Below are 57,671 nucleotides of genomic sequence, written 5' to 3' on the forward strand. Positions count from 1 at the left end.
CGGTGCTCCACTCCCGCCGTCCGCGCCATCCGGCCCAACAGGCGGGAGGACACGATCGAGTTGGCCAGCACCGGGGACTCGGCATCGGCCCCGAGGTTGCGCAGCGCGGCGAGCCCCAGGAGCACACCCACTTCGTCCCCGCGCAGCATGCGCCAGCCGTCCACGGCAGCCGGGTGATCGGCGTCGGGAACGGCGACGGCGCAGCGGTCGGCGTCGGGGTCGTTGGCAATGACCAGATCCGCGTGGACGGAGCGGGCCAGCTCGAAGGCCAGGTCCAGTGCCCCGGGTTCCTCCGGGTTGGGGAAGGCCACCGTGGGGAACGTGGGGTCCGGTGTGTGCTGCTCGCGGACGGGATGGACATCCGTGAAACCGGCGCGGGCCAGCGCCTCCGTGGTCGTGGGGCCACCCACGCCGTGCATGGCCGTGAGGACGATCCGCGGGGCGTTCGGGTCCCGCGAGTCCGTACGGGGCGTGGTGTCGATGACGGTGGGTTCCCCGGGTGCCGGGGCGGTGCGGCTGGGCGTGCTGCCCGGGACGATCGCGTCGAGGTACGAGTTCTCGATCAGGACGGGGAAGACCGTCCAACCGTCGTCGGCCCGGGGGATCTCCCGGACATCACCCACCTGGGCGATCTGGGCGGCGATCTGGGCGTCGTGCGGCGGCACGATCTGGCAGCCGCGTCCGGACTCTTCGACGGCACGGCTGCCCAGGTAGACCTTGTAGCCGTTGTCCGCCGCGGGGTTGTGTGAGGCCGTGACCATCACGCCCACCTCGGCGTCGAACTCCCGAACGGCCCAGGCCAGGACCGGTGTGGGCAACGGGCGGGGCATGATCGTCGTCTCGATGCCGGCGGCGGTGAACACCGCCGCCGTGTCTCGGGCGAAGACGGCCGAGTTCTTGCGGGCGTCGAACCCGATGACCGCCCGCGGAGGCTTCCCGGTTTCGTCTGAGTCGCCTGGGACAGCTGAGTCAGCCGAGTTGCCTGAGTTGTCGGCGCCGGCCGAGGCACCGGTGGTCGCCGCGGTCACCTCGAGGACGTGTGCCGCCACTCCCGCTGCCGCGCGTTGCACCACCACGCGGTTCATGCGCATCGGTCCGGCGCCCAGCTCGGCGCGCAACCCGGCCGTGCCGAACTGAAGGGTTCCGCTGAAGCGCTCCGCGAGGTCCAGGGCTGCCGCCTGCGCCGCGAGTTCCCCGGGAGAGCCCGCGCCCGCCGCCGGATCCCCGGTGGGGGCGGCCGTCGAGTCGGCGTCCTCGGCGGGGAGTTCCGTGGCTGCGTCCAGCAACTGCCGGAGTTCGTCACGGGTCTCCGGATCAGGGTCCTGGGCGATCCAGTCCCGGGCGGCCGTGAGCAGTGCCTCGGCGGCACCGGCTGCGTTGCTGGAACCGTGGGTCGGGTCTGATGCGGTGTTCACTTGACCCCCCGCACGATCTCGGCCAGCAGTTTCGCGATCCGTGGTCCGGCGGCGCGGCCGGCCTCCACGACCTCTTCGTGGGACAGCGGAGTCTCCTGGATCCCGGCGGCCAGGTTGGTGACCAGGGAGATGCCCATGACTTCCAGGCCCGCGTGGCGGGCGGCGATCGCTTCGAGCGCGGTGGACATGCCCACCAGGTCAGCCCCCAGGACGCCGGCCATGCGGACTTCGGCGGGGGTCTCGTAGTGCGGGCCGGGGAACTGCGCGTAGACACCGTCCTCCAGCGTGGGGTCCACCGTGCGGGCCAGATCGCGCAGCCGCTGGGAGTAGAGATCGGTGAGGTCCACGAACGTGGCACCTTCCAGTGGCGAGGTGGCCGTGAGGTTGATGTGGTCGGAGATCAGCACGGGTGTGCCGGGCTGCCTGCTCGGGTTGAGGCCACCGCATCCGTTGGTGAGCACCATGGTCTTGGCACTGGCGGCTGCGGCCGTCCGCACACCGTGGACCACGGCGCGCACGCCGCGGCCTTCGTAGTAGTGGGTCCGGGCGCCGATCACCAGGGCGTGCCGGGGGGCGTCGTCGTCGCCAGCGATGCGGATCGAGCGAAGGGTTCCCACGTGCCCCTCCAACGCGGGCGTGGAGAATCCTGGGATCTCGGTGGCGGGGATTTCCGCAACGGTTTCACCGAGAAGTTCGGCCGCACCACCCCAACCGGAGCCGAGGGTCAGTGCGATGTCGTGGGTCTGGATTCCCGTGCGTTCCCGTAACGCGTCGGCAGCCTGCGCAGCAAGGTCGAACGGATCGATGGACTGGGTGGGTGCCACCACGGCAACGGCCTCCTGGGGGATTGCGGCGTGTCTGCGACGACGGCGCGCGGCCCGGTGTGCTCGCGAGCGTCGTCACGATCCATCCTGCCATCTGCGCGCAACGGCGGCGATGCCCTCGCATCCCCACCCGTCGCGCCGGTTCGCGCCTCAGCGCTTGCGCTTCTTGACCCGCCTGATGGCCAGCACGGACAGCAGCAGGAAGGCCAGTCCGAAACCTGCGGTGATGCCCGTGGAACCCCACCACATGACGGTGCCCTGGTTCCACAGCGGGTCCAGCACGGCGCTGGAGGTGTCGACCTCGGGGAGGTCCAAGGGCTCGGGTTCCGGCAGGCCCTGTTCTTCGGCGGCGGTCACGGCGTCGTCGTGCTTGGCCTGCGCGTCGTCGTTGGCCTCCTCCTGGGGAAGGGCGACGGCCGCCGTGCGGACGATCTCGTTGAGGTCACCGGACTGCGCCATGGCCGCGTAGGCCCACCGGGTGGGAACCACGCGCGAAACGGTGTCCGAAACCCCTTCCATGGCGAAGAGCCCGCCGCAGAAGATCAGCTGCACCACCACCAGCAGGGACGCGGTGTTCATGGCCACGTCCGAGCGGCCCACCAGCGCGGAGACCAGGAACCCGAGCAACCAGGACGTCAGGATGAGCAGGAAGGTCACGATCCACAGTTCCAGCCACATCGGCCCCCAGGAGGCGAAGGGGTCGGCCGGGACCAGTGCCAGGACCGTGAAGACCAGGATCGCGGACTGGACCAGGGAGGTGACGATCGTGACCAGCGTCTTGGCGCCCACGTAGGGCCACACGCCGAGCCCGGTGCGAGCTTCCCGCAGGAAGATGCGTTTCTCGTCCAGGAACGTTCGGCAGGCGGGGAACAGCCCGATGGCCACCGCCGCCAGGAGGATCACGATGAGCAGGATCTGGGGCTGATTGACCTCGGACTCCGTGGACTCCGGGTAGGTCAGACCGTGATCGCCCGGAACCACCAGGACCAGCAGCGCCAGCAGGGCAGGGGCGATGAAGGTGGTGATCAGTACGGAGAACTTGTCCGTGCGCAGGAGCTGGATCTGCCGCCGCAGCAGCACCCCCAGCTGGAACATGCCGCGTCTGGAAACCTGCTTCTGCGGTCCGGAGGGGGTCTGCGCGGACAGGCGTTCGTGGGTGTCCTGGGACATCTCCCGCCGGAATGCCGCGGCGGCGCGGGCGGGGTCCTCCTTGAGGCCCTTGTAGACCTCCCGGACCTGCGGCCCCAGGCTCTGCGACCGTTCGAAGTACGGCATCATCCCGTCCGGATCGCCGAAGTAGGCCACGGATCCGCCCGGTGCGAGCACCAGGACCTTGTCGGCCAGATCCAGATTCGCCGTGGAGTGGGTGATGACGACGACGGTCGAACCCTCCCGGCCGCCGACGTCGCCGTGGGCCATGCGACGCAGCAGGTCCATGACCTCGAAGTCCATGTCCGGGTCCAGGCCGGAGGTGGGCTCGTCCAGGAACAGGTAGCGCGGACCCGTCAGCAACTCCATGGCCGTGGACACGCGCTTGCGCTGACCGCCCGAGAGCTGGGAGGCCGGTGTCCGCGCGTGTTCGGTCAGCCCCAGGGCTTCGATCACCGCCGCGATACGTGCTTTGCGCTGTTCCTTGTCCACGTCCTCCGGCAGACGCAGGGCCGCGGTGGCTTCCAGGATCTGTTCCGCCGTGAGTTCCCGGTGCAGCACGTCCTCCTGCGGGACCATGCCGATCTGCGTGGACAGGGCCGGGCCGAACTGGGCCATGTCCAGGCCGTGGTACTCGATCCTGCCCTTGTCCGGGTGGATGTCACCCAGCAGACAGTTCAGGAACGTGGACTTGCCGGCACCGGAGGGGCCGATCACGGCGATCAGGGAACGGTCGGGGATCTCCAAGGAGACGTCGTCGACCAGCGTGCGCTTCATCTTGGGGTTGATGCGGTCCGGGACGGAGAAGGTCAGGTCCCGCACCACGATCGACATGTTGCCTTCGGCGCGGATGAGCTCGGAGAGCCCGTTCGGCGTCTGTCGGAACGGCACACCGCCGATGACCACCTGGGAGCCCAACCGGAGGGGCACGGTCGTAGAGATGCGTTGGCCGTCCACCCACGTGCCGTTGGTCGAACCCAGGTCCGTGATCGTGGCGCCGTCGTGGGTGCGGGTGATGCGGGCGTGCTGGCGGGACACCAGCAGACCGTCGATCAGGACGTCCGCCGAGGCGTCGCGCCCCACCACGATCGACCCACCCGGGGCCGCGGCGCGGAACGCGGGGGACAGGCTCATGCCCGACCGCTCGTCCTCCGGGCTGGGCAGGGCGGGCATGACCTCCGCATTGTCCATCCGGTTGACCCAGGATCGCTGTTGGGACTCCACGACGGGCGCGGAGGCGTCCAGGTCGGACTCGGACGGATCGGAATCGGGATCCCGCGAGACTTCGCCGGGGCGTCCGGGGGTCGCGTCCAGGCCGGCGGAACGGCGGTTGATGGAGATGGCAGCGACCGTCGGCTCGGCGGAGGCGGCAGGAATGTCGCCGGAATGCAACGGGTCCTCGCCGCTGGTCCCGGGGGCGGCGTCGTCCGTCTGTCGACGGAGGGGAATGGAGGCGACAGTCGGTTCGATGCTGGCCGCGACCCCGCCGTCGACGTCGTCATGGGTGGTTCCGGCGTCGGTACCGACGCTGTTGTCCCGCGCGGCCGTCGGGAGGACGCCGTAGGAGGTCGAAGTGCTGCCCGTGTCTTCACTGGTGGCTGCACCCGCAGCGGGGCTGCCCACCGAGGTGGGGTGGTTGGACGCCGCGGGGCGCTGTTCCTGCTCCCCGGTGACGTAGCCGTACCCGTCGGAGGAGGGACGAACGGGCTCGGCGGTGGGCACGTCGGCGACCACGACGTCGGCCTGGACCCCCGTGTTGGGTGCCAAGCTGAGCACGGCGCGACCGTCGATGATGGCGGCCATGTTGGCCATGAGCATGTAGCCGTTCATGGCGGTGCCGGTGCGGGTGCCGCGGTCCTCGACCGTCCAGCAGTTCCCGCTCCACCGCAGGATCACGTGGATGTCCTGCACCGCGGGGGAGTGCACCTGGATGTCCGCGTACTGCGAAGATCCCACGGTCCAAGGTCGCCACGGATCAAGCCTGCGGGTGGTGCCACCGGCTTCGAGGGAAAGGGGACGCATGAATCTCCTCATGGCAACTGGACGGATGCTGGGCCACCACCGAGCATAGTCTTAGCAGATGCAAATACAAATGTGTGTCGTGGAATGTTCAACGGCCGGGGAGCGGGCGTGGTGCCCGTTCCCCGGCCGTTGCCCAGGCTTGCGTTCAGAGGTTGAGAGCGAACCTCAACGGGCGGGCCTGTCGTGCTGCCGACCGCGACCGCGCGCGAACACACCCCGGGTCCGGGAGATGCGGTAGTCGATTCGCCGGTCCACGTAGGACTCGAACTCCGGGAACTCCTCGAGGTTTCCGGTCAACTCTTCCGTGACGTAGTCGCGGAGCCTGTCCATCTCCTGACGCCGCTTGATGTGGTCACGGGCCCGTGTCTCCACGACCAGGGCCTGGATGGTCGAGACACACATCAGGATCAGGACGACGCTGAAGGGCAGCGCCGTGATGAGCGAGCCGGCCTGCAGTGCCTCCAGGCCTCCGGCGAGCAGGAGCCCCGTCGCCAGGAAACCCTCGAGCAGCGCCCACACGACCCGCGACCAGGTGGGCGGGTTCGGGTGGCCGCCGGAGGCGAGCATGTCGACGACGAGCGACCCCGAGTCCGAGGAGGTGATGAAGAAGACGGCCACCAGGATGATCGCGATCACGGAGAGGATCGAGCCCAGGGGCAGTCCGTCCAGGACCTGGAACAATGCCGATTCCACGGAGACTGCGCCGTCGGCGACCAGGTCCCCCTCGCCGTACATCTGGCGGAACAACCCCGAGCCACCCATCACGGCGAACCACAGGAAGCCCACGATGGTGGGAACCAACAGAACACCGGCGACGAACTGTCGAATGGTGCGACCCTTGGAAATTCTGGCGATGAAGACGCCGACGAACGGGGACCATGCGATCCACCAGCCCCAGTAGAAGATGGTCCAGCCGGTGAACCAGCTGGCGGCTTCCTCACCGCGCTGATAGGCGCCGACGTCGAACGTCATTTGCATCAGGTTGGCCAGGTAGACGCCCAAGGACTCGACGAAGTTCTGCAGGAGGAAGACCGTGGGGCCCAGCACGAGCATGGAGATCAACAGGAGCCCGGCCAGCGACAGGTTGATGTTCGACAGCCAGCGGATGCCGGCACCCAGCCCGCTGACCACGGACAACGTTGCCAGGAAGGTGATCACGATGATCAGGATGACCAACAGGGTATTGTCCGTCGAGTCCACGATGCCCATGGCCGCCATGCCCGCGGAGATCTGCTGCACGCCGAGGCCCAGCGACGTGGCCACGCCGAATACGGTCCCGAAGATCGCCAGGATGTCGATGGCGTCTCCCATCCAGCCCTTGACCCGGTAGCCGAGCAGGGGCTCGAGCGCCCATCGGATCGACACCGGGCGTCCGCGACGGTGGATGGCGTATGCCAGGGCCAGACCGATCACCGAGTAGATGGACCATGGGTGCAGGCCCCAGTGGATGAAGGTCTGTGCCATGGCCAGGCCCTGCAATTCGGCCTCGCTGCCTTCCCAACCCGGTTTGGGCGAGACGGTTGCATAGGTGAGAGGTTCACCCACGCCGTAGAACACCAAGCCGATGCCCATGCCCGCCGCGAACAGCATGGCGAACCAGGAGAACACCCCGAATTCGGGTTCCTCGTCGTCACGGCCGAGCCGGATGTCGCCCATACGGGAGAGGCCCACGACCACGGTGAACGCGACGAATCCGCCCACGATCAGCATGTAGTACCAACCCAGGGTGGACACGATCCAACCCTGGACCGAGGTGAAGACGGTTCCGGTCCGCTCGGGGAAGGCGACTCCCACGAACCCGACAGCGAGGATCACGAGCATCGATGGCCAGAACACCCGGGGGGCGATGCCGAACTTGCCGATCTTGACGCCCTGCGCGCGGAGCTTCTCCGTGATTTCGTCGTCGCTGTCCTCCGCCCGGATCTGTTCTGATGCCGGGACGGACAGCTCTTCGTGCCTGGCGAGGGCGGCCTCGTCCGCGTCGATCGTGGCGGTGTCCGTTGCGGTGGTGTCCGCTGTGGAGGGTGCCTCTGTCGGGGTGTCCTCCGTAGGGGCATCCTCGTCGTGGGTCGCGAGGGCCACGTCGTGTTCGTGCTGCAGGGGGGTCTTGTCCGAGTCGTCCTGAGGCTCGCCCGCGGAATGCGGGGGTTGGGCCGAGGAGGTCATTGTGTACCTAACTGTCGCGAATTGGACTCGACCACACTGACCAATTACCAGTCAACTTTCAAGTTCCTCATTGGTCCGGTGAAGAATCCTGCGGTAGACGACTCGGGGCTGTCCTGCACGGTTGCACGGGCCCCACGATGTCCGGGTCCTTGTATGTTTGACACAATGACCCGGTGAGCTCAAGCGCGGAAACTCCCCAGAAGAAGATCGTCGTCATCGGTGGTGGCCCGGGTGGCTACGAGGCTGCCCTGCACGCCCGCGGACTGGGGGCGGAAGTCACCCTGATCGAACGTCAGGGCACAGGCGGTGCCGCGGTGCTGACCGACGTCGTGCCCTCCAAGACGCTGATCGCCTCCGCCGACACCATCCACCGCTTCCACGAGGTCCGCGACCTGGGCGTGCACTTCGTGGGTGGGCCCCAGGACGGTACGGAGGTCCAGGGGCTCGCGGCGAACCTGCAGACCATCAACACGCGGCTGCTCCGCCTGGCCGCCACCCAGTCCCGCGACATCCGCCGCGGCTTGGAGAAGGAAGGTGTGCAAGTGGTCGACGGGGTCGGCTCCTTGGCCGACCCGAACACCGTGCACGTGAAGGCCGCCGACGGCATGGAGTACGACCTGGCGGCCGACGCCATTCTGGTCGCCGTCGGCGCTCATCCGCGGACCCTGCCCAACGCTCAGCCGGACGGCGAGCGCATCCTGACCTGGACGCAGGTCTACAACATGACCGAGATCCCCGAGCACCTGGTGGTCGTGGGCTCCGGCGTGACCGGTGCTGAGTTCGCCTCCGCCTACAACGGACTCGGCGCCAAGGTCACCCTGGTCTCCTCCCGGGACCAGGTGTTGCCGGGCGAGGACACCGACGCGGCCGAGGTGCTGGAGAGCGTTTTCGAGCGCCGCGGGCTCACCGTGGTCTCTCGGTCCCGCGCGGAAGCCGTGGAACGTACCGACGACGGCGTGGTGGTCACCCTCACCGGCGGCCGCAAGATCGCGGCCTCCCACTGCCTGCTGGCTGTTGGGTCGATCCCCAACACGGAGGGCATCGGACTCGAAGAAGTGGGCGTGCGCCTGGAGGACTCCGGCCACATCGCGGTGGACAGGGTTTCCCGTACGTCTGTGCCCAGCATTTACGCGGCCGGTGACTGCACGGGTGTCCTGCCGCTGGCCTCCGTTGCCGCCATGCAGGGCCGCATCGCCATGGCTCATGTGCTCGGCGATGCCGTCCAGCCGCTGCGTACCTCCGTGGTGGCCTCCAACATCTTTACCTCCCCGGAGATCGCCTCCGTGGGTGTGTCGGAGAAGGCGATCAAGGACGGGATCTACTCCGCGGACGTGATCAAGCTGGACCTGGCCACCAATGCCCGTGCCAAGATGATGGCGGTGGAGGACGGCTTCGTGAAGCTGTTCGCCCGCAAGGGCCCCGGCACGATCATCGGCGGCGTGGTGGTGGGCCCGCGCGCCTCCGAGCTGATCTTCGCGATCTCCGTGGCCGTCTCCAAGGGCCTCACGGTGGACGACTTCTCCGAGACCTTCACGGTGTACCCGTCCCTGTCCGGGTCGATCTCCGAGGCGGCTCGGCGTCTGCACCACCTGCAGGCCTGACTCACACTGTCCCCGCGCCGAGTGCGCAGTTTGATCGCCGCGGACTGTTTCAGCGGCGATCAAACTGCGCACTCGGCGCGAATCTCGGCTCCACAGGTGCCCGGCGGGTGGTCGGGCAGGGGCGGCTGTACTCGTCTGGGCGGCGAAACGGTCCCGGGGCGCTTGCGCCGCGTGTACTCATCCCATGGTCACGCCCGCTCACACACCACCCGCCGGACTCCGGGGCCGTTGTTTCACGACGGCGGAGGCGTACGCCCACGGGGTCACCCGCGGCCAGCTCTTGGGTCCGGGCTACGTATCGGTCTTCCGGAACGTGTGGGCGGTCGCGGGTCATGTGTTCCCGGCGGACCCGGTCGAGCATCTGATGGACCTGCTGCCGGCCGTGCAACTCGCGTATCCGGGGACTGCCGCGAGCCACACGACGGCGGCGCTGGTGCTGGGGCTCCGGGTCCCCGGTCGGTTGCGGCTTGCGCTACCGATACATCTCACTCCCTGGACAGAAGTCCTCCCTCCCCGGGTGAAGGGGCTGCGAGGCCATCGGTCCTGGATTCCGCCGCAGGACCGGGTGCTTCAGACCGGGGTGGGAGTCACCGGTCCCGTCCGGACCCTCGTGGATCTGGCCGGAGCGGCCGGGCCGCGGGGCCCGTGGTTCCTTGACCAGGCTGCTTTGGTGAGCGTGTTGGACGGCGTGATCTGTGAACACCGGTACGGCCCGTTGCGGGGTGTGCCTCCGCTCCGGGCCCGGGAGGCCGTCGCCGAGGACCTGGCACGAATGACGGGGTTGCGCGGCGTGGCTCGAGTGCGATCCGCGTTGGCCCTGGCACGGCCGGGAGTGGACTCGGCGGCCGAGACCCGCGCGCGTCTGGTGCTCCAGGACAACGGGCTGGGGGAGTGGGTCACCGACCTCGAGCTCAGGGCCCCGGGGCATCGGTCGGTCTGGCCGGATCTTGCGCGTCCAGAGGACAAGGTGTCGCTGCAGATCGAGGGCCCGCACCACGACGCCGACCGCCAACGCGTCCGGGACATCGAACGCCAGCGGGCCACGGAGGCGGCGGGATGGATCGAGGTGCGCGTACTGATCTCCGACCTGTATCCGCGGTCGTTCGACCCACCGGGAACGCCTCCGCGCGTGGTGGACCTGGTCCGCGAGGCCATCGCCCGCCGTGGTCGGGGATGACAAATGCCGAGTGCGCAGTTCGATCGCTGCTCACTGACTCAGGGGCGATCAAACTGCGCACTCGGCGCGGGGAAAGTCGGGAAGGTTACTTCTTGCCGACCTCGACCATGTCCACGTGGCGGGTCTCCGGGGAGAACCACAGGGCCACGAAGGTGATGACGGCGGCCGCCGACAGGTACATGCCCACCGCGGAGACGCCGAACTTGGCGTTGAGCCACACCGCGGCGTACGGGGTGAGCGCCGCACCCAGGATGGAGGCGCCGTTGTACGCGATCCCCGAACCCGTGTAACGCACGTTGGTGGGGAACAGCTCCGGAAGCACGGCCGACATGGAACCGAAGGTCAGGCCCATGAGCGCCATGCCGACGGCCAGGAACACCACCAGGCGTACCAGGCTCAGGTTCTCACCGGTTCCCAGGTTCTCCGGTGCGATGAACCAGCCGAAGACCAGCCCGAAGGCCACGATCAGCGCGGTGATGACCAGCAGCGAGGAACGACGTCCGTACTTGTCGGCCAGCCAGCCGGAGACCGGGACCATGGCCGCGAACATGAGCACCGCGATGAGCTGAATGACCAGGAAGTTGCGGTAGGCGATGCCCAGGCCGCCCACGGACGCGGAGCCGATGCCGTAGGACAGGATCCAGGCCGTCATGAGGTAGAAGAGCACGTAGGTGGCCAGCATGATGAACGTGCCCTGGATGATCTGCAGCCAAGAGGTCTTGAAGACTTCCAGCACGGGCGACTTGACCGGCTCCGCGCGTTCCACGGCCTTTTTGAACACCGGGGTCTCCTCGAGGGAGAAACGCACGTAGAGGCCGACGATCACCATGATCACGGAGGCGATGAACGGGATGCGCCAGCCCCAGGTCAGGAACGCGTGGCTGGATCCGCTGTCTGCCAGGGTGGTGAAGCCCATGATCACGGTGAGGACCAGGAAGAACCCGTTGGCCAGGATGAACCCGAACGGCGCACCCAACTGGGGCCACATGGCCGCGCGGGCTCGTTTGCCGTCTTCGGCGTACTCCGTGGCCAGCAGGGACGCCCCGGACCATTCGCCGCCGAGCCCCAGGCCCTGGCAGAACCTCAGCACCGTCAGGATGATGGGCGCCCACAGGCCGATCGAGTAGTAGGTCGGCAGCAGGCCGATCAGGAACGTGGCAATGCCCATGGTCAACAGGGCGCCGATCAGGGTTGCCTTGCGGCCCACCCGGTCCCCGAAGTGACCGAACAGCACGGAACCGATGGGGCGGGCGACGAACGCCGCGCCGAACGTGGCCATCGAGGCCAGCAGCTTCGCGGTGTCGTTCTCGCCCGTGAAGAACAGGGCGGGGAACACGGCCACGGCGGCGGTCGCGTACACGTAGAAGTCGTAGAACTCGATGGTGGTTCCGACCAGCGACGCCGCGCGGACGCGGTTGCGCAGCGTCTTGGCGGTTCCGATCGGGTCCGTGATCACGGGGTCCGGGTCGCCGGAGTGATCCACAGTGGTTGACATGGGATTCCTTAGCGTCGTTCGCGGTGGCCGAGGCGGGCCCCGCGGGGGAGGGTCTGCGACCGGACCCATGGTCAGACCGCAGCGAACTTCACGGGGAGGTTACACGTCTGGTCATATCGCGGGACAGTGATCTCAATATTTGGTCACTATGTGGACCGACGCACGCAGAGGAGAGGGTCATGCCCGCGACCTGGGACCGGCTCCCCGCGACCGCGGCCCACGGGATGGCCGACGACGACGGCGGGTGGCCCGGTCGTCGTGACCGGGCCACCCGCCGTCGTGGGTGCGTGGTCTCCGGGGTCCCGGAGACGACCGTGGTTCAGGAGATGGTGGCCAGAACCGTGCCCGCGGAGACCGTGTCTCCGGGGTTGACGTCCAGGCCCGAGATGGTGCCCGCCTTGTGCGCCTTGAGTGGCTGCTCCATCTTCATGGCCTCGATGACCACGATCGTGTCGCCTTCCTCTACGTCGTCCCCGTTGTCCACGGCCAGCTTGACCACGGTGCCCTGCATGGGCGAGGTCAGGTCGTCGCCGGTGGCCTTGGCGCTGCCGCCGCGTCCGGAGCGTTCGCGGCGGGCCTTGGGGCCGCCGTTGCCGGAGGCCTTCGTGGTGCCCAGGACGGATGCGGGGAGGACGACTTCGAGGCGCTTGCCGGCAACTTCTACCACCACACTGCGGCGCTCCTCCGGGTCTCCCGCGGTTTCCGGGGTGCCCGCGAAGGGGTCGATCTGGTTGTCGAACTCGGTTTCGATCCAGCGGGTGTGCACGGTGAACGGCTGCCCGTCGGTCGGGGCGTAGGCCGGGTCGGAGACCACTGCGCGGTCGAAGGGCACCACGGTGGCCATGCCTTCGATCACGAGTTCCTCCAGGGCGCGACGCGACCGCGCCAAAGCCTGCTCGCGGGTGCTGCCGGTGACGATCAGCTTGGCGATCATCGAATCGAAGTTCCCGGAGACGGTCTCACCGGCCTCCACACCGGTGTCCACGCGAATGCCGGGTCCCGTGGGCAGCTTGAGCGCGGTGAGGGTGCCGGGGGCGGGCATGAAGTTGCGGCCCGGGTCCTCGCCGTTGATGCGGAACTCGATCGAATGTCCGCGGACTTCGGGGTCCTCGTAGCCGAGTTCCTCGCCGCGGGCCAGACGGAACTGCTCGCGGACCAGGTCGATGCCGGTGACCTCTTCGGAGACCGGGTGCTCGACCTGCAGGCGGGTGTTGACCTCCAGGAAGGAGATGGTCCCGTCCTTGCCCACCAGGAATTCGCAGGTGCCCGCACCCTGGTAGCCGGCTTCGCGCAGGATGGCCTTGGAGGATTCGTACAGGCGTCGATTCTGTTCCTCGCTCAGGAACGGGGCGGGCGCCTCCTCCACGAGCTTTTGGTTCCGGCGTTGCAGGGAGCAGTCGCGGGTGGAGATGACCGCCACGTTGCCGTGGGCATCCGCCAGGCACTGCGTCTCCACGTGGCGCGGTGCGTCCAGGAACCGTTCGACGAAGCACTCACCGCGGCCGAAAGCGGCCGTGGCCTCGCGGACGGCGGATTCGTAGAGTTCGGCGATCGATTCGCGTTCGCGGACCACCTTGATACCGCGGCCGCCGCCGCCGAAGGCCGCCTTGATGGCGATGGGCAGTCCGTGTTCGTCGGCGAAGGCCAGGACCTCGTCGGCGGACTGGACGGGCTCGGAGGTTCCGGGGACGCGGGGTGCGTCAACCTTCTCGGCAATCCGACGCGCGGCGACCTTGTCGCCGAGGGAGGCGATGGCGTGCGGCGGCGGGCCGATCCAGGTGAGCCCGGCGTTGATCACCGCGGCGGCGAAGTCCGCGTTCTCGGACAGGAAGCCGTACCCGGGGTGGACGGCGTCGGCTCCGGAGCGGGCCGCGGCGTCCAGGATCTTGTCGATCACCAAGTAGGAGTCCGTGGCGGTGTTACCACCCAGGCCGTAGGCCTCGTCTGCCATGCGGACGTGCAGGGCGTCGCGATCGGGATCGGCGTACACGGCCACGGAGGTGATGCCCTCGTCGCGGGCAGCCCTGATGACCCGGACGGCGATTTCGCCGCGGTTGGCCACCAGCACCTTGGACAAGGGCCGACGTCGGGGGGGTGCGGCGTTGGGTGCCTCGTGGGCTCCGGTCACGTGATCGATCTCCTCATCGCCATGAATGTGCGCCTGTCGTGTGCGCGACATCGAACCACAGCACTGTATTGCGTGGGGTTCCTCGGCGCACGTCATCGCCCATTCGATCACACGGGGATGCGTAACCTGATGTAGGACTTCCACAAAGTCACCGGGTGTGCCCGTGTCGGCCCCACCACAGGGCCGCCTGGATCCGTGAGGTGACCTGAAGTTTCGCCAGGACGTGGGAGACGTGGGTCTTGACCGTGGATTCGGCGACCACCAGCTCTCGGGCGATCTGCTGGTTGGACAGTCCCCGGGCCAACAGGGCCAGGACGTCCTGTTCGCGGTGGGTCAGGGGATCGGGCAGGTTGCCCGGGGGGACGAACCCGACGGCACGGTCTTCCTGCATTTCCTGAACTGCCTGCTCTTCCTCGCCCACGGCCGTGCCCACCTGGTTGGGGTCGGCGGCCTGCGACGGTGCAGCGTCTGCCGCCTGATCCCGGGGGCGGACGGCACGGGCGATCACGGACCTCAGGACTTCAGGGGCCAGGACCGCGTCCCCGGCGGCCACTCGCTGAACCGCGGCCACGATCTCCTGTGGCTCGGCCGACTTCACCAGGAAGCCGTCGGCCCCGGCCTCCAGGGCCGCCATGACGTACTCGTCCAGGGCGAAGGAGGTCAGGACGACGACGCTGGCGCCGGCCTCCCGCAACTGCCCGATCACGCTCAGGCCGCTGGGTCCGGGCATCCGGATGTCCAGCAGCACCACCTGGGGTCGTAGCGCTCGGGTGAGTTCGACGGCCTCGGTAGCCTTCTCGGCCTCACCCAGAACGAGGAACGGTTCCGGTGCCGTTTCCAGGATCAACCGCACCCCCGCACGGATGGCGGCGTGGTCGTCGGCCAGGACCACGGTGGTGCCCGGCACTCGTGGGTGGGATGTGGGCGTGCTCGGGGTGGACGGAATCAGTGCCTCGGTCATGGTCGGGGTGCCTTCTCATCGTGCTGGATTGAGACCTCCACGGAGGTCTCGTGTCTTCGGGGCAGAGCAAGTGGCTGAGCAGGCGGTGTCGTGGTGGCGGGCCAGAGTGCCTCCACGGTCCAGGTCGTGGCACAACTGTCGGTGGCAACCGGCCCGGCCGTGAACGTTCCTCCCGACTCCTCCGTGCGTAGCCGCATGGATCGCAGGCCGAGTCCGTCGTCCTCACGGGGCTGCGTGGTGGTGGTGCGGGACCTGCACAGGAGGTGGAGGGCTCCGTCGTCGTGGGTGAGTGACAGGTCGACGGGGCCCGGGGAGGCGTGTTTGAGCACGTTGGTGACGGACTCCTGGGCCACGCGAAGGGCCGCTTGCGCCGTCGCGGGGTCGGCGTGATCCAGCAGCAGCCCGGCCTGCTCGGCCTCGGTCGCCCGGGCCTCCGGGAAGGAAGCGCGGAGCCGGGCCGCGAGGCTACCCCATGTGCCGCGGTGGTCGAGGTCCTGATCCATGCCCTCGCGGAGCACGTCGATCAGCGTGCGCATCTCAGTGAGGGCATCCACGGACGCCGTTCGGATCGACTCCAACGTCTTGTCCCGGGTGGCGGCCGGTGCGGTGCGCATGCCTTCGGTGCGCAGGGCCGCCGTCTGCAGGGCAATGGCAGAAAGGTGCCCGGCGACGCCGTCGTGCAGGTCCTGGGCGATTCGGCGGCCGTGCTCCTGGACCTGCAGGGCGGCGCGGGCCCCCGCGAGTTCCCGCTCGCGGACCGCCAGCTGACGTTGCGCCGCGGCGGCGATCTCCGCTTGGCGCCGCGCCTCGCTGTGATTGCGCACCTCCCAGGCCCACAACAGAGGCAGGATCAACACCACCCCCAGCTGCACACCCGCCGCGAACCACAATTCGGGTTCGCGGGACACCGCAGTGGTGGCCAGCGTCCCCGCGATGGTGAGAACCACGCACAGGACAGTGGTGTTCCGTGCCAGACGCGGCGTGCCGTAGAGCACTGCGCTGAAGGCAGCTTCGAACTGCAGGAACGCGGCACCCAGCTCACCCGTCAAGAGCATGGCGAGTGTGGCGGACAGTCCGGTGACCACCAGAACCACCAGGGGGCGACGTTTCCGGAAGGCCGTGGTGGCGGCACCGACCAGCAACAGGCCCAACGACAGCTGAGGGGAGTGCTCACCCGGCAGGAGCAGGTCCTTCGCCATCGACCAGTCCGTCATCCACAACAGCACGACCACGACGACGTAGGTCGCGGCTGCGGGGAAGTCGAGAGACCTGCTTGCCCCTGCACCGTGGGCATCGATGCTGCCGGAGGGCTCAGCACCGGGGGATTCGACATCGGCAGGGTCGGTGGTCATGGTCCCGAATCTAATGTGCGCCCGTCAGCGGAGACAGGGGTCGGACGGGAACCGGGACGAAGATCCATCGATTGGGGGAGAAGGGGAGGGGTATGAGGTGTCCAGTGACGGTACCGATGGCCGATGCCCCGTGAACCCCGCGCGGACAGGCTGGAGACATGAACATTCTCGAGGCCGTCTTCACGGGGTTGAGCGCCCAGGAGGCCGTGACCCTCGGCGGACTGGCGCTGATCGATTCCACCAGCACGGGGACCTTGGTGCTGCCCCTGGTGCTCTTGCTCTTTACCTCCGGCGGCGGACGGGGCGGGGCCCGAGCCGTGGCGCTACGGGTCACGCTCTACCTGGCCGTCATCGCGCTGTTCTACTGGCTCCTGGGTGTGGCTCTCCTGGCGGGTGTCACCGTCGCCTTCCAACCCGTCGCCGACTTCCTGGCCACCCGCGTGGGCGCGGCCGCGTTGGTTGCCCTGGGCGCCGGGCTGACCGCGTTGAGCTGGTGGGTGGATCCCAAGGAGATCCGTAAGCGTGGAGGGGACCCGGACGCCTCGACTCGCCGTTGGATTGCACGCGCCGAACGTGCCGTGCGCAGGTGGCCGGCCCTGGCTGCGCTCGCGGTCGTTGCGGGACTGATCGAGGTCGCCTCGATGTTGCCGTACCTGGCAGCCATCGGTGGACTGGCCCAGTCGGAGTTGCCCCGCGGGGCTTCGGCGCTCGTGTTGGTGGCCTACTGCCTGGTCATGGTGCTGCCCGCGATGGTTCTGGTGATGGCGCGAATGGTCCTGGGGGAACGGATCGATCGTCCCGTGGCCGCGCTTCGGAACTGGGCGGTGCGCACCACGCCCACCACGCTGGCCTGGGTGCTCGGCATCGTCGGCGTGGTGATCATTGTGCGGACCGTGCCCACCCTGCTGGGTGGTTGACGAGGGGTCGCGCGGCGGGTCAGCTACCGGGCCCCCACAGGTCCGTGACGGCGACGCCGGCCCGTGCCGCCAGTTGGCGCAGGACGTTGACGGAGAGGCCGATGACCGCGTGCAGGTCGCCGTCCACGCGCTCGATGAACGCCGCACCGTAACCGTCCAGGGTGAAGGACCCTGCGACCCACAGGGGTTCTTGGGTGGCGACGTAGGCCGCGACGTCGTCGTCGCTCAGGGACGCGAAGGTGACGTCCGCCCCGGCCTCCATGCCGTCGCGGAACCCGGTTCCGCCGTCGTCGGGACTGCGGGTGTCGATCATCCAGTGGCCGGTGTGGAGGTGGCCGGTCCGCCCGCGCATGGCGCTGATCCGCTGGGTGGCGCGCTCGGAGGTCAACGGTTTGCCGTGGACCTCACCGTCGAAGGCGAACACCGAATCGCACCCGATGACCAGGTGCCCGGCCGCTTCGGGCAGGCTCGCGACGGCTTCGCACTTGGCACGGGCCAGCAGAAGTGCGATCTCTCGGGGGGCCGTGGCACCCGCGGCGGCAACGACGGCGTCCTCGTCGACCTCCGAGGCCAGCTGGGTGAATCCGATTCCCGAATCGCGCAATAACTTAGCGCGTGCAGGGGACTGGGAGGCCAGAACGATCAGCGGAGTCTCGGGCATGCGCCCCAGCCTAGGTCAGGCGCTGCAGCCACGGCCGGGTCAAGTGCTACCCGTTGTCCCGTGCCTGCCGGTCCTCGCGGTCATTGGCCTTCTGGATCGCCGCGACCAGCTCCTCCTTGGTCATCTCGGACCGACCGTCGATGTCGAGGCGCTGGGCGACCTCGTACAGGTGCTCCTTGCTCGCGTTGGCGTCCACGCCACCGGAGGTTTCGCCCTTGCGGGTGTTCGGGCCCTCGGACCGCTCGTCCGACGGACCCGGTTCGTCCTTCGGCTCCCAGTGGTCTCCGACCTTTTCGTGGGTGCGTTTAAGAGCGGCCCAGGCGGTCTGGTGGGCGCGCGCCTCGTCGTCGTACTGTTCCTCCGCGGAGCCCAATGCTTCTGCGTAGGTGCGTTGCGCCTTGTCGTCGGACCGTTGCAGGGTCGATGGAAGATCCTCGACCTCGGGGACGTTGGCATCCCCGGACGAAGTGTTCTTGGGACTCATGGCTGCCTCCCGGATCGACTGCGAGCGAATGTTCCGCAATCGTAAGCACGCTGCGCACTGGAGCGGAATGGAAGGCTGAACGTGATTCCCGCAGAACCGTGGACGGCTCCGGCCGCCCGGTAACGCGACAGCACGAGGTGAGGAGATTCGGTGCACGGAGAGTACAAGGTTCGCGGAGGAAAGCTCGTCGTCGTCGACCTGGAACTCAGCGGACAGGGCGACCTGGCCACCTTCCGGGACGTGGTGGTCTCCGGTGACTTCTTCCTGGAACCCGATGACGCCTTCGAGGACCTCAACGCAGCGTTGGAAGGACTCCCGGCCCACTTGAGCGTGGAGGGCATCGCCCGTGCGATCGAGGCCAAGTTCGAGGCCCGCGCCCTGGCCGGCGGGGACAAAGTCCGCATGATCGGCTTCAACGCAGAAGCCGTAGCGATCGCCGTCCGCCGAGCCGTGGGCGCGGCCCAGAGCTGGGCGGACCTGGACGTGGAGGTCATCGGAATGAGGACCATGGACCCCGCCATGCACGTCGCCCTGGACGAGGTCTTGGCGGCAGAGATGGCTGCGGGTCGCCGCGGCCCCACCTTGCGGTTCTGGGACTGGGACGACGCCCTGGTGGTGATCGGCTCCTACCAGTCGGTGCGCAACGAGGTCGACACGGAAGCGGCGGCCGAATACGGCGTCGGCGTGACCCGTAGGATCACCGGGGGTGGCGCGATGTTCATGGAGCCCGGCAACTGTGTGACGTACTCGCTCATGGTGCCCGCCGGTCTGGTGGAGGGGCTCAGCCATGAACGGGCCTACGCGTTCCTGGACGAATGGGTCATGGGTGCCCTGGAACAGATCGGGGTCAAGGCCCACTACGTGCCGCTCAACGACATCACCACGGACCAGGGCAAGATCGGCGGCGCAGCTCAGCGACGGTTCGCGGACGGGACGCTTCTGCACCACGTGACCATGAGCTACGACATCGACGCCGACAAGATGCTCCAGGTGCTGCGCATCGGGCGGGAGAAGCTTTCCGACAAGGGCATCAAGTCGGCCAAGAAGCGGGTGGACCCCATGCGCTCGCAGACGGGCATGGTACGGGAGGCGATCATCGAGTCCTTCCGCGAGTACTTCCTGAGCAACTACCGCTCCCATGAAGGGGACTACCGCCCGGAGGAACTCGAGGCCGCCCGCGCCCTGGTGAAGTCCAAGTTCGCCACGGAGAAATGGACTCACCGCGTCCCGTGACCTCCCCCTGAGCCCCCTCCGAGTGCCGCACGCGCCGAGACCTCCGAAAGAGCCCGTTCCACAGCGCAATGTGGGCTCTTTCGGAGGTCTCGGCACACTCAGCTCGGGAGCGCTCAGTACTCGATGACCACGCGGCCTTCGATCTTCCCGTGGATCATCTCGTCGAACACGGCGTTGATGTCCTCGAGCGGACGCTTGGAGAACGTGGGGTGGATTAGCCCGCGGCTGTAGAACTCCAGCGCCTCCTCCATGTCCCGGCGCGTCCCGACGATCGACCCGCGAATGGTCAACCGCTTGAGCACGATCTCGAAGATCGGGGCCGGGAACTCACCCGGAGGCAGACCGTTGAACACGATCGTGCCCCTGCGGCGGGTCATCCCGATGGCCTGTCTGAACGCATCCGGGTGGACGGCCGTGACCAGCACACCGTGCGCACCGCCGATGGCCTCCTGGATGGCTTCCGCGGGGTCGGCGGCGAACGCGTTGACCACCACCTCCGCACCGTGCTGCTTGGCCAACTCCAGTTTGTCGTCGGCGACGTCGACCGCGGCCACTCGCATCCCCATGGCCACGGCGTACTGCACGGCAATGTGCCCCAGTCCGCCCACGCCGGAGATCACGACCCACTGACCGGGCTTGACCTCGGTCTCCTTGAGCCCCTTGTAGACGGTGACGCCGGCGCACAGGACCGGGGCGATCTCGTAGGAGTCGGCACCCTCGGGAATCAGGGCGCAGTACCGTGCATCGACCAGCATGTACTGGCCGAAGGAACCGTCCACGGAGTAGCCGCCGTTGGACTGCTGTTCGCACAGCGTCTCCCACCCGGCTTCGCAGTACTCGCACTCGCCGCAGGCACTCCACAGCCAGGCATTGCCCACCATGTCGCCGACCGCAACGCGCGTGACTCCCTCGCCGACTTCAACCACTTCACCCACGCCTTCGTGGCCCGGGATGAAGGGCGGGGTGGGCTTCACGGGCCAGTCACCGTGGGCTGCGTGCAGGTCCGTGTGGCACACGCCGGAAGCCACCAGCTTGACCAGCGCCTGACCGGGGCCGGGCTTGGGCATCGGGGTCTCGGTCACGTCCAGGTCTTCGCCGAATGCCTTGACCACTGCTGCGTTCATCGTCTGTTCGGTCATGTTCGTGCACGTCCTCTCGTCAGCGGCCGGCCTCCGAGGCGCGGGGGTGGCCGCAGAGGTTCACCGGGTACTTCCATTGAAGCCCGGAACGGCCGTGGGGTACATCACGTTGCACACAGTTGACTGCGCGTGAGGAACCGTTGACCCGTGGGAGCTTCGAGCGAGAACCCCGATCCGCGGCCCTTGACCGCGTCGATCACCAGGGCCGTGTGTTTCCACGCGTTGAACTGCTCACGGGAGATCCACAGCTCCAGCGGCCCGAGCACGGAGCCGTCGTCGTCGCTGAGCTCCGCCGTGCCCATCAGGACGTCGGCCCCACCCGTGCGGAACTCCCCTGCGGGGAAACACATGGGCGCGGAGCCGTCGCAGCATCCGCCCGACTGGTGGAACATGAGCGGACCGTGCCGCCGCCACAACTCTCGCAGGAGCTCGACGGCGGCCGCCGTGTACGCCACCCGCGCGACGTCATCCTCGGGGCCCGGTGCGGCCTCGAGGACGACGTCGAACCCGGCCACCTGCGTGACGGGTTTCTGGGACATCAGAACAACCCCATCGCGTTCTGCGAGTACGAGACCAGGAGGTTCTTGGTCTGCTGGTAGTGGTCCAGCATCATCAGGTGGTTCTCACGGCCGATGCCCGAGGACTTGTACCCGCCGAAGGCCGCGTGCGCGGGGTAGTTGTGGTAGTTGTTCACCCACACGCGCCCGGCCTGGATGGCCCGCCCGGCACGGTAGGCGGTGGTCCCGTTACGCGACCACACGCCGGCGCCCAGGCCGTAGAGGGTGTCGTTCGCGACCGAGATCGCCTCGTCGAAGTCGGTGAACGAGGTCAGGGAAAGGACCGGGCCGAAGATCTCCTCCTGGAAGATCCGCATGGTGTTGTCACCCTCGAAGATCGTGGGCTGGACGTAGTAGCCGCCGGACAGGTCGCCGTCGAGCTCCATGCGCTCGCCACCGATCAGTGCCTTGGCACCCTCCTGCTTGCCGATGTCCAGGTAGGAGAGGATCTTCTCGAGCTGGTCCGTGGAGGCCTGGGCGCCCACCATGGTGTTGGTGTCCAGGGGGTTACCCTGGACCATCTTCTTGACCCGTTCCACGCCCTCGGCCACGAACTCGTCGTACATCCCCTTCTGCACCAGGGCGCGGGAGGGGCAGGTGCAGACCTCGCCCTGGTTGAGCCCGAACAGCGCGAAGCCCTCCAGCGCCTTGTCGTAGAAGGCGTCCTTCTCCTGCGCAATGTCGTCGAAGAAGATGTTGGGGGACTTGCCGCCCAGCTCCAGGGTCACCGGAATGATGTTCTCGGAGGCGTACTGCATGATCAGGCGGCCCGTGGTGGTCTCACCCGTGAACGCGATCTTGCGGATCCTCGGGTTGGAGGCCAGCGGCTTGCCCGCCTCGGCACCGAAACCGTTGACCACGTTGACCACGCCGGCCGGGATCAGGTCCTCCAGGAGTTCGATCAGGAACAGGATCGACGCCGGGGTCTGCTCGGCGGGCTTGAGCACCACGCAGTTGCCGGCGGCCAGGGCGGGGGCCAGCTTCCAGACGCCCATCAGGATGGGGAAGTTCCAGGGGATGATCTGTCCCACCACGCCCAGCGGCTCGTGGAAGTGGTAGGCCACCGTGTCCTCGTCGATCTGGGACAGCCGACCTTCCTGTGCCCGGATCGCGCCCGCGAAGTAGCGGAAGTGATCGATGGCCAGCGGGATGTCCGCGGCCAGCGTCTCGCGGACCGGCTTCCCGTTGTCCCAGGTCTCGGCCACGGCAATGGCTTCGAGGTTCTCTTCCATCCGGTCGGCGATCTTGTTGAGCAGGACCGCTCGTTCGGCCGGAGTGGTGGCGTTCCACGACGGCGCCGCGGCCCACGCGGCGTCGAGTGCCGCCTCGATGTCCTCGGCCGTGCCACGGGCCACTTCCGCGAAGGCCTTGCCCGTCACGGGCGTGATGTCCTCGAAGTACTCGCCCTTGACGGGGGCCACCCATTTGCCTCCGATGAAGTGCTCGTATCGGGACTTGAAGGTGGCCGGAGAATCTGCTTGCCCGGGTTGTGCGTAGACCGTCATGGCTGACTCCTTCGTCATTGGGGGCGCGGGGTCGAATGTGACCCAGAACACGTGTCTGCAAACGCTACGTGAGTCGCCGCTCGGCTGCCACCCCGGGACACCTGCGGCGCGCGACCGACACCGTCGTCGTTGCCGTTGAGTAGTGGCCTCAGACTCCCTGGATCATGATTGCGAATGGAATCACCGCAGGTCTCGGGTCAATTGCGGTCCTGTCACGAAGTCGTCCCGGTGGTTCTCCCGGCCCGTGTTCGGTGCGTACGTTGCCATCACGGGAGCACACAGCCCCGTCCCGGTGGTGGACCAGAACAGATGTTCAGGACAGCCGGCCGACGGAGATCCGGCTCTGGGTCTTTGCGGTTCGAGTCCTCTGGCGCGCAGGCCGGGCGATCTGTAGGAGGCGATCGAAATGTCGATCGTCCAGAACCGGAACAACTTGACCGACCAGAAGTTGCGTCCGTTGGCCGGGCCGCGCCCAGCAGCCACATCGCAGGGGTCCTCAGCCGACGGTGTGGGGCATCTCCTGGACCGGCGGCGACTGTTCCTGTCCGGGGCAGTGATTGCGGCGGGCGGGCTGGCCCTGACGTCTGTGCGGGGCACTCCGGCCGCTGCCGAAGAGACCAAGGACCTCAGGTACGAATACCCCCAGCTCGGCCTCATCGTGACTCTCGTCGAGCCGTCCTACGGGGACCGTGCACACGCGATCCACACGGAGGCCACGGTCACCTCGACGCTGGACCATGCGGTCTCCATTGCCTGGGAGGCCACGGGGGCACAAGAGAGGGCCACCTACGAGATTGCGCCCGGTGGGAGTGCGGAGCAATTGCTGTTGTTCACCGAGTGGGACTCATTCGCCACGGTCCACGAACTCACTCTCTACAGTTCGGGCACCGGGGACGCGACCACCGTTGACACCTTTGCCTTGACCTGGGACGAGATCTTCGACGCGCATCTTCCCTCCCGCGGTGGAGCCACGTTGGCGGACGTCTCGACCGCACACGCGAACTACGACGACATCGTGTGGGCGCTGGACCGTGGGCTCGACTACGGGTCGGTGGGTATCCGCGACCGGTCCTTCTTTTACCCGGACGACGTCACCACCAAGGGTGACGTGGCGATGTTCCTCCACCACCTGAGGCATCCCCGCATCAAACCGGCTCCCTTCGAGGACCCCTTTGCGGACATCGAGCCCGCGGACGAAATTCTGCAGTCGGCAATCGATGTGCATGACCGCGGGATCATGTGGGTCAACACGGGTGGTGATCAGCGGCTCTACTTCGAGGGAGACGGTCAATGGGTGCGGGCACGTGTTCCGTCCCAACAATACGTTGACCAGGGGCCAGCTGTGCGGGGTCGTTCGTCGCCTGGATGAGGTCCTCTTCGGCTGAGGCAGGTTCAGCTGAGACACGACGAGTGCCTTGCCGGGGCGGCCGTCATGGGAGACGACGGCCGCCCCGGCCCGGGACTCAAGGTGCGTGGTGCAGTGCCTGGGTCTTGAGGTTCAGCGCGTAGTCCAGGGAATCCAGTCCGAGGGAGCCCAATGACAACGACTCTCGGTGGAATTCGGGCAGGTTGAACTGCCGGCCCCTGGCCTTGCCCCACGTTTGGCGGGCCTCCTGCCAGCGGTGCATCCCGATCTGGTAGGACGGGGCCTGCCCGGGCCATCCCATGTAGCGCAACCATTCGAACCGCAAGGCTGCTTCAGCCATCACGATGTTCTCCTTGAGGAAGGCCCAGCCCGTGGCCGGTGACCACTGCGTGGCACCGGCGGCACTGCCCAGCAGGCCATCCAGGTCGCGGGGGACCGGCAGTCCACAGTGGAAGCCCACGTCGAAGACCACTCGCGCGGCGCGCATCCGCATGGCGTTGAGCATGCCCATGCGGTCGCCGGGATCCTGGAAGTAGCCGAGTTCTGCCATGAGCCGCTCGGCGTACAGCGCCCAGCCCTCCCCGTGTCCGGAGACCCAGAGACCGACGCGTCGCCATGCGTTCAATGTGTCTCCGGCGGCCACGGCGGTGGCCATCTGGAGGTGATGACCGGGAACGCCTTCGTGGTAGACCGTGGTGCGTTCGCCCCAGGTGCGGAAGACGCTTGTGCCGGGGGTGACCGACCACCACATCCGCCCCGGGCGCGTGAAGTCCGGCGAGGGCGGTGTGTAGTAGATACCGCCGTCGTTGGTCGGGGCGATCCTGCACTCGAGCCGCTTCATCGGCTCGGTGATCTCGAAGTGGCTCCCCGCCAGCGCGTCGATCGCGTCCTGGCTGACCCCCTGCATCCACGCGGTCAATTCGTAGGGCCCGTGCAGCTGCCGGTGTACGTCGGCGTCCAAGGCCTTCATGGCAGCCCGGATCAGACCCCGTCCGTGATGATCGGGCACGATCTGGCGTGCGGTCTGCCGCATCTCGGAGACGACCGCGCGAAGCTGTTCGATTCCCCACTCGTACACGCGGGTCAGATCCAGGCGGGCGCCCGTGAACTGACGCAGCCGAACCCCGTACTCCTCCCGGCCCACCGCCATTTCCGTGGGGGCGGTTTCCGCCAGACCGCGGAGACCTTCGGCCAGACCCGTGTAGGCGACACGGGCCTCCGCCACGGCCTCCCGCAACCGGTCCTGGGACCGGGCGGGCAGACGTACGACGGCGGGCCGGTGGGTCAGCGCCAGGAAGGCGCCGTCGGAGGTGGCATAGCTCTCCGCCTGGTCAGCGGCGTGCAGCAGCTGAGCCGCCGCGGAGACCGGTCCCACCTGTTGCCTGTGGGCCACGCCGTCGAGGAGGCGCCGGACCGCCCCGGGTACCTCGTGCAGTTGGTGCAGGATACCGTCCCAGTCCTCCGGCGTGTTCTTCGGGAGGTTGTCGAAGGTTTCGCGGATCTTCTGGACGGGGGAGGAGATGCCGTTGATCCGATCACCGGCGAGCCCGAGGTCGTGGAGTTCCCGGGTGATGTCGACGTGTTCCCGGAGGGCGTGCAAGGTGACCCGGTCGACGTCGTCGACGGCTTCCACGATTCTCGCCTCACGTCGTGTACGGAGCGAGGCCTCCCACAGTGCTTCCTGCGCCTCCGGACCGTAGTCGGGGTACCCCCAGCCGTGCTGTCCGGTGCCCAGTTCGATGGCCCACGCGGGATCGACCCGGAGCAGCCGGTTGAAGTGGGCCTCGGCCACGCGGTCCACGGCCGACGGCGAACGCTGACCTTCACCGAGCGACCCGTCGACGGTGGATCGGGGATGCGGAAATCGGGCACTCATGCCTTCCGATCCTAAGCACTGTCGGGTCCTCCGCGGACCATGCCAGGTATCAGCGGAACGGCAAGGTGCGCCGCCAGGCGCCCAGCCCGGGCCGCAACCGCAGCCCCAGGCGGGCGCGCCGGTTCTGAGCGCGGCGGACCCCCGGCGTGGCGGACTCCTCGGATTCCGCGGCGGCAGCCACCACGACGGCGGTCACGGCGGCAATGTCCTCTGGGGAGGGGTTTCCGCCCACGAAGTGCAGGACCGAGCCCTGGTCCTTGATGTGCTCCGGTTCGTGCTCGCGCCCGCCCGGGGTGTGCTCGGGTGCGGCGGTCACAGCGGAATGTTCCCGTGCTTCTTGGCGGGCGTGGACGCGCGCTTCTCGCGCAGCCCGCGCAGCGCGCGGATGATGTTCTCCCGGGTCTCCGAAGGTGCGATCACTGAGTCCAAATAGCCCAACTGGGTGGCCTGGTACGGATTGAGCAGCTGCTGTTCGTACTGTTCCACGAGCTCGGCGCGCTTGGCATCCACGTCACCACCCTCGTCGGCCACGGCCTTGAGCTCACGCCGGTACAGGATCTCCACGGCACCCTGGGCGCCCATCACACCGATCTGAGCGGTGGGCCAGGCCAGGTTGATGTCTGCTCCGAGCTTCTTGGAGCCCATCACGATGTAGGCCCCGCCGTAGGCCTTCCGGGTGATCAGGGTGACCAATGGAACCGTGGCTTCGGCGTAGGCGTACAGCAGCTTGGCTCCGCGGCGGATGATGCCGTTGAACTCCTGGTCCGTGCCGGGCAGGAAGCCGGGGACGTCCACGAGCGTGAGGATCGGGATGTTGAAGGCGTCGCAGTGCCGCACGAAGCGCGCGGCCTTCTCCGACGCGGCGATGTCCAACGTGCCCGCGAACTCCATGGGTTGGTTGGCCACGATGCCCACCGTGTGTCCTTCGACCCGGGCGTACCCGATCATCACGTTGGGTGCGTACAGCGCCTGCATCTCCAGGAAATGTCCGTCGTCCACGACGGTCTCGATGACCTCGCGCATGTTGTAGGGCTGGTTCGCCGAGTCGGGGATCAGTTCGTCCAGGGCCAGGTCGTCGTCCGTCAGGTCGAATTCCTGGGCGTGGTCCAACAAGGGAGGTTCGGTCAGGTTGTTGGCAGGCAGGAACTCCAGCAGTTCCCGCAGGAAGTCCAGGGCATCTTCTTCGTCGTCGGCCAGGTAGGTCGCGGTCCCCGTGGTCTCGTTGTGGGAGCGTGCGCCACCCAGTGTTTCCATGTCCACGTCCTCACCGGTGACGGTCTTGATGACGTCCGGGCCGGTGATGAACATGTGGGAGGTCTGGTCGACCATGATGATGTAGTCGGTCAGGGCGGGGGAGTAGGCGGCACCGCCGGCGCAGGGGCCCATGATGAGCGAGATCTGCGGGACCACACCCGATGAACGGACGTTCATGTTGAAGATGTCCGCGAACATCGCCAGTGATGCCACGCCCTCCTGGATGCGTGCACCGCCGCCGTCGTTGATGCCGATGACCGGGCAGCCGTTCTTCAACGCGAACTTCTGTACCTTGACGATCTTCTCGCCGTTGGCCTCGGAGAGGGACCCGCCAAGGACTGTGAAGTCCTGCGAGTAGATGGCGACCAGGCGACCGTCGATGGTGCCGTACCCGGCCACGACGCCGTCGCCGGGCATCTTCTTCTTGTCCATCCCGAAGGCGGTGCTCCGGTGCGTGCGCAGAGCGTCGAGTTCCACGAACGAGTCTTCGTCCAGCAGCATGTCAACGCGTTCGCGCGCGGTGCTCTTTCCACGGGCGTGCTGCCGCTCGATCGCGGCCTCCCCGGCGGGTACGAAGGAGTGCTCGCGCCGTTCACGGAAGTCGGCGATCTTTCCAGCGGTCGTGGACAAGTCGTGGCTCATGGCACCTCGCAACTAACCGGATTCACTGACGGGCCCGGTCCCCCGGGAATGACCCAGCCAGTCTAGAGAAGCCCACGGCAGCCGCCGTTGTACGACATCTACAAGATCTCGGCTTCGGAATCACGCGTCCCGGCCGGTCTCCCCGGAGGTTTCGGCCGGTCGCGTCACGTCTCCTCAGGTCCTGTCAGTCCAGGGATCCGACCGTGATCTTCCACGGGCGTGCGCTGCGTTCGGTGATGACCTGCTCGATCAGCAGCGGGTCCGGGTCCAACGCCGCCAGAGCGGCTTCGGGGGATTCCGCCTGGATCAAGAGCAGTGCGCCCGGGGCCTCATGGTCGTCGTAGGGGCCGGCGGCCCGCAGCGTTCCGGCCTCCCGGAGGTCATTGAGGAACTGTCGGTGGGCGGGGCGATGCTCGGCCAGAGCTTCAGCGGAACCTCCGTACACGTAGGTCACGGCCTGGAGGGACATGTGCTCCTCTTTCGTCGTCGATGGCTGCGCCATGGGCCACAGGGCAAGTGCACGATCCGGCACTCGGGGTTCTCTCGGGTGGGTGTACTACTACTGTGGACTCAGGCAGGTTTCTGTGTGACGACGATAACCCTGTCTGGGGTCGTGGCCCGTTTCGGGTACGGAGATGACGGAAGGCCGCAGTGCCAGAGGGAGCCGGAGAGGTGAAGTCGGAGAGCATGGTTGACACGCTGCCCGCGGTGAACGGTGCTCATTCGCCGATGCAGCCACTGACCGGTGACACCGCGTTGATCTCACGGCTGCAGGCACTGCTCGGTGCACCGGTGGAGATCGTTGCGGAGCTGGGATCGACCAACGACGAACTCGTCCGCCGTGCCCTTGCCGACTCCCAAGCCCTGGCCCTGCCGGATATGAGCCTGTTGGTCACCGACTACCAGAACGCCGGAAAAGGACGACTGGACCGCACCTGGGAGGTGCGCCCGGGCGAAGCCCTGACCTTCTCCCTGCTGCTCCGTCCGGTGGCCGTGCCTCCGGAAACCTACGGGTGGTTCACCATGCTCATGAGCTGCGCGGTGACCCAGGCCCTCCGGGATCACGGCCTGGCGGCCCAGACCAAGTGGCCCAACGACGTGCTGGTGGGAACGAGGAAGATCACCGGGATCCTGGCGGCGCTGGTGGTCACCCCTGGAGCGGCCCCCGCCGTCGTCGTGGGTACCGGGCTCAACGTGAGCACCACGCACCTACCCGTGGAGACCGCGACGTCCGTGCAGCGCGAAGGCTGCAACCTGGGCCGCGCCGATCTTTTGGTTGACGTCTTGGAGAAGTTCCTTCCGCTCTATCGGAGGTTCTGTGCGGATCCCACGGAACTCACGGTGCCGGACGGTCGATTGCGCACCGTCGTCGAGTCGCAGCTGGGAACCCTGGGCCAACGGGTGCGAGCGGAACTCCCCGGGGCGCAGGCACCTCTGACGGGCCGGGCGGTCGGCCTGGACGATCACGGAGCCCTGCTGATCCGCCCCGAGGGTGGCCGGGTTCGCGCGGTCAGTGCCGGTGACGTGGTCCATCTGCGCCCGACCGAGGAGCGTTCGTGAAGAAGAAACTCCACCTGGAGCCCGGTGAGCACGTGGTGGTGTCCACGCTCGCGCACCCGAGCAAGCTGTTGCGGCCCGCGATCGTCCTGATCGTCGCGGTCTTCCTGCACGGGTTGCTGCAGCGGATGCTGGAGGTCCGGTGGCGCCCCATGAACCAGCCCTGGACCTCGATCCACACGGTGTTGGAGATGGCGCTGTCCGTGCTGCTGGTGCTCGTCGTGCTGTTCGCGGTCCTGCGCCCCGTGGTGCGGTGGGCGCGGACCCGTTTCGTCTTGACGGACCGCCGCCTCATGCTGTTGGGTGGAGCGGCTCCGCGGGATGGGGTACGTATCCCGTTGGCCTGGCTGCATCACGTGGACACGGTTCCCGCGCGTTGGCCGTTGGGGCTCGCCGGGATCGGGACGCTGAGCGTGGACTTCGGACAGGCCGGGGTCCTGCGCCTCACGCACTCCCCGCGGGTGGCGGAATTCGGGCAGTTGATCGAATCGAAGGCAACGGCTCACCGGCAGCCGTCCTACCCGAATCCGTACGGTCAGGGCGCCTACGGGTATGCCGGTGGGTACGGAGTGACCGGCCCCGTGGGCGGGGGCCCGATGGGTGGCCACCGATGACGGCGCGGGACGAGGCCATGCCGCCGTTGCCGTGGCAGGACGACGGCGCCGCCCCCGGTGCCGGTCATGGTGCGGGAGACGGTCGCTCCACGGACGGCAGCACGGCGGAGCACACAGGACACGACGACGGCGAGGAGGGCGAGATGAGCGGCGAACACGTCGACGGTGATCGCGCTGACCGCGGGGGTCCGGCAGATGCTCGGGCAGATCTGCCCCCGGCCGAGGCGGACGCGCACGTCCCCGACGTACCCCTGTCGAAGGAACCGGTCGTCGGTCCCCAGACCGCCCAGATCAACTTGAACCTGAGCAACCCGGTGCAGTCCAATGTCTACCGATCGGCAGAATCCAGGGCTGCCTTCCATGCGCTCGAGGACCTGCTGCTGGGCTCCGAACGAACCATGCGGCGCCGGGAGGCGGCCAAGGAAGGCAACCTCTCGCTGCTCAACGCGCGCAAGATCTGGCGCGCCATGGGCTTCCCCAATCTCTCCGACGACGAAGTCTTCTTCACCCCTCGCGATGCCGAGGCACTGCGCGAGATCGCCGAACTCGTGACGGACCACGAGGTCACGGAGGAGGGCACGCTGTCCATCGTGCGGGCGATGGCACAGATGACCGACCGCATGGTCGTGTGGCAGGTCGAAGCCCTGGTCGAGGACCTGGTGGTGCACGGCAACCGCAGCGACGCCGAAGCCCGCCGCGAACTGCTCAACGTGCTGCCGCGGATCATGCCCACGTTGGAGAAGCTGCTGATCTATTCGTGGCGCCGCCAGCTCAACGCTGCGGTCCAGCGCCTGGCCATGCGGCAGGAGCGCCCGGACGGCTCGACCATCAGCGGTCTGCGTGACGGCTTGGAGGACACCGGTGAGCAGGATTCCGCCAGCCTTCCCCTGGCGCGCGGCATCGGGTTCGCGGACATGGTCTCCTACACGTCCCTGTCACGGCAGATGAACGAACGGACCCTGGCGGCCCTTGTCCAGCGCTTCGAACAGCGTTGCGCCGAGGTGATCGCGGTCGGCCGTGGACGGCTCATTAAGACCATCGGCGACGAAATCATGTTCATGGCCGAGAGCCCGGAGGAAGGGGCGCTCATGGCTCTCGCGCTGGCCCGAATCATCCGTGAAGATCCCGAACTGCCACAGGCGCGCGTTGCGTTTGTGTGGGGGCGTGTGTTGCCACGATTGGGTGACTTGTACGGTCCAACTGTTAACTTGGCTTCGCGTCTGGTTGCGTTGACGCCCCCCGGCAGCGTGCTGGTGGACGCGTCGACCGCTTCCGTCTTGGCGGGTGACGACCGGTTCATGCTGATCCCCAAGCAAACGCACAACGTACGCGGATTCGGAGATGTACAGCCCGTGGAGCTATCGGCAGGACCCGGACAACAGCTGGAGGTGGACTACGTATGAGCGTGGAACTGGTCATTCGCGCCGGTGCGGCCACCGATCGTGGCCTGAGGCGTGAAACCAACGAGGACTCGCTCGTGGTCACCCGCACCATGTGCGCCGTCGCCGACGGCATGGGGGGGCACGAAGCGGGGGAGGTCGCGTCCGCGCTCGCGGTGCGCACCCTGGGCTCGTCCCAGTTGTTCAGCTCCCGTGACCCGTGGAGCGTCGAGGTCCCCGCGGAGCCGGAACCGCCGGAGGACGTCGCTCGCTTCCGTGCCCGGGTCGAACGCGAACTCAAACTCGACCCCGAGATTCCCGACGCGACGCTAGCGCTCATGGCCAAGTTGCGCGCCGTGCTCGGTGCTGCCGACACCTCCATCCAGGAGAGCCTGGGTGGACGGGCCGGGACCACGGTGACCGGGGCGTGGCTGGTCGACGTCGAAGGCACCCGCCTGTGGCTGGTCTTCAACGTGGGTGATTCACGCACCTACCGTCTGGTCCGCCCGGAGGGCGCGGCACCCGCTCCAGACCACGCCTCGGTCGCACACCACCCCACCGGTGAAATCACGGCCCACACGGCCTCGGAGGAAGCGCCGGAACTGCTCCACGAGCAGATCGCGGACCCGGATTCCCCCGGCGTGGAGGTAGCCACCACCACTCCGCTTCCCGTCACCCCCGCTCCCAAGGACGGCCCGCAGCCGGAGGTCCAACAGATCACCGTGGATCATTCGGAGGTCCAGTACCTGGTGTCGATCGGGCAGATCACTCCCTCCCAGGCGTTGGTTCACCCCCGCCGGAATGTCATCACCCGTGCCCTGGGCACCGGGCAGGTGTGGGAACCCGACGTCTGGGTGGTGCCCGCGCAATCGGGCGATCGCCTCCTCCTGTGCTCCGACGGCCTGACGGGTGAGGTGGCGACGGCGCACATCGCGCGCGTTCTGCACTCCGTTCCACACCCCAAGGAGGCCGCGGACGTCCTGGTGAACGCTGCGCTGCGCGCCGGCGGTCGGGACAACGTGACGGTCATCGTGGCCGACGCCGTCGCCTCCCGTCCCGCGGACGAGGACACCACGACGTTCGTCCCGATCGACATGCGGCACGACCTGGGTTCCTGACCTTGTGATCGGCAGCCGGGGCCGTCGATCACAAGGTCAGGATTCCGGGTGCTGCCGCTCAGCGGTTGGTGCCGCCCTTCTCGCTGCGCGGCCAGCGGCCGGCCGCCTTCTCCGCGGCCACCCAGTCGGCCGCTTCCTGCTGCCGTTGCGCTTCCGCACCGGAGGCGATCCGGGCGCGGAGGTGCTCCGGGGCCAGGTCGAAGGAGTCGACCACGTCCATGATGTGCGGACGCAGGCGCGTGACCAGGCGGTCCACGTAGGACTCGACCATGCGGCCGCGCATGAGTGACATCCGTCCGTGGGACAGGTACCAGTCCAGGTGCTCCTCGATCACCGAAAGCCCGTACAGGTCGCGCAACCACAGCAGGACCTGGTGGGTCCCCGGGTCCTCGACCGTGTCCAGAGCCCGGGTGAAGGCCTCCCACTGGAGCAGGTGGGCGTGCGCGCGGGCCGCCTCGATCAACCGGTGCTGGTTGCGGTCGAAGGCTTCCGCCGTGGCCTCGGGCGAACCCTTGCCCGCGCCGCGCATGTTCTCGGCCACCTCGCCGATCATTGACCGCACCCGGTCGGTCAGCAGGCTGCGCTGGGTCTCCGGGTCGCGCAGGGCGTTGACCGAGCGTCGCGGGTCGGCGGAGTCGCGGAAGACCTGGGACAGCCCGCGCAGACCCGAGCGGTTCACGGCCGTCTCCGTGGCACGATCGGCCACCCAGCGGGCCATGACACCCACGTCCATGCGGGCGAACTCCCGCGCGTGGTCACCCAGCAGGCGCTTGGCCACCAGCTGCATGAGCACGGTGTTGTCGCCCTCGAAAGTCGCGTAGACGTCCATGTCGTGGTGGAGGTCCACGATCCGGTTCTCGGACAGGAAGCCGGAGCCGCCGCAGGCCTCACGGCATTCCTGCAGCGCATCCAGAGCCAGGCGGGTGGAGGTCGCCTTCATGGCTGCCGCCAGGGTCTCGAGGTCCTGCCGGGCGTCGTCGGTGTCCGTGCGTCCGGAGAAGACGTCGTCGTAGGCCTCGAGCAGTTCCTCGTGGGCGAATCCTGCCGCGAGCACCCGGGCGACGTACGGGAAGAGGCGACGACGGTGCCGGTGGTAGTCCAGCAGCGTGCGTTCGGGCTGGCCCTGGACCGGGGAGAACTGCCGCCGTTCGTTCGCGTAGGTCAGTGCGATGGCCAGCCCCGCCCGCGTGGCGACCACGGAGGACCCGTCCAGGGACACGCGCCCCTGCACCAGCGTTCCGAGCATGGTGAAGAACCGGCGCCCGGGGGACTCGATGGGTGAGGTGTAGGTCCCGTCGGGATCCACGTGACCGTAACGGTCCAGGAGGTTCTCCCGCGGGACGCGGACGTGGGTGAAGTGCAGGCGGCCGTTGTCCACACCGTTGAGCCCGCCCTTGTGACCGTCGTCCTCGCCGCCGACACCCGGGAGGAACTGACCGTCGTCGTTGCGGATCGGGACGTAGAGGGCGTGGACCCCGTGATTGACCCCGCCCGTGATGAGCTGCGCGAAGACCACCGCTGCCCGCCCATGAATGGCGGCGTTGCCCAGGTAGTCCTTCCACGCCGCCCGGTGCGGTGTGTGAATCTCGAATTCCTGGGACTCGGGGTCATAGGTGGCGGTCGTGGCGATGGAGGCAACGTCGGACCCGTGGCCGGTCTCCGTCATGGCGAAGGCTCCCGGGATCTTGAGATCCCAGATGTCGGGCAGCCACTTGTCGTGGTGGGCCTGGGTCCCCAGGTTCAGAACGGCGGAGCCGAACAGGCCCCACTGCACGCCCGCCTTGATCTGCAGGGAGGCGTCGGCCAGCACGAACTCCTCGAAGGAGGCTACGTAGGCGCCGGGGCGTCCGCCGCCGCCCTGATCGGTGGGCAGCCCGGCCATCACGGCATCGGAACCGGCCAGAGACTTGAGTGCTTCGAAGGTGCGGTCGCGCTGTTCCTCCTTGGTGCGCCCCGGGACGTGGTGGAACCGCTCGTCCTTGATCAGTTCCCGTGACGCCCGGCGTTCCTCGGCGTAGGCCCCGGCCAGCACGTCCCGCAGGAGCGCGGTGTCCACGGAGATCTCTGCGTCCTGGGCCTCGGTGGCGAACTCCGATTCGACGTCGTGTTCCGGACCGGTGCCCGCGGTGTGGTGGGCCCGCGAGCGGGCGGCGCGGCGGCTGAGGCGGTTGCGTGGTGATGTGGTGGCCATGGTGTCCTTCTCGATCGGTTCTCACGGGCGGGTTTCACGGGCGGGTTCGCCCGGGGTTGTTCTCGGGACGGGTTCCGGGGTGCGGCCCCGGGGTCAGGTGGTCGGGGTGATGGAGGAGAGCGCGGGTGGTTGGGAGCCCTTGACCACCCACGCGGTCACGGTTTCCACGAACTCCTCCAGGCTCGGTCGCTCGGGCTCGGCGGCCGACGGGTGGTTCTCGTCGGGGTTGGCCGGGGCCTGTGGACCGGCGGTGGTCCGGGGGCGCATCCAGGCTTCGCCGGCCCCGCGGACCAGGCCGACGACGCCGGCGGCCCAGTACCGGGCCGTGGGCTCGGGGAGACGGTCGTGATCCGCGCTGTGCCTGCGTTGAGCGTCCACGAGTAGTTCGGCCACGGCCTGGACGAATCGGTCGACGGGGCTCTGCCCGTCGGGGGCGCTCTCCGAGACCACGAAGAGGTAGACCTCCGGTGCGTTCTCGAGCTGCCACAGGTACTGGACCACGAGTTCGTGGACGGTTTCCTCGAAGGACCCGGCTTCCGCGACCGCCTCCGTCATGCGTCTGCCCATGCGTTCGACGACGTACTCGGCCAGCTTGCGCTTGAGGCCGTCCTTGTCCTCGAAGTACCGGTAGAAGACGGACTTGGAGGTTCGGCAGTGGGCAGCGATCTCCGACATGGATGCGTTGGCGCCCAATTCCGCGATGGCTTCCCGGGCGAGTTTCAGCAGTTCGATCCGCCGTCGTTCGCGGTGCAGACGCCACCGGCGGGTGCGCCCGTCGGTGCGGTCCTTGGCTTCACGGCCCTTGACGGTGGGCTCAGCGGTCGAGGTGTTCACGATACCGAGAGTATCAGTTACTCTTGGAAAACGTGATACCCGTCACCTCAAGATTTTCGACGGGTCCACGCACGACTTCCGATCGGTTTCCGAACCGACCGCCGCCCACATCAAGCACACCAATCACCGATCACATCAAGCACCGAGAAAATCGAGGAGCACTCCCGTCATGAGCAGTGAGCCCACCATCCAGCCCGCGTCCGATCCCACCGCACCCCGCCAGCTGCGCAGCGCCTGGGTGGTCGCGGGCAACCGCACCCCGTTCGCCCGTGCGGGTGGCCCGTACGCCAGCACCTCCGTGCAGGAGATGTTCACCGCCGCACTGGACGGGCTGGTCGCGCGTACCGGCATCGCCGGAGAACGTCTGGGCGCGGTTGCCGGTGGCGCGGTCCTCAAGCAGCCCAAGGCCTTCAACCTGGTGCGCGAATCCGTGCTCGGTTCGGCCCTGGACCCGCAGACCCCCGGGATCGACGTCCAGCAGGCCTGCGCCACGGGCATGGAGACCACTTCCCTGATCGCCAACAAGATCCGTTGCGGTCAGATCGACGCGGGTGTGGCCGGCGGTGTGGACTCCGCCTCGGACGCGCCGATCGTCGTCGGGGAGGGGCTGCGGAAGGTGCTCCTCCAGCTCAACCGGGCCAAGACGCCCAAGGACAAGCTCAAGGCCCTGGCCAAGCTGCGCCCCGGTGATCTGGCCCCCGTGGCCCCCGGTGTGGCCGAGCCGCGCACGGGGTTGTCGATGGGGGAGCACCAGGCCCTGACCACCGCGCAGTGGGGCATCACCCGGCAGGCACAGGACGAGATCGCCGCCAACAGCCACCACAATCTGGCGGCCGCCTGGGACAGCGGGTTCTTCGACGACCTGGTGACCCCGTTCCGCGGTCTCACCAAGGACAACAACCTCCGGCCGGACACCTCGGTGGAGAAACTTGGCGGGCTCTCGCCTGTGTTCGGTAAGAACCTGGAGACGGACCCGACCATGACGGCGGGCAACTCGACGCCGCTGACCGACGGCGCCTCCGCGATCCTCCTGGCGACCGCGGAGTGGGCCGAGGAACACAACCTGCCCAAGCTGGCCGAGATCGTGGATGCCGAGACCGCCGCCGTCGACTTCGTGGACGGCAACGAAGGTCTGCTCATGGCACCGGCCTACGCGGCACCCCGCCTGCTCGCGCGCAACGGGCTGAAACTGCAGGACATCGACCTGGTGGAGATCCACGAGGCCTTCGCCTCCACCGTGTTGACCATCCTTGCGGCTTGGGAGGACGCCGACTTCTGCAAGGTCAACCTGGGCCTCGACGAACCCGTGGGCGTCCTGGACCGGTCGCGTCTCAACGTCCGTGGCTCCTCTTTGGCCGCCGGGCACCCGTTCGCCGCCACGGGCACCCGGGTCGTGGCAACCCTGTCCAAGGAACTCAAGGCGCGCGCTGTAGCGGAGAACCGCCCAGTCACGGGCCTGATCTCCGTGTGCGCCGCTGGCGGCCAGGGGGCCGTGGCCCTGCTGCGCGCCTACCCCGAGTCCTGACCGGACCTCCGATACCGAGACCTGGGCGCTCCCGCGTCCGCATGTGTTGACGGGAGCGCCCAGGTGTTCCATCCACCGAAAGGACCTTCGTGAGTCCCTCACCCTTTGACCTCACCTCCCTGCTGGGCTACGCGCCCGCCACCGATGACGCCTACCTGTCCGTGGTCTCCCAAGGCCCCGGACGAAAGATCGCCACCTCCCTGGGGCTGCCCGCCCCGGTCGCCCTGCGTCGACACGACCCCGACACACCCGCAGTTCCCGGCCCGGTCCTGGTGCTCGGTGCCGGCAGCGGCACGACGACGACGCCCGGGTCCGACCCCGATGCCGACGCCCTCGCCCAGCACCTGCTCACCCGAGGTTTCGAGGTGCACCGTCACGGTGACGGGCTGCGTCGCGTCGGCGCCGTGGTGCTCTGTCTGACCGGTCTCACAGAACTCGGCGGGCTGAGCGCTCCCGCACTGGAACTCGGCGGGCTGCTGCGCTCCCTGGCACCCGGTGGCCGGGTGATCACGATCTCCCGACCGGCCGACGGCGTGGCGGCGGGCGGCGCTGCCAGCCTGCCCACGGCGGCCGATGACCCCGCTGCCGGAACGGCGGCGGGAGGCGCGCCGTTCGACGTCGTCGACCGCAACGCGGCCCGTCAAGGTGTGGTGGGCTTCCTCCGCTCCGTGGCCCAGGAGATGCGCGGAGGGGCCACGGCCAACGGGATCCTGGTGGCCGACGGCGTGGCCGCCACCGCGCCGTCCGTGCTGGGCGGGCTCGATTTCCTGCTCTCCGGGCGCAGCGCGTTCGTGGACGGCCAGTTCCTGGTGGTCGGCTCCGATGCAGGCCCCGAAGGGCTGGCCACCGCGCCCCAGGGCGAGACCCCGCTGGACCAGCGCGTCGTCGTGGTCACCGGGGCGGCCCGGGGGATCGGCGAACAGATCGCCCGCCTGCTGCACGCCCAAGGGGCGCGAGTGGTACCCGTGGACGTTCCGGCCGCGGGACAGCCGCTGTCCGAGCTGGCCAACCAGCTGGGAACCGCCTCGCTGCCCCTGGACGTGACCGCTCCCGATGCGGGCACGCGCATCCTGGAACACTGCAAGACGCGGTACGGGCGGATCGACGGGATCGTGCACAATGCGGGCATCACCCGGGACAAGATGCTGGCCAACATGGACGAATCCCGCTTCGCCTCCGTCCTGGCGGTCAACACGGAGGCCCCGCTGCGGATCACCCGCCAGCTGCTGGCCGATCCCGCCGCGGACGGTCTGCGTGTGGTGGGTCTGGCCTCGACCTCCGGGATTGCGGGCAACCGCGGGCAGACGAACTACGCGGCCTCCAAAGCGGGGATCGTCGGGATGGTGGCCGCTTTGGCGCCGGTGTTGGCCGAACGCGGCGGGACGGCCAATGCGGTGGCCCCCGGTTTCATCGAGACCGAGATGACGGCCAAGATCCCCATGGCGCGTCGGCAGGTGGCACGCCGCCTCAACTCCTTGCAGCAGGGTGGTCTGCCGCTGGACGTCGCGGAGGCCATCGCCTTCCTGCTTTCGGACGCAGCGGCCGGCATCAGCGGGCAGACCTTGCGCGTGTGCGGACAGAACCTGGTGGGAGCCTGAGATGACGACGACGCCGAACACACCAGCCCCCGAACCGACGCCCGGACAGGGACAGAACCGATGTGCCGGTGAGGGCGAGTCCCCGCAGCGCATCGTCCTGGACACCATGCCCGCACTGGGCGGTCTGTATGCGAAGGCCGCTGCCGGCACCACCGCCCGAGCGGCCACGCTCGGGATGCGCAGGGCGTTCAAGGGCCTTCCGTTGCCCGTCCCCGGGAAGGGAGCGCGTGCCGGGAGCCGGTCGGGTCGGTCGAACCCACGGCTTCCTGACGTGGAGATTGTGGTGCCCGCCGTGGAGGTCAAGGCCCCCGAACACCGTGCTTTCTGCGAGGTGGTGGGTGCCCGGATCAGGGCAACGTCCACGGGGGCGGGCTCCGGGACCGAGGTCTTCAGCGGTTACCTGCACGCCCTGGCCTTTCCGGCGGCCATGGTCCTGCTCACGCGCAAGGACTTCCCGCTGCCCACGGTGGGTCTGGTCCACCTGGCCAACGCGGTCACCCAGACGGAGACCGTCCTGGAAGGTGATCTCCTGCAGGTGAACGTGCGCGCGGAGAACCTGCGTCCGCACCGCGCCGGGACCGCCGTGGACGTGGTCGCGGAGCTGCGACGCAGCCCGGATGCGCCGCCGATCTGGGTCGGGCGTTCGGTCTACCTGGCCCGCGGCACCCGGATCCCCGGGGCCGAGGACTCACGCAGCACGGATTCCGGGACGACGACGCAGAGCGCAGCCGGGGACGGGACCCGGCCGGAGTTCGTGCCTCCCGTGCCCACGGCGCGCTGGCAACTGGGCGCGGACACGGGCCGGAAGTACGCCGCCGTGTCCGGGGACGTGAACCCCATCCACCTGAGTGGACCCAGCGCCAAGGCCCTCGGTATGAAGGGGGCCATCGCGCACGGCATGTACACGGCCTCCCGGGCGTTGGCGCTGCTGGACACCTCCGCGCCCCTGACCTGGGAGGTGGAGTTCGCGACCCCCTTGGTGTTGCCGGGGTCGGCGGCGGTGGCGGTGCAGCGTGATGGCCGCGGCGAGAACCTCCGCTCCGCCACGGTCACCGTCTGGAACGCCAAGAAACGCAAACCGCACGCCACGATCAGCGTGACCCGCTGAGCCGTGCTCACCGGTCCGGGTGTCGGGCCCTTGGGCCACAATGGACCGGTGAGCACGCAGATCGAAACCGCCCAGGCCGACCGCCCGACCGACGAGTTGCGCGAGGAGTACGCGCAACTGGTGGAGGCGGTCCGCGAGGCGCGCACGGCCTACTACGTCCAGGACGCCCCGACTCTCTCGGACGCGGAGTATGACCGGCTCTATCGGCGGCTGGAGGAGCTCGAGGGGTTGCGCCCGGAGCTCGTGGCCAATGATTCGCCCACGCAGGAGGTCGGCGGGGAGGTCTCCGCGGCCTTCGCACCCGTCAAGCACCTGGAGAAGATGTACTCCCTGGAGGACGTCTTCTCCATTGACGAGCTCCGCGCCTGGCTGGCCCGCGCGGAGGCCTCCGTGGCGAACCTGCACGGGGCACCTCCCGCCCAATGGTTGACGGAGTTGAAGATTGACGGCCTGGCCGTGAATCTGCTCTATCGCCACGGCAAGCTGGTCCGCGCGGCCACCCGCGGGGACGGCACGACGGGCGAGGACGTCACGCACAACGTCCAGACCATCAAGACCATCCCCGCCGAACTCACCGGGGACCAGATCCCGGAGGAGATCGAGATCCGCGGGGAAATCTTCATCTCCACCCAGGACTTCGAGCGCGTGAATGCCGAACGCGTGGCCGAGGGCAAGCCACCGTTCGCGAATCCGCGGAACTCCGCGGCCGGTTCGCTGCGGCAGAAGGACCCCGCGGAGACGGCCAAGCGGCCCCTGTCCATGTACGTCCACGGCATCGGCGCGGTTTCCGGTCTGCAGATCACCCGGCAGTCCGAGGTTTACGACCACATGGCCGCGTGGGGCCTGCCCGTGAGCCCGTACTCGCAGGTGCTGGACTCCGTGGACCAGGTTCTGGAGTTCATCGAGCGTTACGGGGACCAGCGGCATTCCCTGACGCACGGGATCGACGGCATCGTCATCAAGATCGACGACCGGGCCACCCAGCGCCAACTCGGCCACACCTCGCGCACTCCGCGTTGGGCCGTGGCGTACAAGTACCCGCCCGAAGAGGTCAACACCAAGCTGCTGGACATTGCCGTGGGCGTGGGGCGCACCGGACGCGTCACACCGTACGGCGTGATGGAGCCCGTGACCGTTGCCGGTTCCACGGTCTCCATGGCCACCCTGCACAACCAGGACGTGGTCAAGGCGAAGGGTGTTTTGATCGGCGACACCGTGGTCCTGCGCAAGGCGGGCGACGTGATTCCGGAGATCGTCGGCCCCGTCGTCGCGCTGCGGGACGGCACGGAACGTGAGTTCGTGATGCCCACCCACTGTCCGTCCTGCGGGACCCCTCTGGCTCCCGCCAAGGAAGGGGACGTGGACATCCGCTGCCCCAACTCCCGGTCCTGCCCCGACCAACTGCGGCAGCGGGTCTTCCACGCCGCGGGCCGCGGCGCCTTCGACATCGAGGCGCTGGGGGAGGAGGCGGCCAAGGCCCTCACGGACCCCGACGGCGCAACGGCTCCGCCGTTGACCTCGGAAGCGCAGCTGTTCGATCTGACCCCCGAGGAGCTGGCCGACGTGATGATCGTCCGTCCCAAGCGCGGGCGCGGCGCGGCCGACGGGGAGACGGAACTGGTTCCCTACTTCTGGACCAAGCCCACGGCCAAGAAGCCGTCGGTTCCCAGCGCGAACACCAGTCGTCTGTTCGACCAATTGGAGAAGGCCAAGGAACAACCGCTGTGGCGGGTGCTCGTGGCGTTGTCGATCCGACACGTGGGCCCCACCGCGGCGCGGTCGCTGGCAACAGCGTTTGGTTCCATGGAGCGCATCCGAACCGCGACCGAGGAAGAGCTGGCGGCCACCGACGGTGTGGGGCCCACGATCGCCCGCGCCGTGATCGAGTGGTTCGCGGAGGACTGGCACCGGGAGATCGTGGACGCATGGGCAGCGGCAGGAGTGCGCATGGAGGACGAGGTCGACGACTCCGTCCCCAAGGTCCTGGAAGGACTGACCGTGGTGGTCACCGGAACCCTGGAGAACTACTCCCGTGACTCCGCCAAGGAGGCCATCCTGCTGCGCGGCGGCAAGGCCTCGGGCTCCGTGTCCAAGAAGACCGACTATCTGGTGGCGGGAGCCTCGGCGGGGTCCAAGCTGGACAAGGCGGAGTCCCTGGGCGTGCCCGTCCTGGATGAGGAAGCCTTCGGCCGACTGCTCACCCAGGGACCCGAGGGTCTGGCCGGCTGACAACTGTCGCTTGAGGCGGAACACGCCGCGGCGAGAATGTGATGAAGGTCACATTTTATGGACGTGTCCATAAGATCCGGTGGGTTCGGTCACAAACCTCGTGACCGTTCCGTGATGTGGCTGTTATGGTCTTGTTACCTTGATTTCGCGGGGTGCACGGCGTCCGTGCGTGGAATCAGGGGCTGTTCGTGGGGCTGGAAGTCGTTGCGTCGCGTCCATGCAAATGGATGGACAACCTTCCATGTTGACCCGAATCACACGCCCAAGGGGTGACAGTGACGAAATCGTTACTGTACTGTGATCTTCGAACTTCCCGCGGGGGACTCCCCGTTCAGGGGATTCACCTCAGCGGACTGGCTGTTCGTCAGCCGCCACAAACGAATCCCGGGTATTGCTCAACCGTCATCGCTGTCCGCGAGCAATGCCTGAACCTCGATCCATAGATTTCGGGAAGACAGCGACGCAAGGACGCCGGGGACGGCACGAGCGTAGACGGGACCGCACAGGAGCTAGTTGTGAACAAGAACTTCAAGAAGACCATCGTTGCCGGCACCGCCACCGTCATGGGCGGCATCGCCCTGGCTGGTGCCTCCGCTCCCGCCAACGCGGTTGACTGGGATGCCGTGGCTCAGTGCGAGTCCGGCGGCAACTGGGGCATCAACACCGGTAACGGTTTCTCCGGTGGCCTGCAGTTCACCCCCTCCACCTGGGCTGCCTACGGCGGACAGGGTGCTGCGCAGGACGCTTCCCGCGAGCAGCAGATCGCCGTCGCCGAGCGCGTGCTCGAAGGCCAGGGTATCGGCGCATGGCCGACCTGCGGTCAGCTGGGCCTGGGTGGCACCACCTCCAACGTCTCCACCCAGTCGGTCGAGACCCCCGCCGCTCCGGCTCAGCAGGCTCCGGTCGAGCAGGCCCCGGTTGCCGAGGCCGCTCCGGTCGAGCAGGCCCCCGTTGCTGAAGCTGCTCCGGTTGAGCAGGCTCCGGTTGCCGAGGCCGCTCCGGTCGAGCAGGCCCCCGTTGCCGAGGCCGCCCCGGTTGCCGAGTACACCGCTCCGGCTGCCCCGGTCCAGACCGAGGCCGTTGCCACCTCCGGCACCTACACCGTCGAGTCCGGCGACACCCTGGCTTCGATCGCCGCGAAGCTCGGCATCGAGGGTGGCTGGGAGGCCCTGTATGCGGCCAACGCCGACTCCGTGGCTGACGCGAACATGATCTTCGTGGGCCAGACCCTGAACATCCCCGCCTGATCATCACCTGATCACGGGGTGAGGTGACTCGTTCACCATCCATGCACCAGGACCCCGTTACCGCAACCGCGGTAGCGGGGTCCTGTCATGCCCGGGCAAACCCGACGGACCGGACCGGCCCGGTGCGACGGGGCCGAACCGGTCCGAGGGAGGCTCAGCGCAGCAGGGAGGGCTCCCGGTTCTCGACCGTGGCGTCCTCCAGCTCCGTGCGCTTGGCGCCCTTGGTGCCCTTGACCTTGTACGCCTGGATCACCGTCAGGCTCACGCCGTCCACGTGCTCGACCTCCACGATCAGCGCTGAGGCGCCCGAACGGTCCGGCAACGTGGCGCCGAAGGCCAGCGCCGCCCCCAGTAACTCCGCGGCGGACTCTCGGGTCCAGTTCCGGAGCGAGTCCAGGGCGTCCGCGGGGCTGGACCGTTCCAGTTCCTCGGGGGAGAGGCTGTGCAGTTCGAACTCACCGTCCCGCCGCGCGACGACGACGAACGGTGGGAACGCACCGAACTGCTCGAGTTGGTCCAGCACGACCGCCTGGACGTGCGCCGTCATCTGATCGACGGCGGAGGCCGTGGCCGTTGAGATTCCCTGACGCCAGGCGTTCGCGGCATCCTGGGACCGTGTGCGCCGGGTGCTGGAGGGAGTCGAGGGGTCCTTGGCCGCAGCCTTGGCGCGCCGGGCGGCGCCCCGGTCCTTCTTGGGCTTGCCGGACTTTGCCTGTCCTGACCGGGTCTTGCCCGGGGCGGACGTCGAGGGTTTCTGGGATCCTGATGCCACGGAGGCTCCTTGTCTGGGGTACGTGCTGGTCGACCGAACTCCGGTTCGGAGCACCCCGCACGGGGTGCGATCAGGCGACCGCGATCTCTTGCTGCCACCAGCGTATGTGTCGGAAGCGTCTGCGCGCCGTGGCTAGACTGGCCGGGTCGAGCCGCCGTCGTCGTCGTGCGTGCTGCCCCGCCCCACGGGCGCCGTGGAAGCACCCGGATGTTGAGTCCGGCCCGACCCCTGAACCCGAGAACAAGGAGCGTGCATGTCCGAGATCACACGTGACACCGTCGCCCATCTGGCGACGTTGGCGCACATCGAGATGTCGGAGGAGCAACTGCAGGCCATGGCCGGCGAACTGCAGCAGATCGTGGGTGCCGTGGCGCAGGTCAGCGAGGTTGCCGGGGACGACGTGCCCGCGACCAGCCACCCGCTGCCGCTGCGCAACGTGATGCGCGAGGACGTGGTGGGCGAACCGCTGACGGCCGAGGAAGCGCTGTCCGGAGCCCCGGATGCCGAGGACGGGCAGTTCAAGGTGCCCGCGATTCTCGAGGAAGACTGAGGACCAGCACCATGACGCAGAACATCATCGAACTGTCCGCGGCCGAACTCGCCCAGAAGCTGGCCGAGCGTGAAGTGACCTCCGTGCAGGCGGTCGAAGCGCACCTGGAGCGGATCGCCGCGACCGACGGCCGCCCGGTGGAGGCCGACAACCCGTACGCGGGCAAGACCGGTCTCAACGCCTTCCTGCACGTCAACACCGAAGAGGCCCTCAGCGTGGCCGCGGAGGTGGATGCGGCTCGCGAGAGCGGCGAGGACCTTCCGGAGCTGGCGGGCGTGCCGATTGCGGTCAAGGACCTGATCGTGACCAAGGGGCAGCCCACCACCGCGGCCTCCAAGATGCTCGAAGGGTGGATGAGCCCCTACGACGGCACGGTGACCCAGCGTCTGCGCGCGGCCCGGATGCCCATGCTGGGCAAGACCAACCTGGACGAGTTCGCGATGGGCTCCACCACCGAACACTCCGCGTACGGCGTGACCCGCAACCCCTGGGACCTGACCCGTATCCCGGGTGGGTCCGGTGGCGGTTCGGCGGCCGCGGTGACCGCCTTCCAGGCGCCGTTGGCGCTGGGCACGGACACCGGCGGATCGATCCGTCAGCCCGCCGCGGTGACCGGTTCCGTGGGCGTGAAGCCGACCTACGGCTCCGTGTCCCGCTACGGCGTGATCGCCATGGCCTCCTCCCTGGACCAGGTTGGTCCGTGCTCGCGCACCGTCCTGGACGCCGCGTTGCTGCACGAGGTGGTGGGCGGTCACGACCCGCAGGACTCGACCTCCCTGACCGACCCCGCCACGGGATTCGCCTCTGCCGCCCGTGCCGGTGCCGCCGAGGGTGGGCTCAAGGGCCTGCGCGTGGGTGTTGTGAAGGAACTGACCGGCGAGGGCTTCCAGGCGGGAGTCGAGCAGCGTTTCCGCGAGGCCGTGGACCTGCTGCGCTCGGCCGGTGCCGAGGTGGTCGAGGTGGAGACCCCCAACTTCCGCTACGCGTTGGGTGCCTACTACCTGATCATGTCCTCGGAGGTCTCCTCCAACCTGGCCAAGTACGACGGCGTCCGGTTCGGCCGCCGCACATTGCCCACGGACGGCAACCTGACCATCGAGCGGGTCATGGGTGCCACGCGCGCGGCCGGTTTCGGCGCCGAGGTCAAGCGCCGCACCATTCTGGGCACCTACGCCCTGTCCGCGGGGTACTACGACGCCTACTACGGCTCCGCCCAGAAGGTCCGCACGCTGGTGCAGCGGGACTTCAACGCGGCCTTCGAGAAGTGCGACGTCCTGATCTCCCCGACGGCGCCAACCACGGCGTTCCCGATCGGTTCGGTGGACGAACACGCGGACCCCATGCAGATGTACCTCAACGACGTCGCCACGATTCCGACCAACCTGGCCGGTGTTCCCGCGATCTCGCTGCCCGCCGGCCTCGCGCCGGAGGACGGACTGCCCGTCGGCGTCCAGTTCATGGCCCCCGCCCGTGAGGACGCCCGGCTCTACTGCGCCGGTGCAGGCCTGGAGGCATTGCTGACCCAGGCCAACGGCGGGCCGATCTGGAAGGACCTGCCCGACGTCGTGACCGCCGTGAACAATCTCCCCGGAACCACTTCCGCCGTCGCCACCGAAGGAGCCGCCAAGTGAGCGCCGACATCCTGTCCTTCGAAGAGGCCATGGAGAACTTCGATCCCGTGCTGGGATTCGAGGTTCACGTGGAACTGAACACCAAGACCAAGATGTTCGACGCCGCCCCCAACGCCTTCGGGGACCAGCCCAACACCAACACCACGCCGGTGTCCCTGGGCCTGCCGGGCGTGCTGCCGGTGGTCAACAAGAAGGCCGTGGAATCCGCCGTGCGCCTGGGGCTGGCGCTGAACTGTTCGATCGCCCCGGTGTCCCATTTCGCGCGGAAGAACTACTTCTACCCGGACACCCCCAAGAACTTCCAGACCTCGCAGTACGACGAGCCGATCGCGTTCGATGGCGAGATCACCGTGGAGCTCGAGGACGGAACACCGTTCACCATCGAGATCGAGCGGGCCCACATGGAGGAGGACGCCGGGAAGCTCACCCACAAGGGTGGCGCGACGGGTCGGATCCAGGGTGCGGAGTTCTCCCTGGTGGACTACAACCGCGCCGGTGTGCCGCTGATCGAGATCGTGACCAAGCCGATCGTCGGTGCCGGCGACCGCGCGCCCGAACTGGCTCGCGTGTACGTGGCCGCGATCCGCGAGATCGTGAAGAACCTGGGGATTTCGGACGCCCGCATGGAGCGCGGCAACGTGCGTTGCGACGCCAACGTGTCCCTGATGCCCAAGGGCTCCACTACATTCGGCACGCGTTCGGAGACCAAGAACGTGAACTCGCTGCGCGCCGTCGAACGTGCCGTGCGCTACGAGATCCAGCGCCATGCCGCCGTGCTCACGGCCGGGGACGCGATCGTGCAGGAGACCCGGCACTGGCACGAGGACACCCGGTCGACCACCTCCGGTCGCCCGAAGTCCGATGCCGACGACTACCGCTACTTCCCGGAGCCCGACCTGGTGCCCGTGGTGCCGGACCCGGAGTGGGTGGAGCAACTGCGCGCGGAACTCCCGGAGCCGCCGTCCGAACGGCGCAAGAAGCTCAAGGCTGAGTGGGGCTACTCGGACCAGGAGTTCCGCGACGTCGTCAACGCGGGTGTGCTGGACGAGATCGAAGCGACCATCGCCGCCGGAGCCACCGCGGGTGCCGCCCGCAAGTGGTGGATGGGCGAGATTGCGCGCCTGGCCAATGTGCGCGGTACGGAGATCGCCGAGCTCGGCGTGACCCCGGAGCACGTGGTGGAGATTGAATCTCTCATCGGCGCCAAGACCATCAACGACAAGATCGCCAAGCAGGTCATCGGCCACATCGCCGACGGCGAGGGATCGCCCGCGCAGGTTGTTGAAGCCCGGTCCCTGGCCGTGGTCTCCGACGACGGCGTGCTGCTCACCGCGATCGACGACGCGATGGCGCAGATGCCCGACGTGGTTGCCAAGGTTCAGGCGGGCAAGGTTCAGGCCGTCGGGGCCCTGATCGGTCCCGTCATGAAGGCGACGAAGGGTCAGGCCGACGCGGGACGCGTGCGCGAACTGATTCTGGAGAAGCTCGGGATCAACTGAAGGCTCCGCTAGGCCCGGGATCAACTGAAGGCTCCGCTAGGGTGGTGACATGGAAACACTAAGTAGGGTTACGGTCGCTCCCCGTCGCTTTGTGGACCTTGCCATCCGCGGGTACCAGCGGTATCTGTCCCCCCGCAAGGGCTACACCTGCGCCCACCTGGTGGCGCGCGGTGGCCAGTCCTGTTCGGCGGTGATCCGGGGCATCATCGCCGAACGCGGGGTGCTGCGCGGCGTGGTTCCCACCCTGGCCCAGTTCGCCGCGTGCCATCAGGCCGCCCTGCTCCTCAGCACGCAGCCCTCGCGTGTGCAGGGCGTGTGCTGCTGCGGCGGTATTCCGATCCCGTTCCGGTTCTAGTCGCCGTCACGGTCACCGGCTCCGGGGCAGGGGGCCCGGTGGGCGTTTCCGGTCACCGGGGGCGGTTCGCCCGCACGTGATTCGGCGGGGCGTGGACTATTCTCAGCCCATGCGCGGACTTCAACGATCGGTGCGTGACCGTCCACTGGCGGCGGTCCTGGCCACCCTGATCGTCTCTCTCATCGTTTCCTGGCGGATGGCCGTCCGGGACTGGCCCTGGGAGATCGTCTTCCTGGTCCAGCCCGTGGCCGTTCTGCTGATCTGGTTCCTGATCACCAAGCGGGGAGTCCTGGCTCTGGGCTTCCCGGGGTGGGACAAATCGGTGGGCTCCGCACCCGCCGTGCTGCCCAAGCTCATGGGCGCCGACGTCCGCTCCGGGGCGCAGAAGCTGCGGGCGTTGTGGATCGCACTGTTGTTCTCCGGGGCCATCACGGGGATCACCTCCGCACTGTTTCTGGTCACGGGCGCGACCACACCGATGGGCGTGTGGCTGCCACGCGCCGGACTTTTCGCGGCGTTGGGCGCCGTGGTGATCGGTGTGCTGGCCACCGCGCTGCCCGAAGAACTCGTCTATCGCGGAGTTCTGGTGCGGCTCAGCGAGAGCCGTTGGCATCCCGCGGTGGTGATCGCCGTCAGCAGCCTGTTGTTCTCCGCTGCGCACGCAGCCAATCTGTACAGCAACGGGGGGTCCGGTCACTGGGTTCTGATGCGTCTGGTGGAGCTTGCGGTTCTGGGCGCGACCCTGACCTGGGCGTCCCTGCGTACGGGCGCGTTGTGGATTCCGCTGGGTTGGCATGCGGGCGCGAATCTTGCCGGGTACTTCGTGGAACTCGTGTGGGTCCCGCAGACCGTGGCGTTGTGGCCGGTGTTCCTGACCTCCATCGCCACGGCACTGTTGGTGATCCCGCTGGTCCTGGTCCTGGAAAGGTTGCCGCCCAAGCGAACGCCCATGTGGGCTGTGAGTTCCTGATCCGTGCCGTCAGACCAACCCCATCCGCTCCAAGGCCCACGTGTCCTCCCACGCCGTGTCCCGCCACTGCTGGTAGCGGCCCGACGCACCACCGTGGCCGCCGGCCATCTCGATCCGCATGATGACCTGATCGGCGGCATCCGGACGGGCGTGGCGGAGGGCGGCCACCCACTTGGCGGGTTCGACGTACAGCACACGCGTGTCGTGCAGGGACGTGACCGCGAGGATCGGCGGGTAGGCGACGCCGGGGTCGGTCGAGATGTTCTCGTACGGGGAGTACGCCTTCATGTACGCGTAGACCTCCCGATCCTCGATCGGATTGCCCCATTCCTCCCATTCCAGCGCGGTCAAGGGGAGTTCCGGCATGAGGATGGAGGTCAGCGGGTCCACGAACGGGACGGAAGCCACCGCCCCGCGGTAGAGGTGCGGTGCCAGGTTCAACACGGCGCCTACCATGAGCCCTCCCGCGGAACCACCCATGAGGACCAGCCGGTCGGCATCGACGTCGGCCCGCCGTCCCACGTGCTCCGTCACGGCCACCACGTCCGTGAACGTGTTGTTCTTCCGCAGCTTCTTCCCGTCGTCGTACCACGCACGGCCACATTCCCCGCCGCCGCGGGCGTGGGCGATGACCCACACCGCACCGCGGTCGAGCAGGGAGATCCGGGAGTAGGAGAACGCCGGGTCCATGCTGATTTCGTAGGAGCCGTAGGCGTAGACGACGGCGGGGGCGGGCTCCAGGAGGCCGCGGCGGCGGATCAGGGTCACGGGGATGCGCGTGCCGTCGATGGCGGTGGCCCAGTCCCGTTCGACCTCGTAATCGGCGGGGTCGTAACCACCCAGCACCGCTTTCTCTTGGCGGAGAACGGGGACGACCTGCGAGGAGTTGTCCGGTGTGCTGCCGGTCGAACTGCTCGAGAGGATCAGGTCGAAGATCCTGGTCGGGCGCAGGAAGGTCTCCACGGCGAACCTGACCACGGGGGAATCGTGTTCGGCGGCGATCAAGTTCACGGAGGCCAGGTCGCCGTCGTCGTTCCACACGCGGGTGACCGGGGCCTGGTCCGGGGTCCCCAGACCGGCCAGGGGGAGGAGCAGCACGGTCGGCAGGGTGTTCTCCCGCACCGACACGAGCAGGTGGTCCGCGGTCACGGCGAAGCCCTGAAGGCGCAGGCCCTCGCGCGGCGGGATGACGTCCACGGCCCCGGCCCGGTCCAGCGGCAGCCCCAACCGGTCCAGCTCCAGGAGCGAGAGCCGACCGTCCGCGGCACCGTGGTCATGCGAGACCAGGACGACGTCGCGGCCGTCCACCCGCACCGGTTCCGCCTGGTAGAGCACGCGCTCACCACGGGGAATCACGACTGTGGGGGCCCTGCCCGGAGCGGCGTCGAGCGGCAGGATCGACACCTCGGAGAACTCGGAGCACCCGGCATCCAGGACCAGCCACCGGCGATCCGCCGACAGCCCGGCGCCGAGCCAGAGCCCTGGGTCCTCCTCCTGGGCGATCACGGCGTCTGCGTCCGGTGGGGTGGTGGCGCTACCGGCCCCCACGTCGTGGCGGCGTACCCGCCAGGGGCGCCACGAGTCGTCCACCTCGGTGTAGTAAACCGCGCGGCCGTCGGTGGAAAGGAACGCGCCGTAGGAGGTACCGGGGATCTCGTCCGGGAGGACCTCTCCCGTGGTGAGGTCCTTGATCCGCACGGTGAAGCGCTCATCACCCGTGGTGTCCGCGGCCCACAGCATCCACCGGCCGTCCAGGGAGACGTCCCACGCGCCCAGGGACCAGAAATCGTGTGCGGCGGCTTCCGCATTGCCGTCCAGCAGGACCTCTTCGCCGGGGAGGGCAACGCCGGGTTCGACGACGGGTGGGGTCCAGGCGTCCTCGGAGTCCAGCGGGGCCGTGGCAGGCACCCGGCATCGGATCCCGTGCTCTCCGCCTTCGACCGTGCGCCCGAAGTACCACCAGTCGCCACGACGCCACGGAACGGACAGGTCGGTCTCCTGCACGCGACCCTTGATCTCCTGGAAGATCTGCTCCCGAGTGCTGGCCAGGTGTGCGGTGCTGGATTCCGCGAAGGCCGTTTCCGCCTCCAGGTGGCTGATGACCTCCGGGGATTCCTTGTCCCGCAGCCATTCGTAGGGGTCCCGGAAGCGGTCACCGTGGAACTCACGGACGCTGTCGCGTCGTTCGGCGACCGGGGCGTGAACGGGAGCGGGAACTGAAACGGTGCTGTGATCGGCTGCGGCATCGGTCATGGCGTTCAACCTATCGCGGCCGGACTGGTGAGCGGGCCGGGGCGTCGTCGTCGGACGGCACAATGGGGCCATGACGGAAGCGGAACGCCGGGACGAGCACTGGCAAGGGCACGAGGACAGGCGTCCGGAGGAATTCGGAGGCCGACGGGCCGATCTGTGGGTGCAGATCCTGCTGGTGCTCGGGGTCTCTCTCGGCGCGAGCGCTCTGTGGGCGATCCTGAAGATCGCCGAGGTCATGACCACTTCGTCGATCGCGCAGTCCCACGCGACCATGAATCAGCCCATGAGCGATGTCCCGGTTTTCGACGTGCTGCGTCAGGTGCTGACGATCGTCCTCGCCCTGGTGCCGGTGCTGCTGGCGCTCTACCTCCTGGCAGGTTCCGCCGGGCAGCTGAGAACCGTGTGCCGCCAGATCGGGTTGGACCTCAGGGCACCGTGGCAGGACCTCGCGCTCGGAACGCTGTTGTTCGTGGTCATGGGTCTGGGCACGCTGGGCATGTATCAGGCCGGGCGGGCTCTGGGGCTTACCGCGGAGCTGACCACCAACGGTGGCGGGACCGAGTGGTGGAGTGTGCTCTTGCTGATCGGACAGGCTGCGCGCCACTCACTGGTTGAAGAGGTCATCGTGGTCGCGTTCCTGGCCGACCGGCTCCTGCGCGTGGGGTGGGCGTGGCCCGCCGTGCTGATCGGGTCGGCGCTGCTGCGCGGCAGCTACCACCTGTACCAGGGGTTCGGGCCGACGCTGGGCAACGTGGTCATGGGGCTTGTGTTCCTGTGGATCTACCGGCGCACGGGGCGGGTCATGCCCCTGGTCGTCGCGCACTTTCTGCTCGACGCCGTCGGGTTCCTGGCGGGGGCCTACCTTTTCGGATCCTGAGCCCCGGTTGCCCAGCCCTGCTCCGTCGTCGGTTCCCGGCTTGCAGTTCCGACGGTGTGCCCGTGACAATGGGAGCGGTCACGAGAGCCAGCGTCAAGCCCCAGCTTGCTGGCCGGCAACCCTCCAACCGCGGTGGGGTGCCCTGGGTGAGGACCGGGCCGGACGCGACCGCGTCACGGCAAGCGCGGGTCGCGGACCCGGACCCGGTGCGGGACTGCGCCGGCTCCGGCTGGGACCCCTGAGACCAGGAGCCACCGTTGAGCAACACCCCCACCCCCGCACAGCCCGCCGGCTGGAACTTCGAGACCCGCCAGATCCACGCGGGCCAGGAACCCGACCCAGTCACCGGTGCACGGGCGCTGCCGATTCAGCAGACCACGTCCTTCGTCTTCCCGGACGCGGCGACGGCGGCAGGTCGGTTCGCGCTCGAGCAGCTGGGCCCCATCTACACCCGGCTCAACAACCCGACCACCGAAGTGGTCGAGAATCGGATCGCCTCCCTGGAGGGCGGCGTGGCCGCCGTCATGGTGGCCTCCGGTCAGGCCGCGACCACGTACGCCATCCTGAACATCGCCGGTTCGGGCGACCACGTGGTGGCCAGCGCCTCCCTCTACGGCGGCACCTTCAACCTCTTCAAGTACTCGCTGGCCAAGTTGGGCATCGAGGTCACCTTCGTGACGGATCCCGACGACGTCGACGCCTGGCGGGGCGCCGTCCGTCCCAACACCAAGGCCTTCTACGCCGAGTCGATCCCCAACCCGCGCAATGACGTCTTGGACATCGAAGCCGTCTCACGGATCGCCCACGAGTCCGAAGTCCCGCTCATCGTGGACAACACCGTCGCCACGCCGTACCTGGTGCGGCCCTTCGAGTGGGGGGCCGACGTCGTCGTGCATTCGGCCACCAAGTTCCTGGGCGGACACGGGACCTCGATCGGGGGGTTCGTGGTCGACTCCGGAAACTTTGACTACACGCGTTATCCGGAGCGGTTCCCGGAGTTCGTGAATCCCGATCCGTCGTACAACAACATCGTTTTCGGAGAGGTGTTCGGGACGAACGGACCCTTCGGCGCCAACCTCTCCTACGCGCTCAAGGTGCGCACCCAGCTGCTGCGGGACCTGGGCGCCTCGATCTCCCCGTTCAACGCGTTCATGATCGAACAGGGCATCGAGACGCTGTCCCTGCGCATGGAGCGACACGTGGCCAACGCGCAGAAGGTCGCCCAGTGGCTCGAGGGCCACGACGGCGTCCGTTCCGTGTCCTACGCGGGCCTGGAATCCTCGCCCTGGCACGAACGGGCCACCCGCTATTCACCGAACGGGGCCGGCTCTGTGCTCGGTTTCGTCCTGGACGGCGGGGCCGCCGCGGGACAGGCCTTCGTGGACGCGCTGGGGCTGCACTCGAACGTGGCCAACATCGGTGACGTGCGCTCGCTGGTGATCCACCCGGCCTCCACCACGCACTCGCAGCTGACCGCGGACGAGCAGCGGGACGCGGGCGTGGATCCCGGATTCGTGCGGCTGTCCGTGGGGCTCGAGCACATCGACGACATCCTGGCGGATCTGGAACTGGGCTTCGCGGCTGTAGCGGGGTCCGGCTCCGGAACCGAGCCCTCGGAGAACGGAGCGTCCTGAGATGACCCTGGTCGGGGGCGGGCGCACGGGGGCCCCGGACTTCGTCCGTGAGGACGGTGTGCTCGCGTACGTGGACGTGGGCGACCTCCCGCTGGAATCCGGGGTGGTCCTGCCCGGCGTGCGGCTGGCCTACGAGACCTGGGGTGAACTCGACGCGGACGGTTCGAACGCTGTCCTGGTCGAGCACGCCCTCACCGGCGACGCCCACCTGGCTCCCGGGCGTGCCCGCGAGCACGCCCCCGAGGTGGAACGCACCCGCGCGGAAGCCCCGGGGTGGTGCGAGGGTCTGGTCGGCCCCGGACGGGTGATCGACACCGACCGGTACTTCGTGGTCTCGATCAACATGCTCGGCGGGTGCTACGGCTCCACGGGTCCGGCCACGCCGGCGCCGTCGTCGGTGGACCCGACCGGTGCGCCCTGGGGCTCGCGGTTCCCGTTCGTGACCATCCGCGACGGGGTGCGGGCGGAGGCCGCGGTGGCCGACGCCCTGGGCATCCGGCAGTGGCGGCTGGTGATCGGCGGGTCCATGGGCGGGGCGCGCGCCCTTGAGTGGGCGGTGACCTTCCCCGACCGGGTGCGGTCCTGCGGCGTGGTGGCGGCCTGCGCGGCGTCCAGTGCCGAGCAGATCGCGTGGGGGCAGGCGCAGAACCTGGCCCTGCGGCAGGACCCGGCGTTCCGCGGTGGTGACTACTACGACGGCGAGTTCCCCACGGTGGGCCTGGGCCTGGCGCGACGGATCGCGCACATCACCTACCGGTCCGCGGCCGAACTGCAGACCCGGTTCAGCCGTGACCCGCAGCCCGGTGAGAGCGTGCTGGGTTCGACGGCGGGGGACCGGGGACGCTACAAGGTCGAGAGCTATCTGGACCACCAGGCCTCCAAACTGGCCGATCGGTTCGACGCCAACTCGTACCTGACGTTGAACGAGGCGTTGATGAGCCACGACGTGGCCCGTGGGCGCGGGACGTTGCGGGAGGCGCTGGCACGTACCCGGTGCGACTGGCTGGTGGCCGCCGTCGATTCCGATCGGCTCTACTTCCCGCCCGAATCCGACGCGCTGTGCGAGGCACTGCCCGTGCCCGTGACCCGGCAGACCATCCACTCCGCCGCGGGCCACGACGGCTTCCTGATCGAAGACGCGCAACTGGGCGAGCTGGTCGCCCGCACGGTCCTGTCGTCCACCCCCGCCGAACCCTCCCGAAACTCGCCCATCACCCCCTGATCCGCGAGTTTTGCGAGGGTTCGGCGGGGGTGGAGGGGCACGGTCCGGCTCCACAGACGACGGCGGACCGGCGCACACAGGCGCGACGTCCCCAGGTGGGTGCTTGAAGGCTACGGGGTGTGCCTCTCCCGGGGTGTGCTGGGTGCATGCCCACACCGCGTCACCGACCGCCGGACAGTCTGATGGACCGATGGTTCACGGTCCGGGAAGCCACCGAAGCCGGACTGACCCGCAGCCAACTGTGGGGGTCTGCCTACACGTCGATCACGCGCGGGGTGTGGGCCGTGAGCGCTTCAGACGTACCTGAACGATCCGGGATGGTCGGCCCCGGGACACCCGAGGGCCTGGCTGCTCGTCTTCCCGCGCTGCAGGAGGTTTGCCCGGACAGTGCGGCGAGCCACGTCACGGCGGCAGTTCTGCTGGGCTTCCGCCTCTCCCAGCGCGTGGTGGAGTCCCCGGCGGTACACCTCACCTGCGTGGGTCATGGGAACCCGCCGCGCGGGCCTGCTGTCCAGGGGCACGAATGTCTCCCGGCCCTCGAAGACGTCTGGGAGGTCGACGGCATGCGGGTGACCTCGCCGATCCGCACCTTGATAGACCTGGCCGGCGCGTACACGCGGCGGAAGTGGCCCGTGTTCTCGGACTCGGACCTGGTGGGCATCGTGGACGGTGTGATCAACGAACACGAGACCGGGATCAATGCGGGGCGCCCCGCACTGCGGACCCGGTCCGGGCTGGCACAGGACCTCGGCGGGTTCCACGGATGTCGCGGTGTAGCGAGGCTGAGATCCGCGCTGGACCGCGCCGCCGTCGGGGTGGATTCGGTCTTGGAGACCAAGGTGCGCCTGTTGCTGGAGGACCACGGGCTCACGGGGTGGACGACCGACCTCCAGCTGCAGGCCCCGGGCCACCGTGCCGTGTGGCCTGATCTGGCAGACGTGGAGCACCGTATCGCCATCCAGGTTGAGGGTGCCCACCATGACGGGCACGATCAGCGACTCCGCGATATCGAACGGCAGCGCGCCACGGAGGCCCTGGGCTGGACCGAGATCCGTGTGATGGCTGCCGACCTGAACCCTGATCCCCTCGGCCAGGGTGGCACCGTGCCCCGCGTGGTCCGTATGGTCCGCGCAGCCCGGAAACGCTCCCTCCCACCAGCCGAACCCTCCCGAAACTCGTTCATCACGCCCTGATCTGCGAGTTTCGGGAGGGTTCGGCGGAAGGGGGTGGGGCGGAATGGGAGGATGGGGCCCATGGCTGAGAACTTGGTTGACGAATTGACCGTTGCGTGGAACCGCGACCCCGCCGCCGACCCGAACGCGCCCCTGCTGGTGATGTTCCACGGATTCGGTGCGGACGAGAACGACCTGATGGGCCTGGTCCCCGGTCTGCCCGACGAATTCGTGGTGGCCTCCGTGCGGGCCCCGCAGCGGGAGGGCTACGGCTACCGTTGGTTCCCGCTCTACAGCGACGAGGCGTTCGACACCGCCCAGGTGCAAGCGGCCCTGGAACCCGTGGTCGCGTGGGTTCGGCAACAGGCCGAGGGGCGGCCATCCGTGTCCCTACTCGGCTTCTCCCAGGGCATGTGCATCGCGACCTCGGTGGTCCGCGCCATGCCGGGGGAGATCGCCGCCGTCGCGGGGCTCTCCGGCTTCACCCTCCCGGACCCGCTGCCCATGTTCCGGGACGGAGCCCTGGAGCAGGAACCCTTCAAGCTGTTCTGGGGCCGCGACCCCCAGGACCCCGTGGTCAACGAGGCACTGGTCAACCAGTCCGCCGAATGGCTGCTGACCCACGCCGATTCCACCAAGGTCCAGTACCAGGGAATGGGCCACAGCATCGCCCAGCAGGAACTGCGCCACGTCAACGAGTACCTGACGCACCACGTGCTCAAGGCCTGACCGCAGGGGACAAGCCTCCGGCCCGTTGCGACCTGGCCGACCGGTTCAGGAGTCCGAACGGATCACGACCGACTCGGCGTTGAACGTGATGACGTCCCCGTCGCGTAGTTGCCGGCCGCGCCGGTCCTCGATGTCACCGTTGACCTTGACCAGACCGTCGTCGATCACGGTCCGGGCCTGGGCACCGTCCTCGACCAAACTGGCCAGTTTGAGGGCCTGGCCCAGGCGGATCATCTCGTCGCGGATCGGCAGTTCTGCAGGTTCGGGGGTCTTAGCCATACCCCCATTTTTGCTGATCGCCGATGAGGTGCCAGGCCTCCGGGGCTCGGTGTGGGCACATTAGCCTGGTACCGTGTCCTCCGCAGCAGATGATGGCTTAGGCCCGCCAAACCGCCCGAACTCTGACTCGAACGCAGCCCCCGGTTCCAATACGGCTCAGGGCCGACTGGCCGGTCTGCTCGTACAGGTCGCGGCCGTGTTGTGTGGATCCGGGATGGCCGTGCAGTCCCGCGTCAACGGGGAACTCGGGACCCGGACGGGGGATCCCACCGGGGCGTCTCTGGTGAGCTTCGGGACGGGCCTGATCGTCGTCATCGTCCTCGCACTCGCCCTGCCCAAAGGACGGGCGGGCACACGACGACTGGCGACCTCCCTGCGTGAGCGGCATCTGCCCTACAGTTTTC

General features: G+C 68.2%; 47 protein-coding genes and 1 riboswitch (2 of these 48 running past the window's edge). Of the genes, 25 read left to right on the forward strand and 22 right to left on the reverse strand.

All coding sequences use genetic code 11. The features are described 5' to 3' along the window. The 4 genes from EDL96_RS07150 to EDL96_RS07165 form a co-directional block, all read right to left on the reverse strand. On the reverse strand, nt 1-1,415 hold the 5' portion of the coding sequence (locus EDL96_RS07150) for a phospho-sugar mutase (RefSeq protein WP_123825106.1). 571 nt of this gene lie to the left of the window's left edge; the window shows 1,415 of its 1,986 coding nt (coding positions 1-1,415); it begins with the start codon at nt 1,413-1,415; its stop codon lies beyond the left edge, outside the window. Further along, the gene (locus tag EDL96_RS07155) at nt 1,412-2,239 is read right to left on the reverse strand and encodes a purine-nucleoside phosphorylase (RefSeq protein ID WP_123825107.1); all 828 of its coding nucleotides are present in this window, start codon (nt 2,237-2,239) and stop codon (nt 1,412-1,414) included. The genes EDL96_RS07150 and EDL96_RS07155 overlap by 4 nt, the downstream gene beginning before the upstream one ends. Before the next feature lie 150 nt (nt 2,240-2,389). Beyond that, complete coding sequence (locus EDL96_RS07160) at nt 2,390-5,410, reverse strand: ATP-binding cassette domain-containing protein (protein WP_158609541.1); 3,021 nt, start codon at nt 5,408-5,410, stop codon at nt 2,390-2,392. Nucleotides 5,411-5,575: 165 nt separating this feature from the next. Beyond that, nucleotides 5,576-7,576: a BCCT family transporter gene (locus EDL96_RS07165; protein ID WP_123825109.1), complete on the reverse strand. Its 2,001-nt coding sequence runs from the start codon at nt 7,574-7,576 to the stop codon at nt 5,576-5,578. Between the two features lie 173 nt (nt 7,577-7,749). On the opposite strand from EDL96_RS07165, the gene EDL96_RS07170 reads away from it, so the two are divergent. Beyond that, nucleotides 7,750-9,177 (forward strand): NAD(P)H-quinone dehydrogenase, encoded by a 1,428-nt coding sequence (locus tag EDL96_RS07170; RefSeq protein ID WP_123825110.1) that lies wholly within the window; start codon nt 7,750-7,752, stop codon nt 9,175-9,177. A gap of 184 nt (nt 9,178-9,361) precedes the next feature. Further along, nucleotides 9,362-10,354, forward strand: coding sequence for a hypothetical protein (locus EDL96_RS07175; RefSeq protein WP_123825111.1), 993 nt, complete (start codon nt 9,362-9,364; stop codon nt 10,352-10,354). An 85-nt stretch (nt 10,355-10,439) separates the two neighbouring features. On the opposite strand, the gene EDL96_RS07180 is transcribed toward EDL96_RS07175, so the two are convergent. From EDL96_RS07180 to EDL96_RS07195, 4 genes are all read right to left on the reverse strand, one after another. Next, nucleotides 10,440-11,849 (reverse strand): MFS transporter, encoded by a 1,410-nt coding sequence (locus tag EDL96_RS07180; RefSeq protein ID WP_123825112.1) that lies wholly within the window; start codon nt 11,847-11,849, stop codon nt 10,440-10,442. A 319-nt stretch (nt 11,850-12,168) separates the two neighbouring features. After that, complete coding sequence (locus EDL96_RS07185) at nt 12,169-14,028, reverse strand: acetyl/propionyl/methylcrotonyl-CoA carboxylase subunit alpha (protein ID WP_123825113.1); 1,860 nt, start codon at nt 14,026-14,028, stop codon at nt 12,169-12,171. A gap of 97 nt (nt 14,029-14,125) precedes the next feature. Then, nucleotides 14,126-14,938: a response regulator gene (locus EDL96_RS07190; RefSeq protein ID WP_123825114.1), complete on the reverse strand. Its 813-nt coding sequence runs from the start codon at nt 14,936-14,938 to the stop codon at nt 14,126-14,128. Continuing rightward, nucleotides 14,935-16,290 (reverse strand): sensor histidine kinase, encoded by a 1,356-nt coding sequence (locus EDL96_RS07195; protein ID WP_123825115.1) that lies wholly within the window; start codon nt 16,288-16,290, stop codon nt 14,935-14,937. The genes EDL96_RS07190 and EDL96_RS07195 overlap by 4 nt, the downstream gene beginning before the upstream one ends. 158 nt (nt 16,291-16,448) lie before the next feature. Here EDL96_RS07195 and EDL96_RS07200 point away from each other — a divergent pair, with 158 nt between their 5' ends. Then, entirely contained in the window at nt 16,449-17,207 is a 759-nt protein-coding gene (locus EDL96_RS07200; RefSeq protein ID WP_123825116.1) for a GAP family protein, read from the forward strand. A 19-nt stretch (nt 17,208-17,226) separates the two neighbouring features. On the opposite strand, the gene EDL96_RS07205 is transcribed toward EDL96_RS07200, so the two are convergent. After that, on the reverse strand, nt 17,227-17,868 hold the full coding sequence (locus tag EDL96_RS07205) for a Maf family protein (protein ID WP_123825117.1): 642 nt from the start codon (nt 17,866-17,868) through the stop codon (nt 17,227-17,229). 46 nt (nt 17,869-17,914) lie between these two features. Continuing rightward, nucleotides 17,915-18,352: a ChaB family protein gene (locus tag EDL96_RS07210; protein ID WP_123825118.1), complete on the reverse strand. Its 438-nt coding sequence runs from the start codon at nt 18,350-18,352 to the stop codon at nt 17,915-17,917. A 150-nt stretch (nt 18,353-18,502) separates the two neighbouring features. Between EDL96_RS07210 and EDL96_RS07215 the strand changes: the two genes are divergently transcribed. Further along, nucleotides 18,503-19,585, forward strand: coding sequence for a lipoate--protein ligase family protein (locus EDL96_RS07215; RefSeq protein ID WP_123825119.1), 1,083 nt, complete (start codon nt 18,503-18,505; stop codon nt 19,583-19,585). Between the two features lie 113 nt (nt 19,586-19,698). Here the strand turns inward: EDL96_RS07215 and adhP are convergent, their stop codons facing one another. From adhP to exaC, 3 genes are all read right to left on the reverse strand, one after another. Beyond that, entirely contained in the window at nt 19,699-20,724 is a 1,026-nt protein-coding gene (gene adhP / locus EDL96_RS07220; protein ID WP_123825120.1) for an alcohol dehydrogenase AdhP, read from the reverse strand. A 104-nt stretch (nt 20,725-20,828) separates the two neighbouring features. Then, nucleotides 20,829-21,263, reverse strand: coding sequence for a DUF779 domain-containing protein (locus EDL96_RS07225; RefSeq protein ID WP_123825121.1), 435 nt, complete (start codon nt 21,261-21,263; stop codon nt 20,829-20,831). Beyond that, nucleotides 21,263-22,786 carry an acetaldehyde dehydrogenase ExaC gene (gene exaC / locus EDL96_RS07230; protein ID WP_123825122.1) on the reverse strand — a complete coding sequence of 508 codons (1,524 nt, stop codon included), beginning with the start codon at nt 22,784-22,786 and terminating at the stop codon, nt 21,263-21,265. Before exaC ends, EDL96_RS07225 begins: the two co-directional genes overlap by 1 nt. 406 nt (nt 22,787-23,192) lie before the next feature. Here exaC and EDL96_RS07235 point away from each other — a divergent pair, with 406 nt between their 5' ends. Next, a complete protein-coding gene (locus tag EDL96_RS07235; RefSeq protein WP_123825123.1) occupies nt 23,193-24,155 on the forward strand; it encodes a hypothetical protein in 963 nt (320 codons plus the stop codon). Between the two features lie 94 nt (nt 24,156-24,249). Here the strand turns inward: EDL96_RS07235 and EDL96_RS07240 are convergent, their stop codons facing one another. The 4 genes from EDL96_RS07240 to EDL96_RS07255 form a co-directional block, all read right to left on the reverse strand. Beyond that, entirely contained in the window at nt 24,250-26,028 is a 1,779-nt protein-coding gene (locus tag EDL96_RS07240; protein ID WP_123825124.1) for a DUF885 domain-containing protein, read from the reverse strand. 49 nt (nt 26,029-26,077) lie between these two features. Further along, nucleotides 26,078-26,344, reverse strand: a complete 267-nt coding sequence (locus EDL96_RS07245; protein WP_233568744.1) for an acyl-CoA carboxylase epsilon subunit — start codon at nt 26,342-26,344, stop codon at nt 26,078-26,080. Next, the gene (locus tag EDL96_RS07250) at nt 26,341-27,924 is read right to left on the reverse strand and encodes an acyl-CoA carboxylase subunit beta (protein WP_123825125.1); all 1,584 of its coding nucleotides are present in this window, start codon (nt 27,922-27,924) and stop codon (nt 26,341-26,343) included. The genes EDL96_RS07245 and EDL96_RS07250 overlap by 4 nt, the downstream gene beginning before the upstream one ends. 184 nt (nt 27,925-28,108) lie before the next feature. After that, complete coding sequence (locus EDL96_RS07255) at nt 28,109-28,393, reverse strand: YciI family protein (RefSeq protein WP_199732560.1); 285 nt, start codon at nt 28,391-28,393, stop codon at nt 28,109-28,111. Nucleotides 28,394-28,596: 203 nt separating this feature from the next. On the opposite strand from EDL96_RS07255, the gene EDL96_RS07260 reads away from it, so the two are divergent. Genes EDL96_RS07260 through EDL96_RS07275 form a run of 4 tightly spaced genes read left to right on the forward strand, consistent with a single transcriptional unit; the run spans nt 28,597 to nt 32,592 of the window. Then, nucleotides 28,597-29,484 (forward strand): biotin--[acetyl-CoA-carboxylase] ligase, encoded by an 888-nt coding sequence (locus EDL96_RS07260; RefSeq protein WP_123825126.1) that lies wholly within the window; start codon nt 28,597-28,599, stop codon nt 29,482-29,484. Next, nucleotides 29,481-30,095 (forward strand): PH domain-containing protein, encoded by a 615-nt coding sequence (locus tag EDL96_RS07265; RefSeq protein WP_123825127.1) that lies wholly within the window; start codon nt 29,481-29,483, stop codon nt 30,093-30,095. The genes EDL96_RS07260 and EDL96_RS07265 overlap by 4 nt, the downstream gene beginning before the upstream one ends. Then, nucleotides 30,092-31,498 (forward strand): adenylate/guanylate cyclase domain-containing protein, encoded by a 1,407-nt coding sequence (locus tag EDL96_RS07270; RefSeq protein WP_233568745.1) that lies wholly within the window; start codon nt 30,092-30,094, stop codon nt 31,496-31,498. Before EDL96_RS07265 ends, EDL96_RS07270 begins: the two co-directional genes overlap by 4 nt. Beyond that, the gene (locus EDL96_RS07275) at nt 31,495-32,592 is read left to right on the forward strand and encodes a PP2C family protein-serine/threonine phosphatase (protein ID WP_123825128.1); all 1,098 of its coding nucleotides are present in this window, start codon (nt 31,495-31,497) and stop codon (nt 32,590-32,592) included. The genes EDL96_RS07270 and EDL96_RS07275 overlap by 4 nt, the downstream gene beginning before the upstream one ends. Before the next feature lie 58 nt (nt 32,593-32,650). On the opposite strand, the gene EDL96_RS07280 is transcribed toward EDL96_RS07275, so the two are convergent. Together EDL96_RS07280 and EDL96_RS07285 are read right to left on the reverse strand one after the other, a co-directional pair. Further along, nucleotides 32,651-34,783, reverse strand: coding sequence for an acyl-CoA dehydrogenase family protein (locus tag EDL96_RS07280; protein ID WP_123825129.1), 2,133 nt, complete (start codon nt 34,781-34,783; stop codon nt 32,651-32,653). A 93-nt stretch (nt 34,784-34,876) separates the two neighbouring features. Next, complete coding sequence (locus EDL96_RS07285; protein ID WP_158609543.1) at nt 34,877-35,617, reverse strand: TetR/AcrR family transcriptional regulator; 741 nt, start codon at nt 35,615-35,617, stop codon at nt 34,877-34,879. A gap of 169 nt (nt 35,618-35,786) precedes the next feature. Between EDL96_RS07285 and EDL96_RS07290 the strand changes: the two genes are divergently transcribed. The 5 genes from EDL96_RS07290 to EDL96_RS07310 all read left to right on the forward strand — a co-directional run bounded on the left by EDL96_RS07290 (nt 35,787) and on the right by EDL96_RS07310 (nt 43,324). Then, the gene (locus tag EDL96_RS07290) at nt 35,787-37,142 is read left to right on the forward strand and encodes an acetyl-CoA C-acetyltransferase (RefSeq protein ID WP_123825131.1); all 1,356 of its coding nucleotides are present in this window, start codon (nt 35,787-35,789) and stop codon (nt 37,140-37,142) included. An 89-nt stretch (nt 37,143-37,231) separates the two neighbouring features. Continuing rightward, nucleotides 37,232-38,740: a 3-oxoacyl-ACP reductase gene (locus tag EDL96_RS07295; RefSeq protein ID WP_233568746.1), complete on the forward strand. Its 1,509-nt coding sequence runs from the start codon at nt 37,232-37,234 to the stop codon at nt 38,738-38,740. A gap of 1 nt (nt 38,741) precedes the next feature. Then, on the forward strand, nt 38,742-39,848 hold the full coding sequence (locus EDL96_RS07300; RefSeq protein ID WP_123825132.1) for a MaoC family dehydratase: 1,107 nt from the start codon (nt 38,742-38,744) through the stop codon (nt 39,846-39,848). A 30-nt stretch (nt 39,849-39,878) separates the two neighbouring features. Further along, nucleotides 39,879-42,077 carry an NAD-dependent DNA ligase LigA gene (ligA, locus tag EDL96_RS07305; RefSeq protein ID WP_407656919.1) on the forward strand — a complete coding sequence of 733 codons (2,199 nt, stop codon included), beginning with the start codon at nt 39,879-39,881 and terminating at the stop codon, nt 42,075-42,077. Between the two features lie 563 nt (nt 42,078-42,640). Further along, a complete protein-coding gene (locus EDL96_RS07310; protein WP_123825172.1) occupies nt 42,641-43,324 on the forward strand; it encodes a LysM peptidoglycan-binding domain-containing protein in 684 nt (227 codons plus the stop codon). 154 nt (nt 43,325-43,478) lie between these two features. On the opposite strand, the gene EDL96_RS07315 is transcribed toward EDL96_RS07310, so the two are convergent. After that, nucleotides 43,479-44,096 (reverse strand): hypothetical protein, encoded by a 618-nt coding sequence (locus EDL96_RS07315; protein WP_123825134.1) that lies wholly within the window; start codon nt 44,094-44,096, stop codon nt 43,479-43,481. Between the two features lie 253 nt (nt 44,097-44,349). On the opposite strand from EDL96_RS07315, the gene gatC reads away from it, so the two are divergent. The 5 genes from gatC (at nt 44,350) to EDL96_RS07340 (ending at nt 49,101) form a co-directional block, all read left to right on the forward strand. Beyond that, on the forward strand, nt 44,350-44,646 hold the full coding sequence (gene gatC / locus EDL96_RS07320) for an Asp-tRNA(Asn)/Glu-tRNA(Gln) amidotransferase subunit GatC (protein ID WP_123825135.1): 297 nt from the start codon (nt 44,350-44,352) through the stop codon (nt 44,644-44,646). Nucleotides 44,647-44,657: 11 nt separating this feature from the next. Further along, nucleotides 44,658-46,277, forward strand: a complete 1,620-nt coding sequence (gene gatA / locus EDL96_RS07325; RefSeq protein WP_123825136.1) for an Asp-tRNA(Asn)/Glu-tRNA(Gln) amidotransferase subunit GatA — start codon at nt 44,658-44,660, stop codon at nt 46,275-46,277. Continuing rightward, nucleotides 46,274-47,776 carry an Asp-tRNA(Asn)/Glu-tRNA(Gln) amidotransferase subunit GatB gene (gene gatB, locus EDL96_RS07330; RefSeq protein WP_123825137.1) on the forward strand — a complete coding sequence of 501 codons (1,503 nt, stop codon included), beginning with the start codon at nt 46,274-46,276 and terminating at the stop codon, nt 47,774-47,776. The genes gatA and gatB overlap by 4 nt, the downstream gene beginning before the upstream one ends. 49 nt (nt 47,777-47,825) lie before the next feature. Then, nucleotides 47,826-48,131, forward strand: a complete 306-nt coding sequence (gene yidD, locus EDL96_RS07335; RefSeq protein ID WP_123825138.1) for a membrane protein insertion efficiency factor YidD — start codon at nt 47,826-47,828, stop codon at nt 48,129-48,131. A gap of 109 nt (nt 48,132-48,240) precedes the next feature. Beyond that, nucleotides 48,241-49,101, forward strand: coding sequence for a CPBP family intramembrane glutamic endopeptidase (locus EDL96_RS07340; RefSeq protein WP_123825139.1), 861 nt, complete (start codon nt 48,241-48,243; stop codon nt 49,099-49,101). A 9-nt stretch (nt 49,102-49,110) separates the two neighbouring features. Here EDL96_RS07340 and EDL96_RS07345 read toward each other — a convergent pair whose 3' ends face one another. Beyond that, the gene (locus EDL96_RS07345) at nt 49,111-51,354 is read right to left on the reverse strand and encodes a S9 family peptidase (RefSeq protein WP_123825140.1); all 2,244 of its coding nucleotides are present in this window, start codon (nt 51,352-51,354) and stop codon (nt 49,111-49,113) included. 70 nt (nt 51,355-51,424) lie between these two features. Here EDL96_RS07345 and EDL96_RS07350 point away from each other — a divergent pair, with 70 nt between their 5' ends. From EDL96_RS07350 to EDL96_RS07370, 5 genes are all read left to right on the forward strand, one after another. After that, nucleotides 51,425-52,231: a CPBP family intramembrane glutamic endopeptidase gene (locus EDL96_RS07350; RefSeq protein WP_123825141.1), complete on the forward strand. Its 807-nt coding sequence runs from the start codon at nt 51,425-51,427 to the stop codon at nt 52,229-52,231. A gap of 76 nt (nt 52,232-52,307) precedes the next feature. Next, a riboswitch (SAM riboswitch) is annotated at nt 52,308-52,422 on the forward strand. Between the two features lie 66 nt (nt 52,423-52,488). Further along, entirely contained in the window at nt 52,489-53,865 is a 1,377-nt protein-coding gene (locus tag EDL96_RS07355) for a bifunctional o-acetylhomoserine/o-acetylserine sulfhydrylase (protein ID WP_123825142.1), read from the forward strand. Between the two features lies 1 nt (nt 53,866). After that, nucleotides 53,867-55,087, forward strand: a complete 1,221-nt coding sequence (metX, locus tag EDL96_RS07360; RefSeq protein ID WP_123825143.1) for a homoserine O-acetyltransferase MetX — start codon at nt 53,867-53,869, stop codon at nt 55,085-55,087. A 182-nt stretch (nt 55,088-55,269) separates the two neighbouring features. Continuing rightward, nucleotides 55,270-56,280 (forward strand): endonuclease domain-containing protein, encoded by a 1,011-nt coding sequence (locus EDL96_RS07365; RefSeq protein ID WP_123825144.1) that lies wholly within the window; start codon nt 55,270-55,272, stop codon nt 56,278-56,280. Between the two features lie 60 nt (nt 56,281-56,340). Next, entirely contained in the window at nt 56,341-56,988 is a 648-nt protein-coding gene (locus EDL96_RS07370) for an alpha/beta hydrolase (protein ID WP_233568748.1), read from the forward strand. 45 nt (nt 56,989-57,033) lie between these two features. Here EDL96_RS07370 and EDL96_RS07375 read toward each other — a convergent pair whose 3' ends face one another. Next, complete coding sequence (locus tag EDL96_RS07375) at nt 57,034-57,267, reverse strand: RNA-binding S4 domain-containing protein (protein WP_123825146.1); 234 nt, start codon at nt 57,265-57,267, stop codon at nt 57,034-57,036. A gap of 196 nt (nt 57,268-57,463) precedes the next feature. Between EDL96_RS07375 and EDL96_RS07380 the strand changes: the two genes are divergently transcribed. After that, nucleotides 57,464-57,671 carry the 5' end (the start) of a DMT family transporter gene (locus EDL96_RS07380; protein WP_267900147.1) on the forward strand. It continues 749 nt past the right edge of the window, so the window shows 208 of its 957 coding nt (coding positions 1-208); its start codon is at nt 57,464-57,466; its stop codon lies off the right edge, out of view.

Source organism: Kocuria soli (assembly GCF_003797835.1).
Classification (GTDB): domain Bacteria; phylum Actinomycetota; class Actinomycetes; order Actinomycetales; family Micrococcaceae; genus Kocuria; species Kocuria soli.

Bases quoted from the DNA above. Each gene is read 5' to 3' on its own strand.
- EDL96_RS07160 (WP_158609541.1), bottom strand. From the start codon at position 5,410: ATGCGTCCCCTTTCCCTCGAAGCCGGTGGCACCACCCGCAGGCTTGAT.
- EDL96_RS07165 (WP_123825109.1), bottom strand. From the start codon at position 7,576: ATGACCTCCTCGGCCCAACCCCCGCATTCCGCGGGCGAGCCTCAGGAC.
- EDL96_RS07175 (WP_123825111.1), top strand. From the start codon at position 9,362: ATGGTCACGCCCGCTCACACACCACCCGCCGGACTCCGGGGCCGTTGT.
- EDL96_RS07180 (WP_123825112.1), bottom strand. From the start codon at position 11,849: ATGTCAACCACTGTGGATCACTCCGGCGACCCGGACCCCGTGATCACG.
- EDL96_RS07185 (WP_123825113.1), bottom strand. From the start codon at position 14,028: ATGTCGCGCACACGACAGGCGCACATTCATGGCGATGAGGAGATCGAT.
- EDL96_RS07190 (WP_123825114.1), bottom strand. From the start codon at position 14,938: ATGACCGAGGCACTGATTCCGTCCACCCCGAGCACGCCCACATCCCAC.
- EDL96_RS07195 (WP_123825115.1), bottom strand. From the start codon at position 16,290: ATGACCACCGACCCTGCCGATGTCGAATCCCCCGGTGCTGAGCCCTCC.
- EDL96_RS07200 (WP_123825116.1), top strand. From the start codon at position 16,449: ATGAACATTCTCGAGGCCGTCTTCACGGGGTTGAGCGCCCAGGAGGCC.
- EDL96_RS07205 (WP_123825117.1), bottom strand. From the start codon at position 17,868: ATGCCCGAGACTCCGCTGATCGTTCTGGCCTCCCAGTCCCCTGCACGC.
- EDL96_RS07210 (WP_123825118.1), bottom strand. From the start codon at position 18,352: ATGAGTCCCAAGAACACTTCGTCCGGGGATGCCAACGTCCCCGAGGTC.
- adhP (WP_123825120.1), bottom strand. From the start codon at position 20,724: ATGACCGAACAGACGATGAACGCAGCAGTGGTCAAGGCATTCGGCGAA.
- EDL96_RS07225 (WP_123825121.1), bottom strand. From the start codon at position 21,263: ATGTCCCAGAAACCCGTCACGCAGGTGGCCGGGTTCGACGTCGTCCTC.
- exaC (WP_123825122.1), bottom strand. From the start codon at position 22,786: ATGACGGTCTACGCACAACCCGGGCAAGCAGATTCTCCGGCCACCTTC.
- EDL96_RS07235 (WP_123825123.1), top strand. From the start codon at position 23,193: ATGTCGATCGTCCAGAACCGGAACAACTTGACCGACCAGAAGTTGCGT.
- EDL96_RS07240 (WP_123825124.1), bottom strand. From the start codon at position 26,028: ATGAGTGCCCGATTTCCGCATCCCCGATCCACCGTCGACGGGTCGCTC.
- EDL96_RS07250 (WP_123825125.1), bottom strand. From the start codon at position 27,924: ATGAGCCACGACTTGTCCACGACCGCTGGAAAGATCGCCGACTTCCGT.
- EDL96_RS07255 (WP_199732560.1), bottom strand. From the start codon at position 28,393: ATGTCCCTCCAGGCCGTGACCTACGTGTACGGAGGTTCCGCTGAAGCT.
- EDL96_RS07270 (WP_233568745.1), top strand. From the start codon at position 30,092: ATGACGGCGCGGGACGAGGCCATGCCGCCGTTGCCGTGGCAGGACGAC.
- EDL96_RS07275 (WP_123825128.1), top strand. From the start codon at position 31,495: ATGAGCGTGGAACTGGTCATTCGCGCCGGTGCGGCCACCGATCGTGGC.
- EDL96_RS07280 (WP_123825129.1), bottom strand. From the start codon at position 34,783: ATGGCCACCACATCACCACGCAACCGCCTCAGCCGCCGCGCCGCCCGC.
- EDL96_RS07290 (WP_123825131.1), top strand. From the start codon at position 35,787: ATGAGCAGTGAGCCCACCATCCAGCCCGCGTCCGATCCCACCGCACCC.
- EDL96_RS07300 (WP_123825132.1), top strand. From the start codon at position 38,742: ATGACGACGACGCCGAACACACCAGCCCCCGAACCGACGCCCGGACAG.
- EDL96_RS07310 (WP_123825172.1), top strand. From the start codon at position 42,641: ATGGGCGGCATCGCCCTGGCTGGTGCCTCCGCTCCCGCCAACGCGGTT.
- gatC (WP_123825135.1), top strand. From the start codon at position 44,350: ATGTCCGAGATCACACGTGACACCGTCGCCCATCTGGCGACGTTGGCG.
- gatA (WP_123825136.1), top strand. From the start codon at position 44,658: ATGACGCAGAACATCATCGAACTGTCCGCGGCCGAACTCGCCCAGAAG.
- yidD (WP_123825138.1), top strand. From the start codon at position 47,826: ATGGAAACACTAAGTAGGGTTACGGTCGCTCCCCGTCGCTTTGTGGAC.
- EDL96_RS07340 (WP_123825139.1), top strand. From the start codon at position 48,241: ATGCGCGGACTTCAACGATCGGTGCGTGACCGTCCACTGGCGGCGGTC.
- EDL96_RS07345 (WP_123825140.1), bottom strand. From the start codon at position 51,354: ATGACCGATGCCGCAGCCGATCACAGCACCGTTTCAGTTCCCGCTCCC.
- EDL96_RS07350 (WP_123825141.1), top strand. From the start codon at position 51,425: ATGACGGAAGCGGAACGCCGGGACGAGCACTGGCAAGGGCACGAGGAC.
- metX (WP_123825143.1), top strand. From the start codon at position 53,867: ATGACCCTGGTCGGGGGCGGGCGCACGGGGGCCCCGGACTTCGTCCGT.
- EDL96_RS07365 (WP_123825144.1), top strand. From the start codon at position 55,270: ATGGACCGATGGTTCACGGTCCGGGAAGCCACCGAAGCCGGACTGACC.
- EDL96_RS07370 (WP_233568748.1), top strand. From the start codon at position 56,341: ATGGCTGAGAACTTGGTTGACGAATTGACCGTTGCGTGGAACCGCGAC.
- EDL96_RS07375 (WP_123825146.1), bottom strand. From the start codon at position 57,267: ATGGCTAAGACCCCCGAACCTGCAGAACTGCCGATCCGCGACGAGATG.